The sequence below is a fragment of the Bacillus sp. sid0103 genome, assembly GCF_019219025.1.
The window spans coordinates 115,343-173,013 of record NZ_JAHUWN010000012.1; the positions used below are offsets into that span (position 1 = coordinate 115,343).

Annotated in this window: 57 protein-coding genes and 1 other annotated feature (1 of these 58 cut by a window edge); of the genes, 22 read left to right on the forward strand and 35 right to left on the reverse strand. The window is 38.4% G+C overall.

Features of this window, described 5'->3' with window-relative positions:
* Positions 1-194: the 3' portion of a hypothetical protein gene (locus KW850_RS14925; RefSeq protein ID WP_218348369.1), read on the forward strand. It extends 130 nt beyond the left edge of the window; 194 of the gene's 324 nt are visible here — the last part of the coding sequence; its start codon lies beyond the left edge, outside the window; it ends in the stop codon at positions 192-194.
* A gap of 116 nt (positions 195-310) precedes the next feature.
* On the opposite strand, the gene KW850_RS14930 is transcribed toward KW850_RS14925, so the two are convergent.
* From KW850_RS14930 to KW850_RS14995, 14 genes are all read right to left on the reverse strand, one after another.
* The gene (locus KW850_RS14930; RefSeq protein ID WP_218348370.1) at positions 311-1,315 is read right to left on the reverse strand and encodes a DUF3231 family protein; all 1,005 of its coding nucleotides are present in this window, start codon (positions 1,313-1,315) and stop codon (positions 311-313) included.
* Positions 1,316-1,936: 621 nt separating this feature from the next.
* On the reverse strand, positions 1,937-3,103 hold the full coding sequence (tuaH, locus tag KW850_RS14935) for a teichuronic acid biosynthesis protein TuaH (RefSeq protein WP_218348371.1): 1,167 nt from the start codon (positions 3,101-3,103) through the stop codon (positions 1,937-1,939).
* Between the two features lie 6 nt (positions 3,104-3,109).
* Complete coding sequence (gene tuaG / locus KW850_RS14940) at positions 3,110-3,868, reverse strand: teichuronic acid biosynthesis protein TuaG (RefSeq protein ID WP_218348372.1); 759 nt, start codon at positions 3,866-3,868, stop codon at positions 3,110-3,112.
* A 23-nt stretch (positions 3,869-3,891) separates the two neighbouring features.
* Positions 3,892-4,575, reverse strand: a complete 684-nt coding sequence (locus tag KW850_RS14945) for a hypothetical protein (RefSeq protein ID WP_218348373.1) — start codon at positions 4,573-4,575, stop codon at positions 3,892-3,894.
* 14 nt (positions 4,576-4,589) lie between these two features.
* Positions 4,590-6,143: a teichuronic acid biosynthesis protein TuaE gene (gene tuaE, locus KW850_RS14950; protein WP_218348374.1), complete on the reverse strand. Its 1,554-nt coding sequence runs from the start codon at positions 6,141-6,143 to the stop codon at positions 4,590-4,592.
* A gap of 82 nt (positions 6,144-6,225) precedes the next feature.
* Positions 6,226-7,167: an NAD-dependent epimerase/dehydratase family protein gene (locus tag KW850_RS14955; RefSeq protein WP_218348375.1), complete on the reverse strand. Its 942-nt coding sequence runs from the start codon at positions 7,165-7,167 to the stop codon at positions 6,226-6,228.
* Positions 7,168-7,179: 12 nt separating this feature from the next.
* Positions 7,180-8,514: a UDP-glucose 6-dehydrogenase TuaD gene (gene tuaD, locus KW850_RS14960; protein WP_218348376.1), complete on the reverse strand. Its 1,335-nt coding sequence runs from the start codon at positions 8,512-8,514 to the stop codon at positions 7,180-7,182.
* A gap of 41 nt (positions 8,515-8,555) precedes the next feature.
* Complete coding sequence (tuaC, locus tag KW850_RS14965; RefSeq protein WP_218348377.1) at positions 8,556-9,749, reverse strand: teichuronic acid biosynthesis protein TuaC; 1,194 nt, start codon at positions 9,747-9,749, stop codon at positions 8,556-8,558.
* A complete protein-coding gene (gene tuaB, locus KW850_RS14970) occupies positions 9,746-11,209 on the reverse strand; it encodes a teichuronic acid biosynthesis protein TuaB (protein WP_218348378.1) in 1,464 nt (487 codons plus the stop codon). The genes tuaC and tuaB overlap by 4 nt, the downstream gene beginning before the upstream one ends.
* Positions 11,210-11,225: 16 nt before the next feature.
* Positions 11,226-11,885: a sugar transferase gene (locus KW850_RS14975; RefSeq protein ID WP_218348379.1), complete on the reverse strand. Its 660-nt coding sequence runs from the start codon at positions 11,883-11,885 to the stop codon at positions 11,226-11,228.
* Positions 11,886-12,187: 302 nt separating this feature from the next.
* Positions 12,188-13,498 (reverse strand): hemolysin family protein, encoded by a 1,311-nt coding sequence (locus KW850_RS14980; RefSeq protein ID WP_218348380.1) that lies wholly within the window; start codon positions 13,496-13,498, stop codon positions 12,188-12,190.
* Positions 13,499-13,566: 68 nt separating this feature from the next.
* Positions 13,567-13,980: a MerR family transcriptional regulator gene (locus tag KW850_RS14985; protein ID WP_218348381.1), complete on the reverse strand. Its 414-nt coding sequence runs from the start codon at positions 13,978-13,980 to the stop codon at positions 13,567-13,569.
* A 158-nt stretch (positions 13,981-14,138) separates the two neighbouring features.
* Entirely contained in the window at positions 14,139-14,879 is a 741-nt protein-coding gene (map, locus tag KW850_RS14990) for a type I methionyl aminopeptidase (RefSeq protein ID WP_218348382.1), read from the reverse strand.
* A gap of 143 nt (positions 14,880-15,022) precedes the next feature.
* Positions 15,023-15,772 (reverse strand): hypothetical protein, encoded by a 750-nt coding sequence (locus KW850_RS14995; RefSeq protein WP_218348383.1) that lies wholly within the window; start codon positions 15,770-15,772, stop codon positions 15,023-15,025.
* 329 nt (positions 15,773-16,101) lie between these two features.
* Between KW850_RS14995 and KW850_RS15000 the strand changes: the two genes are divergently transcribed.
* Together KW850_RS15000 and KW850_RS15005 are read left to right on the forward strand one after the other, a co-directional pair.
* Positions 16,102-17,451 carry a D-serine ammonia-lyase gene (locus KW850_RS15000; RefSeq protein WP_218348384.1) on the forward strand — a complete coding sequence of 450 codons (1,350 nt, stop codon included), beginning with the start codon at positions 16,102-16,104 and terminating at the stop codon, positions 17,449-17,451.
* Complete coding sequence (locus tag KW850_RS15005; protein WP_218348385.1) at positions 17,448-17,972, forward strand: VanZ family protein; 525 nt, start codon at positions 17,448-17,450, stop codon at positions 17,970-17,972. The genes KW850_RS15000 and KW850_RS15005 overlap by 4 nt, the downstream gene beginning before the upstream one ends.
* 96 nt (positions 17,973-18,068) lie before the next feature.
* Here the strand turns inward: KW850_RS15005 and KW850_RS15010 are convergent, their stop codons facing one another.
* Both KW850_RS15010 and KW850_RS15015 read right to left on the reverse strand, forming a co-directional pair.
* Positions 18,069-19,427: an arsenic transporter gene (locus KW850_RS15010; protein WP_218348386.1), complete on the reverse strand. Its 1,359-nt coding sequence runs from the start codon at positions 19,425-19,427 to the stop codon at positions 18,069-18,071.
* Positions 19,428-19,628: 201 nt separating this feature from the next.
* Entirely contained in the window at positions 19,629-21,278 is a 1,650-nt protein-coding gene (locus KW850_RS15015) for a hypothetical protein (protein ID WP_218348387.1), read from the reverse strand.
* A gap of 309 nt (positions 21,279-21,587) precedes the next feature.
* On the opposite strand from KW850_RS15015, the gene KW850_RS15020 reads away from it, so the two are divergent.
* From KW850_RS15020 to KW850_RS15035, 4 genes are all read left to right on the forward strand, one after another.
* On the forward strand, positions 21,588-22,673 hold the full coding sequence (locus KW850_RS15020) for a CotH kinase family protein (RefSeq protein WP_218348388.1): 1,086 nt from the start codon (positions 21,588-21,590) through the stop codon (positions 22,671-22,673).
* 139 nt (positions 22,674-22,812) lie between these two features.
* On the forward strand, positions 22,813-23,403 hold the full coding sequence (locus KW850_RS15025) for a hypothetical protein (RefSeq protein WP_218348389.1): 591 nt from the start codon (positions 22,813-22,815) through the stop codon (positions 23,401-23,403).
* Between the two features lie 61 nt (positions 23,404-23,464).
* The gene (locus KW850_RS15030; RefSeq protein WP_218348390.1) at positions 23,465-25,075 is read left to right on the forward strand and encodes a hypothetical protein; all 1,611 of its coding nucleotides are present in this window, start codon (positions 23,465-23,467) and stop codon (positions 25,073-25,075) included.
* A 189-nt stretch (positions 25,076-25,264) separates the two neighbouring features.
* The gene (locus KW850_RS15035; RefSeq protein WP_218348391.1) at positions 25,265-25,942 is read left to right on the forward strand and encodes a DUF2642 domain-containing protein; all 678 of its coding nucleotides are present in this window, start codon (positions 25,265-25,267) and stop codon (positions 25,940-25,942) included.
* A 123-nt stretch (positions 25,943-26,065) separates the two neighbouring features.
* Here KW850_RS15035 and KW850_RS15040 read toward each other — a convergent pair whose 3' ends face one another.
* From KW850_RS15040 to KW850_RS34060, 3 genes are all read right to left on the reverse strand, one after another.
* Complete coding sequence (locus KW850_RS15040; protein WP_218348392.1) at positions 26,066-26,707, reverse strand: phosphatase PAP2 family protein; 642 nt, start codon at positions 26,705-26,707, stop codon at positions 26,066-26,068.
* A gap of 321 nt (positions 26,708-27,028) precedes the next feature.
* Entirely contained in the window at positions 27,029-27,145 is a 117-nt protein-coding gene (locus tag KW850_RS34055) for a DUF2500 family protein (protein WP_308128807.1), read from the reverse strand.
* A 13-nt stretch (positions 27,146-27,158) separates the two neighbouring features.
* Positions 27,159-27,392, reverse strand: coding sequence for a DUF2500 family protein (locus KW850_RS34060; RefSeq protein ID WP_308128808.1), 234 nt, complete (start codon positions 27,390-27,392; stop codon positions 27,159-27,161).
* A gap of 195 nt (positions 27,393-27,587) precedes the next feature.
* Here KW850_RS34060 and KW850_RS15050 point away from each other — a divergent pair, with 195 nt between their 5' ends.
* Entirely contained in the window at positions 27,588-27,980 is a 393-nt protein-coding gene (locus tag KW850_RS15050; RefSeq protein ID WP_218348393.1) for a thiol-disulfide oxidoreductase DCC family protein, read from the forward strand.
* Positions 27,981-28,109: 129 nt separating this feature from the next.
* Entirely contained in the window at positions 28,110-29,300 is a 1,191-nt protein-coding gene (locus KW850_RS15055) for a M14 family metallopeptidase (RefSeq protein ID WP_218348394.1), read from the forward strand.
* A 212-nt stretch (positions 29,301-29,512) separates the two neighbouring features.
* Here the strand turns inward: KW850_RS15055 and KW850_RS15060 are convergent, their stop codons facing one another.
* Positions 29,513-29,905: a VOC family protein gene (locus KW850_RS15060; protein ID WP_218348395.1), complete on the reverse strand. Its 393-nt coding sequence runs from the start codon at positions 29,903-29,905 to the stop codon at positions 29,513-29,515.
* A gap of 94 nt (positions 29,906-29,999) precedes the next feature.
* A complete protein-coding gene (locus KW850_RS15065; protein ID WP_218348396.1) occupies positions 30,000-30,554 on the reverse strand; it encodes a GNAT family N-acetyltransferase in 555 nt (184 codons plus the stop codon).
* A gap of 334 nt (positions 30,555-30,888) precedes the next feature.
* Here KW850_RS15065 and KW850_RS15070 point away from each other — a divergent pair, with 334 nt between their 5' ends.
* From KW850_RS15070 to KW850_RS15100, 7 genes are all read left to right on the forward strand, one after another.
* A complete protein-coding gene (locus KW850_RS15070) occupies positions 30,889-31,425 on the forward strand; it encodes a dihydrofolate reductase family protein (RefSeq protein ID WP_218348397.1) in 537 nt (178 codons plus the stop codon).
* A 267-nt stretch (positions 31,426-31,692) separates the two neighbouring features.
* Complete coding sequence (gene treP / locus KW850_RS15075) at positions 31,693-33,117, forward strand: PTS system trehalose-specific EIIBC component (protein ID WP_218348398.1); 1,425 nt, start codon at positions 31,693-31,695, stop codon at positions 33,115-33,117.
* A gap of 83 nt (positions 33,118-33,200) precedes the next feature.
* The gene (treC, locus tag KW850_RS15080; RefSeq protein ID WP_218348399.1) at positions 33,201-34,868 is read left to right on the forward strand and encodes an alpha,alpha-phosphotrehalase; all 1,668 of its coding nucleotides are present in this window, start codon (positions 33,201-33,203) and stop codon (positions 34,866-34,868) included.
* A gap of 14 nt (positions 34,869-34,882) precedes the next feature.
* Positions 34,883-35,596 (forward strand): trehalose operon repressor, encoded by a 714-nt coding sequence (gene treR / locus KW850_RS15085; protein WP_218348400.1) that lies wholly within the window; start codon positions 34,883-34,885, stop codon positions 35,594-35,596.
* Positions 35,597-35,725: 129 nt separating this feature from the next.
* Positions 35,726-36,403, forward strand: coding sequence for an SOS response-associated peptidase (locus tag KW850_RS15090; RefSeq protein ID WP_218348401.1), 678 nt, complete (start codon positions 35,726-35,728; stop codon positions 36,401-36,403).
* A gap of 227 nt (positions 36,404-36,630) precedes the next feature.
* The gene (locus KW850_RS15095) at positions 36,631-37,248 is read left to right on the forward strand and encodes an RraA family protein (RefSeq protein ID WP_218348402.1); all 618 of its coding nucleotides are present in this window, start codon (positions 36,631-36,633) and stop codon (positions 37,246-37,248) included.
* A 134-nt stretch (positions 37,249-37,382) separates the two neighbouring features.
* Positions 37,383-38,438: an ion channel gene (locus KW850_RS15100; protein WP_218348403.1), complete on the forward strand. Its 1,056-nt coding sequence runs from the start codon at positions 37,383-37,385 to the stop codon at positions 38,436-38,438.
* A 27-nt stretch (positions 38,439-38,465) separates the two neighbouring features.
* Here KW850_RS15100 and KW850_RS15105 read toward each other — a convergent pair whose 3' ends face one another.
* Positions 38,466-38,903: a GNAT family N-acetyltransferase gene (locus tag KW850_RS15105; protein WP_218348404.1), complete on the reverse strand. Its 438-nt coding sequence runs from the start codon at positions 38,901-38,903 to the stop codon at positions 38,466-38,468.
* Positions 38,904-39,059: 156 nt separating this feature from the next.
* On the opposite strand from KW850_RS15105, the gene yyaC reads away from it, so the two are divergent.
* Positions 39,060-39,653, forward strand: coding sequence for a spore protease YyaC (gene yyaC / locus KW850_RS15110; RefSeq protein ID WP_218348405.1), 594 nt, complete (start codon positions 39,060-39,062; stop codon positions 39,651-39,653).
* Positions 39,654-39,804: 151 nt separating this feature from the next.
* Here the strand turns inward: yyaC and KW850_RS15115 are convergent, their stop codons facing one another.
* From KW850_RS15115 to KW850_RS15125, 3 genes are all read right to left on the reverse strand, one after another.
* Positions 39,805-40,152, reverse strand: a complete 348-nt coding sequence (locus KW850_RS15115) for a c-type cytochrome (protein ID WP_218348406.1) — start codon at positions 40,150-40,152, stop codon at positions 39,805-39,807.
* A 191-nt stretch (positions 40,153-40,343) separates the two neighbouring features.
* Positions 40,344-40,667 (reverse strand): hypothetical protein, encoded by a 324-nt coding sequence (locus KW850_RS15120; RefSeq protein ID WP_218348407.1) that lies wholly within the window; start codon positions 40,665-40,667, stop codon positions 40,344-40,346.
* A gap of 108 nt (positions 40,668-40,775) precedes the next feature.
* Entirely contained in the window at positions 40,776-41,183 is a 408-nt protein-coding gene (locus tag KW850_RS15125) for an SET domain-containing protein (RefSeq protein WP_218348408.1), read from the reverse strand.
* Between the two features lie 259 nt (positions 41,184-41,442).
* Between KW850_RS15125 and KW850_RS15130 the strand changes: the two genes are divergently transcribed.
* Entirely contained in the window at positions 41,443-41,847 is a 405-nt protein-coding gene (locus KW850_RS15130) for a hypothetical protein (protein WP_218348409.1), read from the forward strand.
* A gap of 136 nt (positions 41,848-41,983) precedes the next feature.
* The gene (locus tag KW850_RS15135; RefSeq protein WP_218348410.1) at positions 41,984-42,877 is read left to right on the forward strand and encodes an alpha/beta hydrolase; all 894 of its coding nucleotides are present in this window, start codon (positions 41,984-41,986) and stop codon (positions 42,875-42,877) included.
* Between the two features lie 10 nt (positions 42,878-42,887).
* Here KW850_RS15135 and KW850_RS15140 read toward each other — a convergent pair whose 3' ends face one another.
* Entirely contained in the window at positions 42,888-43,211 is a 324-nt protein-coding gene (locus KW850_RS15140; protein WP_218348411.1) for a hypothetical protein, read from the reverse strand.
* A gap of 189 nt (positions 43,212-43,400) precedes the next feature.
* Between KW850_RS15140 and KW850_RS15145 the strand changes: the two genes are divergently transcribed.
* Positions 43,401-43,829 carry a VOC family protein gene (locus tag KW850_RS15145; RefSeq protein ID WP_218348412.1) on the forward strand — a complete coding sequence of 143 codons (429 nt, stop codon included), beginning with the start codon at positions 43,401-43,403 and terminating at the stop codon, positions 43,827-43,829.
* A 92-nt stretch (positions 43,830-43,921) separates the two neighbouring features.
* Here the strand turns inward: KW850_RS15145 and KW850_RS15150 are convergent, their stop codons facing one another.
* Positions 43,922-44,449, reverse strand: a complete 528-nt coding sequence (locus tag KW850_RS15150) for a YbaK/EbsC family protein (RefSeq protein WP_218348413.1) — start codon at positions 44,447-44,449, stop codon at positions 43,922-43,924.
* A gap of 571 nt (positions 44,450-45,020) precedes the next feature.
* Between KW850_RS15150 and KW850_RS15155 the strand changes: the two genes are divergently transcribed.
* Complete coding sequence (locus tag KW850_RS15155) at positions 45,021-45,938, forward strand: DMT family transporter (protein ID WP_218348414.1); 918 nt, start codon at positions 45,021-45,023, stop codon at positions 45,936-45,938.
* Between the two features lie 56 nt (positions 45,939-45,994).
* Here KW850_RS15155 and KW850_RS15160 read toward each other — a convergent pair whose 3' ends face one another.
* The 7 genes from KW850_RS15160 to pruA form a co-directional block, all read right to left on the reverse strand.
* Positions 45,995-46,714 carry a YebC/PmpR family DNA-binding transcriptional regulator gene (locus KW850_RS15160; RefSeq protein WP_218348415.1) on the reverse strand — a complete coding sequence of 240 codons (720 nt, stop codon included), beginning with the start codon at positions 46,712-46,714 and terminating at the stop codon, positions 45,995-45,997.
* A 264-nt stretch (positions 46,715-46,978) separates the two neighbouring features.
* Positions 46,979-48,244 (reverse strand): threonine ammonia-lyase IlvA, encoded by a 1,266-nt coding sequence (gene ilvA / locus KW850_RS15165; protein WP_218348416.1) that lies wholly within the window; start codon positions 48,242-48,244, stop codon positions 46,979-46,981.
* An 88-nt stretch (positions 48,245-48,332) separates the two neighbouring features.
* Positions 48,333-48,579, reverse strand: a binding site (T-box leader).
* 124 nt (positions 48,580-48,703) lie between these two features.
* The gene (locus tag KW850_RS15170) at positions 48,704-50,302 is read right to left on the reverse strand and encodes an amidohydrolase (RefSeq protein WP_218348417.1); all 1,599 of its coding nucleotides are present in this window, start codon (positions 50,300-50,302) and stop codon (positions 48,704-48,706) included.
* A gap of 365 nt (positions 50,303-50,667) precedes the next feature.
* Entirely contained in the window at positions 50,668-50,916 is a 249-nt protein-coding gene (locus KW850_RS15175; protein WP_218348418.1) for a biotin/lipoyl attachment domain-containing protein, read from the reverse strand.
* Positions 50,917-51,019: 103 nt separating this feature from the next.
* Positions 51,020-52,285 (reverse strand): Glu/Leu/Phe/Val family dehydrogenase, encoded by a 1,266-nt coding sequence (locus KW850_RS15180; protein WP_218348441.1) that lies wholly within the window; start codon positions 52,283-52,285, stop codon positions 51,020-51,022.
* 267 nt (positions 52,286-52,552) lie between these two features.
* Positions 52,553-53,758 carry an ornithine--oxo-acid transaminase gene (locus KW850_RS15185; protein WP_256358266.1) on the reverse strand — a complete coding sequence of 402 codons (1,206 nt, stop codon included), beginning with the start codon at positions 53,756-53,758 and terminating at the stop codon, positions 52,553-52,555.
* 71 nt (positions 53,759-53,829) lie between these two features.
* Complete coding sequence (gene pruA / locus KW850_RS15190; RefSeq protein WP_218348419.1) at positions 53,830-55,374, reverse strand: L-glutamate gamma-semialdehyde dehydrogenase; 1,545 nt, start codon at positions 55,372-55,374, stop codon at positions 53,830-53,832.
* Between the two features lie 294 nt (positions 55,375-55,668).
* Here pruA and KW850_RS15195 point away from each other — a divergent pair, with 294 nt between their 5' ends.
* Positions 55,669-56,181, forward strand: coding sequence for a gamma carbonic anhydrase family protein (locus tag KW850_RS15195; protein WP_218348420.1), 513 nt, complete (start codon positions 55,669-55,671; stop codon positions 56,179-56,181).
* A gap of 140 nt (positions 56,182-56,321) precedes the next feature.
* Here the strand turns inward: KW850_RS15195 and KW850_RS15200 are convergent, their stop codons facing one another.
* Entirely contained in the window at positions 56,322-57,662 is a 1,341-nt protein-coding gene (locus KW850_RS15200; protein ID WP_218348421.1) for an MDR family MFS transporter, read from the reverse strand.
* Positions 57,663-57,671: the final 9 nt, after the last annotated feature.

Genomic DNA, 57,671 nt, shown 5'->3' on the forward strand with positions numbered 1-57,671 from the left:
CGTTCCTTTACATCCCATTTGTGCATATTCAGCAGTTGAGAGAAGTAATCAAAGAGGAAGAAACGTTTTACACCCCTCCATTAGAAAAACCAAATACTTCCGATTCAATTTCCTATCGAAAAAAGAAAACTAAACAAAAAAGAATAATCCACCCTGTTGGCCGACGAGGTTGGATTACTCAGTTTTTACTATAGTGTTTTTTGACCGCGTCATTGGGACACGGTCTTCTTTTTTTTGAGTCTTACTACATATTATTAACATATGGATTTTGGCTTACTTTTGTTCTATCTAAAAAGAATATCATTACTTTTTATACATTTCTATTCCGTAATGCTTCTCTGTCCACATTCTGAGGTGGTTGTTCCAGCCACCTGTTTTCAATCATCAGCTTAGCACCATCATTTCCATATTGGAGAATTTCAGATACTAATCTGGTGTAATGTCCATCAAGATCCTTTCTAAGGGTAGCACTTATGGCAGCCCCATAACCAGCAACACTAATAGCAGTTAGACTGCTAACTTGAAACATCATTAACTTATCTGAAAAAGGTGGATCAATTGATTGTGAAATAGTTGAATCCCATGAACTTGGAAGCGGCACGCCATCTTTTATTAAAATATCTCTAAAAACCGTTTCATGCTTCGCAGCTATTTCCGTTCCTCTCTCCATATACTTTCTAACTTCCGGTGAATTAGCTGTTTGGGAAAATCCAGCAACAAATGTTCTGCCAATCGAATTAGTTTCTGTATTCTTTGAAATATGAGCCAGTTCAATCACAGTTAATGGCCGATGTCTGCCCATTAAACCGGAAAAAAACGATTCATCCTGAAGGTATTCGGCTTTTACCATTGGAGGAATAGTCGGAGACCGAATAAATGCCCCCTTCTTTAAAAGTAAGTCGCAGGAATTATTATATAATTGCATAAACCGTTGAGAAGTTTTTGAAAATAACTGTCTGACATCTTGCCTAGCCAAAACTTCGAGTAAGGCTGCCGCTGCAGCCGTTCCTGCTGCTGCCATGTATTTAATATATCTAAGACTAAACAGATCTGAATAAATTCGACCTGCTTTTAAATTCACATCTTCTTGTGTGAAACCGATTGGAATGGCATGGTTTTCTTTTTCAAAGATTTGTTTGACTTCGTTTACAACAAATTGACAATCATGTAAAGCAGTTTGGATAATATCCATTTGATCCGGGTCTTCATTAACTTTTGAAAAATGTTGAACAATGCAATAGGCCATCGTATTTTGCATATAGGCACCCCACAATGCAGCAACCTCTGAAGAGACAAGTTTTGGGCTATGTTCCATATTTACACAGGACTCCTTCATTTTTTTCATAGTATTTACAAGCTGAAAAAAAATATTAGTTTACGGACTTCGGTCATTTTTTAGCCAAGACTAAAATTCTCAATAATATCTAATCTTTTTATTAATCAGGTATTATTTATAAAATAGTTAAAAATAAATTTAATAATAATTAAATCACAGGTAGTCTAATATCTTTAAAATATAGCTTCAATATCTTTACAAAAGGTTAACACCGAATCAACTATTTCTTAGTATTAACTGGATAAAATGTAACTATAGCAATCCTATTTACTGGTTTTTATATTAGTAAATTATCTGATAGGGAGGTAGTTGCATGAATAATTTTCTTAATTTTCTGTTCATACTTTATATTTCTGTTGCCTTTATTAGAATTTTTTATTACTCATTTTTCAAATCAAGATCCAATAAACATTGAGTGAATTGTACATTCAATTTCCATCTTTTTAACCACAAATTTTAACCAATCATTTCATTTCCTTCACCTTCAATTCCACATCTGTGCCATTTACAAAATCTGCACTTCCAACTGACTTATTTATATAAAAAAAAAGAAACCCCTTTGGGGTCTCCAACAATGGATCAAGCTTGGGTTTTTCAAATCTAAACTAATAGAAACATATCCTCAAATACTTCGTTCCAATTTTTGGTTTTAGCAAGTGTCTTGCGCCTGCGGATATAGTTGGGATGAGTTTTGATGCCTTCTAATTGTTCGCATACCCGGATAAATTCATTTGTATCATTGTTATCTAAATGTGCGTATATAGATTCCTCTGCATATTTTTTAGTTGATGGTAAATGCATGCCAACTACCGACTTCCCCGCTGCCAAAAATTCAAACAACTTTAAGGGAAATACAGCTTGATTATATTGAGATGATTTGTAAGGCATGATTCCAATATCGATTAAGTTCATATATTTTGGCACTTCTGTAGGTACGACACTTCCAGTCCATAAGACATTACTCTCTGACAATAAGTCTTTAAATTTTGGATGATCATTTGTTCCATCTGGACCTACAAATAGAAAAAGCCACTCTCGTTTTTTTTGTGCTGCTTCCTGGATTAAATCAAAATCCAGCTTGGGTTTAATTCCGCCGATAAATCCTAAAACGGTTCCGTCAAAATGATCAGGAAGAATATTCGCGATTTGTGTTGGATTTTTTGCAAACAAATCAAATTCCACCCCATTTTCGAAGGTAAACACCTTTTCTTCTGATCCTAATTTTTCTACTATTCTCGTACGAAGAAATTCAGATGTACAAAAAATGACATCTGAATTTTGAATGATCCGATTTTCTGCGCTTGATACGATGTTCTTTCTAAAGTTGGCTACAATAGAGTTTTTCCCATTGATAGGAGAAGTCCATAAATCACTGCAATCATAAACGATTTTATTCCAAGAAAAGATGTCGATAAGTAATGGAAATCCAGGGAAGGTATACCATAAATTAACGATATACTTTTCCTGTGCTTCTTTTAAATATAGTAATAAAGGCTGCAGCTTAGTTCGATGAAATTCATCAATATAGCGCCCAAACCGAAACACTTTATGTGAAAATAAATCTTTGATCGTCCATTGTTTTATTCCATTTGACATTATAGAGTAGGACTTTTCTTTTTGTTCTGGTGTCGGGCAAAGCCAAATAACCTCTTTTGTTTCAGGATGATTTTGTAGGAATTCAGCAAGCCGATGTCTTCGGTACCGTAACTGGTCCTGTGCCCACTCCCCTGTTGCCACAATGACATGTATACTCTTCATTTGTTTCATCCCTTTTTATATTCTTTTTAATACAGCATGAAAGGCATAATGTGAAAAACACCAACAAGCCTTTAAGATGTTCAGTTTTTCTAACTTGCGATACACAAACCAATTCATTTTTGCAGCTTTCCATTTGTTACTTGAAATAGAGGGATTCCCAATCCGGTATTCGGCCAAATTTTCATTTAATCCGTATGCATGGATCCCCTTTTTTAAAATGGCCAGCCAAGTGGCTAAATCCTGCCGCGTTCGTATGTCAGGCATCTGAAAATGACCTACGATCTGTCGATCAATCATGACTGTTAAGCATCCAATAATCGTATTCTTTAACATATCATGGTACGAAATTTGCGCGGGGGCAAATATCTGCTTATTCAAACGCTCTCCCTCATGTGTTATCATCTCATATCCTGTAAATGTAAAAGCGTAGTTGTTAGTTTGCATGAAAGAAAGCTGTTTTTGTAATTTTTCTGGTTTCCAGCAATCATCACTATCAAGAAATGCCACATATCTGCCCTTTGCATGCTGCAATGCTATATTCCGGGCAACTGCAGCCCCACCATTCTGATTTAAATAGATCACATGTATTCTTTCGTCTTCTTTTTCATAACGCTTTAATATAGCAGGTGTATTGTCAGACGAACAATCATCGACAATAATCATCTCCCAGTTCTGAATGGTTTGCTTAAGAACAGAAGCGATTGTATCCTCGATAAACAAACTGGCATTATATGAAGGCGTTATAATTGAGATCAATGGCTGCTGTAGACTCATGAAAAACCCTCCTATTAAAATGACTATTCTCGGATAATGACTGGGAACACAATCCATAAAAAGCTTAATGTTACCCCCAATAAAATCCCTAGTACTGCTCTTTCCTTTGAATTGAAGGCTCTGTTTTCAGTATCGAAGGTGTTTATGTCAGCAGGTTTTAATAATGTGGCTGGTTTTATATCATTTAGAGCTGTATTAAGTTCAAATAAGAAGCGCAACTGCTCAACTTTGGCCTCGGATGCTACTTTTTCACCCTTTGTTGCTTCAATAGATTTTTGAATGAATTTTTGTTTTTCTTGGAATTTTTTTTTGTCGATGTCCAGAAAAGCAGTTGTTATCTCGTTTAGCACTTTAGCCGTACTTTCCTCTGAATGATCTGAATACGAAAGTGTTATCAAGTTGTCAGGTCCTGCAGTTACATGTAAATTCGTATAAATTTCCTCAAACCTTTCTTCCCATAAATCCTTCAAATGCTCTTGGTAAATCAGGGTGTTCGGGTTCGTGAGCATATTAATGACACGTTTAGGATCATTTAGCTCTGGATAATCATAGTTTCCTAAGGTAAGGACTGCATCTAAGGTATAATTTGATTTTGCTTTTCCAACTGGAAGAACCCATCCAATTACACCCAGCAATATCGTTGTTGCTAATAATAGTAGGAAGTATTTGTTCAATCTTTCTTTTAAAATTTGAATCTTATGTCCCATTTAAACCTTGCTCCTTAGTAGGAATTTTCTTCATGTTGTTGATATTGTTTGTTCGAAAACACAGAAACCGTACAAATAACAAATCCTAGAAATACCCAATGAAAAAATAGATTACTGACAGAACTCGGACTGATACTAGAAACAATGAATCCGATCAACCCCATCATACACGCTTCAAGTAACCCTTTTTGGTTCCTGTTTCGTTGGACTTTATAAAATCTGTAGAGACTTATGAACAGATAGACATACATGGTGACGTAACCGAGCATTATGAAGACTCCAAAATTGCCCATTATTTCAGCGAGCCAATTATGGACTTCAACCACATGGTTTGTTGCATAGACTGACTCGTTTTTTAAATAGTAAGGTACATTGCCTGCCCCCACCCCAAATCCAAATGTTTCGATCAAGAAGTGAACGGTATTCTTCAGTAGATTTAATCTTGCTACATTAGATGGAAGAATTTCATACCCAGAATAAACAGTAGAAGCGTTAACCAATTGGATTAATTTTGGGATAATGGCAATCGTACCCACTAGAAAAACCAATGACCCGATTATAGCTGCCATTCTCTTTAAATAAGCCGGTAGAAGGATATACAGATAAACGGCTAAACCGATCATGACTCCAAGCAAACTTGCCCGTGAATCCGTCAAATAAATGAGATACACACAAATAATCGCAAGAAAAAAGCTAGTTGTTTTTAAAAATAGTTGATTACTATTTTTGGTTAAAGATAGATAAAAAAAGAATGATATAGTAAGAAACGTCGCAAAATCATTTTGATTAAAGAAAACAGATGTTGGAAATGACAGCTTATAAAGTGGAGCCCCATACAAAGTTGATGTCGGCAGCTGAATCTGAGCAAAATGATTTACTAATCCAATCACCATTAACAAGACTGTCATAACCAGCCAAATACCATAAAACAGGAACAAATGATTCATCTTTCTAAAGATAAAGACGGCTAAAAAGACAAACAATAATCCCATGCCCAATAGAATTAACGACTTAATTCCCTCGAAAACCGATTTTGCCCATAGCAGTGATACCGCCCCATAGGCAAACCAAAACAGTAGAAACAAGAGAACACCTTTTACATTTACTTGATTCCAATAATAAGGAAGATTCTTTTCTTTCATTACATGAGAGAAAAAGAACATAGCTGCAACGATCAATAACAAGCGATACAAAAATATACTAAAAAAGCCAACATGAATGCTTAAAACAGATTGATTCAGAAATGTTGTCATGACTAATAAATACATCACGCTAGATAATTGGGGTTTATTGATAACGTTTATTTTTATAAGTAAGATTAAAATGATAATTGCCCATACCCCAAGAAAAATCATCATTTCAAACTGCATTTCAACAAGTGAATAAACAACGGCCAATCCTACTAAGAGAAAAGCTGACACACCTGTTGCTTGCTTTACCAGTGGATTACTTTGCATCAAACTTCCTTCTCCTTTATCAAAGGCTATTTTCGTATTGATTGTTGTTTTTCGTATAAGTGTATCAACCCGTTTAACTACATGCTTCGTGGCATCTTTTCGTAAGAACATTGCGAAAATTGCCTAGAAACTTAGCAAAGGACCCTTATTAATAGCCAAAAGCAACAAAGTTAACGAAAAGAGCCTTTTCAAACTAACCATTTAGTGAGAGCAACTGCTTTTTCATTGCGAACTGGAGAGTCTCCTGCAACCCTTCGAATAGGTTGGTAGAGGGCTCCCAACTTAGTAATGTTTTTGTTTCTTCATTGGCGAGAATACTATGCCGAATATCGCCTGGACGATCTTGTTTATAAATTGGACTCAAATCTGAACCAGCTGCTTTTTTCATCGTTTCGAACAGCTCATTAATGGAAATAAATGATCCCGATGACACATGGACACTTATATTTTCATTTGCATGAAGAGCCTTAACATTAGCAGCCGCTACATCTTTTACATAAATAAAATCTCTTGTTTGCTCACCATCGCCATATATAACAGGGGTGCTATTTTCAGTCAGTTGACTCGAGAAAATAGCTACGACTCCCCCTTCACCCTTTGCATCCTGCCTTGGTCCATATACATTGCTGTAGCGCAGAATACTATAGGGTAGTTGGTATAGTTTACTTGACATCTTTAAATAATTTTCAACCGATAACTTTGTCAGTCCGTAGGGAGATTCCGGATTTGTTAGGTGTTCGATAGTCACAGGCAATGTGACAGGATTCCCGTAAACAGCTGCAGATGAAGCAAATACAAATCGTTTCACCTTTGCTTTAATGGCCGCATTTATCATGTGTAGAGATCCCCTAATATTTATTTTTTCATCCATTAGGAAGTCCTTTACAGACTCAGCCACACTTACTTGTGCTGCCTGGTGAATAATATAATCTGGGCAAAGCGAAACAATTAAGTCAATTACACTTGGATCGGTAATGTCGTGATTATAGATTTCAATAGGCAAGTGTTCGATGTTCTCTTGTCGACCAGTTGAAAAATTATCAATAACCGTGACATTGAAATCACGTAGAAGCAATTCCTCAACTATATGGGAGCCAATAAATCCTGCTCCTCCTGTAACGATTACTTTATTCATCCGAATAACCTCCTATATTGTCTTTGAGACGACTGATTCTGCATGTATGGCGGGCCTTCCAACCGAAAGATACGTAAATCCAAGTTCTTTCATCACCTCTAAGTCAAAGAGATTCCGTCCATCAACCATCAGAGGCTGTTTCATTAATTTCTTCACTAATGATAAATCTAATGTTTTTACGTCCTGCCAGTCTGTTAAGATCATACAGGCATCTGAATTATGAATAGTCTCATAGATATCCTCTGAATAGGTGCACTCATAACCGATTTGTTTTTTTGCTTCGACAATCGCGATAGGATCATATGCCTTAACGATTGCACCATGCTTTGTTAAATATGGAATAATATCTAATGCTGGTGAAGACCGAATATCATCGGTATCTGGTTTAAATGCTAAGCCTAGAACGCTAATCGTCTTCCCTTTTAAAGAACCTAATGCATGGGACAATTTTTTCACCAGCTGCACCCTTTGTCCTTCGTTTGTTTCAATGACTGCCTTAATTAATTTAAAATCGTATTGACAATCTTCGGCAATGTGCAGGAGAGCAGCGGTATCCTTTGGAAAACAAGATCCACCGAATCCTACACCCGCTTGTAAAAATTTATTGCCAATCCGGCTATCTAATCCAATCCCTGCAGACACTTTTGTAACGTCGGCACCAACGCGTTCACATATGTTGGCAATATCATTAATAAATGAAATCTTTGTTGCTAAAAATGCATTGGCAGCATATTTAATGATTTCCGCTGTTTCCAAAGAGGCTTTCACAATATTTGCGGTAAAAGGCTGATGAATATCCGCAATTATTTGAAAAGCTTTTTCACTTGTGGCGCCAATGACTGCGCGCTCCATGTTCATCGTATCTTTGATAGCCGTTCCTTCTCTTAAAAATTCAGGATTTGAGACAACATCAAAAGGATGTTTTCCATTGGTATACTCTCTAATTTCAGATGCTATTAACCTTCCAGTGCCGACGGGAACCGTACTTTTTGTGACAATGACTTTATACCCATTTAAATTTTCACCAATTGATTTAGCCACCTGTTTTACATAGGTTAAGTCAGCTTTTCCTGATGATGTCATCGGTGTCCCAACTGCAATAAAAATCACCTCAGCATCCTGGATCTCTTGACTAATATTAGCGCTAAATTTCAGAGTTCCTTTCCGAACATTTTTTTCGACTAATTCTTCTAATCCCGGCTCGTAAATTGGAATAATCCCCTGAATGAGTTCATTTATTTTCAATTGATTAATATCACAGCAAGTCACCTGGTTTCCTGAATCAGCAAAACATGTACCTGTAACAAGACCAACATACCCAGTTCCTAAAACAGCAATTTTTTTCATCCTTATCAATCCTTCCAGTTCTTTATTACTTGCAGTAACGACTAAATCGTTGTATAAATGGATTCAATCGTCCGTTGATAGACAGCTTTTAACAAAACAGCATTGTGATCAGCATGATAGTTTTTTTGAATATTTTTATACAGTTCATGCTGAACCTGTGAGGTAAAAAGATTTCGATTTAAAATATCGTTTATTCGATTTACCAGGCTTGATACCGACTTACTTTCGATTAGAAGTGGATGATGCTCGCCAAATAACTCCGGCACGCTTCCCACTGCCGTACAAATCACAGGCACCTTCAGGGCAAGTGCTTCGATGACAACGGTTGGCATCCCTTCGGTATAAGACGGTAGAGCAAACACATCACTAGCAAGCAAATAATCTTTTACTCTTTCATTTTCTACTTGCCCCGTTAAAAACAGTCTTCGATTGTAATCGGAATGCTGCCTTAATTTTTCTTTTGCTGGTCCATCTCCAACAAACACCATCGCTACATCATTTGAAAGCCATTTAAGTGAATGAGCGAGTTCAAATACTCCTTTCGCTTTTGTAAGCCTTCCTATAAACACAACAATTTTCTTTTCCTTAGGAAGTTGAAGGCGTCTTCTAATTTGCCATTTGGATTCATCAGCAGGTTGAAATTGTGATAGGTCAACGCCTATGGGGAGGACAATACTCTGTCTGCCTGTTAACTCTTTTGCCCTCACCTTAAGGCTCTCACCCACGGCCAATACCTGATTTGCTGCCTTTACAGTCTGTTCGAAAGCTTTTTTTGCACCTGAGCTATAATGGGGATAAATATTTACATCACTGCCATGTAACGTTAAAATCCACGGCAGTTTTTTTTGTTCTGCCACAATTCTCGCTGCCCCTCCAGATGGCATAGCAAAATGCGCGTGAATTAAATCGGGCTCTATCTCGTATTCCAGCATTGTTTTTAATATGGAAGCAGCAATCCGTTTATCCGGCTGGGCCCATCTTAGTTGGCCTGGTAGGGCTAAATAGGGCGGTCGGTAGACCGTCACTCCATTACGGAAATACTTAAATGGAACCCCATTATTAGTACGGTATTGCCTTTTTACATACCTGATCAAAGTGGGATTGCGCGGCACAGGACAAATCACGGTAACCTCTACGCCTAACTTGATTAATGCTTGAACTTGAGTCTCATGAAAAACACCAAGACCAGGTTTTTCCTCACTAGGATATACACTTGTAATCCATAAAATCTTCATTGTGTTTGCCCTCTTATTTGTTTTTTTACGACTCTCAAGAAAAAATTGGGATAAATCTTATACAAAAGCAAAATATAGACAACACCACTTATACCGACTGAAAAAATAAGCGGCCAAATGCTCGATTGTGGAAAATAAAAAACAGATACCTTTTTCAGACAAAAAGCGATGGCTGTTATCAATAAAGATAATAGGAATGGAACAGAAATAGATTTCAGATATTGCCGAAAACGCAACTGAATTAACCAGTTTAATAACCATCTCCCAACCAGGAAATTCACAAGGCTTACGCCTGCATATGTCCAGGCTACAACTTCCAATTTATTCGTCATAACAGCCAGCCATAAAGAGGCACCATAGACAACGAGAACGGCGGCATCCCAATAAAAAGCAATATTCGCTTTTCCTTTTGCTAAAATAACTGAGCCATTTGGGTTCATTAAAACCCTAAGAATGCCAACTAAGGCCATGATTTGCAAAACAGGAACAGCGTCCAGCCATTTCTGTCCAAAAATAGTTATGATAAAAACATTTGATACTGCCGTAAGACCCATCAAGATGGGGAAAGACACTAAACTTAATAGCTTTGTCATGTGCAAGAATCCGTCTGTTAATAAAACATGATTTTGGTGACTTTTCGAAAAAACTGGAAAAGCAACTCTTGTAATAATTGGATTGATCTTTAAGACCGGAATGGTCACGATTTGATAGGCAAGATTATAAATACCAAGTGCCTCAGCACCCATAAATCGCCCGATTAAGATCACATCAAGGTTGGAACCAATTCGATTGACTAATCGTGAGGCCAGTTGGAATGCCCCAAACGCCATGTATTCCTTACATTCCGACAAATCGAATACGAATGAAGGACGCCATTTCTTTTGATAACAGATCAAATAAAGAAGCCCTTTTAGTGAATTCAACACAACTTGTGAAATGACAAAGGCATAAATGGGACTAATTGTAAAGATGAGAATGATCATTGTAAGGAAAGAGATCAATGTTGTACCCGCTTCAATTGCCCCTAGCAAATTAAAACGTAAATCTTTTTGCAGCAAATACTGGCATTGCTGCCCGACAGGAGCGATTAAAAACATCACAGCCAATAGTCGAATCAGTTCTATTAATTCGCTTCGTTGAAAGTACATTGCAATCAAGGGACTAAAGAGGAATAAGATTACAAATAACCCGATTCCTACCACCACATTTAGCCAAAACAAAGATGACAAAACGCGTGTTGAAACCTCTTGTTTTTGAATTACGGCTGAACCAATTCCAAGATCAAGCAAGATCTGAGCGAACACAACAATCGTGGTAATCATTCCAACTAGACCAAATTCCGATATACTCATTACTTTGCCAAGTAATGCAAACTGAATAATTTGGATGGCAGTTATAATAAGTGTAGAAATTCCTGTCCACTTGACTCCTTTATGCAGCTGACTTCTGATGACTGACATATGCTTCCCGCCTTTATTAACGTGCTCCCTCTCCTGTGAAAATTACTTTAAAGGTCTTTAAGATAATTTTCACTTCAAGTAAAAATGATAGATTTTGTATGTATGCCAGGTCGTATATCAGTTTTTCTCTTGGAGAAATATCATACCCTCCACTGACCTGCGCAAGACCCGTAAGGCCTGGTTTAACAAGCACCCGATTTTCGAATCCTTTTATCTCTTTATTAAATTTCTCTGTAAAGTATGGTCTTTCAGGTCTTGGACCTACAATTGACATGTCCCCTATTAATACAGAGACCAATTGAGGAAGCTCGTCAATACGAGTCTTTCTGATTACAGCACCCACTCTTGTGATTCGGGGGTCATTTTTTTCTGCCCACTTTGCACCCTCTTTTTCTGCATCCATTCTCATTGATCGTAATTTCATCATCTTAAATCGTTTTCCATTCTTGCCAATCCTCTCCTGAACATAAAAGGGAGAACCTGGTGTTTCAATGACGATGAGGATCGTAAATAAAAGAACAATTGGCAGTGCAATAATCAATCCAATGGCTGCAAGGAAAATATCATAAGCTCTTTTTAGATAGAGATAATGTTCTACATTCTTTGATAATCTGAGATTGGATGACGGTACCCTAGGATAATCTTGGTAGATAGTAAAGCTTTTTTCAGTACTCACAAATTTTTCACCCCAAAAGATTTTTTAATAATGAGACTTGCTAACCCATACGTAAAGTATAGGTACATATCTTGAAGTTGCTGTTGAGAACAGGTGAAGAGTTTGTAAAAGATTTTGAATATTTATTAAGTTCGTAAATACTTTGTAAAGATTTTTGCGAAACATAGGTAGATATACCGATAAAATAAAAGAAACTGCTACAAAGGGGATGTGGATATATCCTCTTTGTAGCAGTTTTTTTTATTGCATCTATGTTGTCGAAAATACAAAAAATCCCTCTTGTCTCAACAAGAGGGATTGGGTTAGGCTATTGATTCTTTATTGGCTACTTTTAAAATTTCTAGCAACTTAATATGGTAACCATCGATTTCAAGCACTTTAAATTCATAGTCGTCATATCTAACTTTATCGCCTTCGACGACATCCATTTTTTCTGATAAAATCCATCCACCGATTGTATCCATGTCTGAATTTTCGAGATCTAGCCCGAATAAGTCATTGATTTCATCAATAAGGACTTTACCATCAACAATGGTTTTGTTTTCACTAATCTTATTAATCTCTGGTACTTCGTCAGCATCAAATTCATCACGAATCTCGCCAACAATTTCTTCAAGGATGTCTTCGACAGTGACTAACCCTGCAGTACCACCATATTCATCCATTAGAATGGCCATATGAACACGTTCTTTTTGCATTTTTACCAGTAAATCATGGATTGGGATCGATTCGATCACTTGGATGACAGGACGAATATATTCTTGAATCGATGTTTCAACATTTTTGCCCTTGATATATTCGGTAAAAACTTCCTTCATATTTACCATACCAACGATGTTATCTTTTTCACCATCAATAACAGGGTACCTTGTATAATTTTCTGTCGTAACAATTTGAAGACATTCATTTAAGGATTGAGAAATATCAAATGCAATAATTTCAGTACGAGGTACCATAATTTCATTGGCATTTCGATTGTCAAATTCAAAAATATTGTTTACATATTTATATTCTGATTGATTAATCTCCCCACTTTTATAACTTTCAGAGATGATTAACTGAAGTTCTTCTTCTGAGTGAGCGACTTCATGTTCTGATGCAGGTTTCAATCCGAAAATACCAACGATTAAACGAGCAGAACCATTTAGAGCTTTAATAAAGGGATACATAATTTTATAAAAGAGCATCATCGGTCTTGCAAAGATCAAAGTGACCGTTTCTGCCTTTTGAATGGCAAAAGTTTTAGGTGCTAGTTCCCCTACAACCACATGAATAAATGTTACTGATGCAAAGGCAAGTATAAATGAAGTAATACTTGAAATGGATTCAGGCATTTTAAAGTAACTCAAAAGCGGATGAAGAATATGTTCCACCGTAGGTTCACCTAACCACCCAAGCCCTAACGCTGTAACTGTAATACCTAATTGACACGCAGATAAATATTCATCAAGGTTTGCAACAATCTTTTTCGCCGCGATCGCGTTCTTGTTCCCTTCGCTAACGAGTTGATCAATTCGTGTACCGCGGATTTTAACAATAGCAAATTCGTAAGCTACAAAAAATGCTGTAAAAGCAATTAAAATTGCTATTATTATTAGATTAGTAATTATCAATGGTCTCCTTACTTAATGAATAAGTAAGGATTACACCTCCTGTTTTTTTACGAGTTAAATAATCTATTCTAGCTAAATAGTAATAATAATGATTGAGCCAATGTAAGACCTTCTGACGATAATCTATTTACAAACTTTTCTTTTTGTTGATCGTTTAACTTTTGAAGAATGGGTTCCATTACATTAATTTCTTCTTTCAGATGCTGCATTATACTAGCAATCTGTTCAAAATGTTTTTCTACTTTTTGTTTATCAATGGAATTGTCTGATTTAATCAATTCAATCGAAGACTTTATTTCCTCAAGGGGCATATTTAGATTCTTATAATGCTCAATCATATTCAAAATCTTTATGCATTCTTCCCCGTACAATCGATAATTAGAATCCGTCCGAATAGGGTTTAGTAAGCCTATTTGGGTGTAATAATCAATTGTCCGTTTCGAAATATTCTTTAATTTCGCTATTTCACCAATTCGATACAACTCCCCAAATTACTCACCCCTTCCCAATTAAATAATACTATTACTATATCATAATTTAAACCGTACAGTCAACGTAACGGTTTGACAGGAGGTTTAGTTTTTTTATCAAAATAAAAAGAATATAGAGCAAATAAAGTTAGCTCTATATTCTCTTAGGATTAGCGTGTTAAGATGACCGGTCCGTCTTTCGTGATAATCATTGTATGTTCGTATTGAGCCACAAAACTTCTTTCAGTAACAAACGTCCAGCCATCTTCAAGTTGAAAGACTTCTTCGTCATGAGTTGAAATGAATGGTTCAAAGGCAATAACCATCCCTTCCTTTAACAATCCATAGTCAGAAGTTTCATTATAATTATAAATATATTCAGGTTGTTCGTGGATGGTTCGTCCAATTCCGTGTCCTGTAAGATTTTTAATCACCGTTAGTCCATGATTTCTTGCCGTTTGGTGTACGACTTTACCCATTCCATTTATTTTGGAGCCAGGTTTCGCTTTTTTCAGGCCAGCTTCAAAGGCTTCCTTAGCCACATCGCAAATTTTGGTTAAAATTTCTTCACCTTCTCCGACAACAATCGAGATGCCTGTATCAGCAAAATAACCATTCTTGGAACCAGAAACATCAATATTAACAAGGTCCCCTTCTTTAATTACTCGATCACTCGGGATTCCATGAGCTACTTCTTCGTTCACACTAATACACGTATACCCTGGAAAATCGTATTCACCTTTTGGAGCTGAAATGGCTCCTTCCTTCTCAAATAACTCTGCTGCTATATGATCAAGTTCTTTTGTGGTAATCCCTGGTACCGCTCTTTGCACTAATTCATCACGAATCGCAGCAACGATCCTGCCAATTTCTTTCAGTCCATTAAAATCTTCTTCTGTTTTTGCAATCATTCTTTTTCCCACCTATAATTATTATCTAAATAACGTACACCTATTAGATTGTACATTTATCCTTAGGTAAAATCCAAGCATAACAAATTGAAATGGAGAAAAAAACAAAAAAACAGAGTGCTTATGGCCACTCTGTTTCTGAATTATAATAATTTTACCTTCTTAATAAAATTAACTTCGTTTTGAAACTTTTCAAAAATTTCTTTGTAGGTGGAATTGATTAAATGTGGAAAGAGGTTTTCAAGTGCTTCTTGGTAATCCTGACCTAATGCTTCACGCAAGAATACATATTCATGAAACAGGAGTGCTTTTTCAAAATCAATCCCTAATTGATGTAAACCTTTATACAGGTCTTGCTTGGGGATACGTAAAATCTTCTTAAATATCCTAATATTTTTTTCGATAAATTTTTCTTCTATATAACGGGTTACATAATCGGTGTAAACCATTTGCCCAATATTATTGGTTTCACTTTTAGAATAGTTAAAGCCAATCACACGATCTTCTTTATTTTCACGAATAATATACGTTTTACTGCCACGAATATTGGTAATAAAATTTTTGACGCTTTTATCAAAGATTTTATCAAATTGAATAATCTTTTGCAGTTTAACCGCAAAATCGGTATGTTCTTCCCCTACTACAAATAATCGGTCAACATATGGTAAAAGTTTCAATACTCCTTCTGAGAGTTGACTGGATGCATCATAAATAATGATATCGTAATCATTCTTCATTATCTTTATTTTTCGTTTTTGTTCGGTTAAAGACAAATTTGAAAATTCGTGGATAAGCTCAGGAGAAGTCTCTTCTTTTTCTAAGGACCCGTACGAAATAAATGCTGCAGCTAAATTTGTATTTAATTTAAGCCAATTAAAAATGGATAAAGCCAATTCAGTTACACCTGATTTTGCCTTTGGAGAGTAAAAGCCAACTAAATACATGTCCCTCACATGCCTTTTATTTAAATAATATTCAAAAGGCAAATAAGTGTTAAAGACAACTACTATCTATTTTTTATTTTATTTACAATTTCCAGGTCTCACCGATTATATCGTGGCCAAAACTAGGATGGTTCTCATCATGGACAAGTTCGAACCCTGTTTCTTATAAATATGACGGGCTTCCTAATTATTAGTTTAACAAATTAGCATTATTGAGATAAGTGATATGTTAAAATAAATCTGCTATTTAAAATAATTTCAAACGACAGGGGATTCCAATGAATAAAATGAATGGTCTGGAAATACAAACATGGCTTAAGAATAACCCTTTTCCATTGTTAGAAAAACTAAAATCTTTTGATGAAGTATTTTGGGTGAATCCAAATTTGGTAAGCGCCAAACAAGCAATTGAAACATCACCCCTTACTGCTGCGGATATTAAGGATGCGGAGGAAAGGTTAAAACGGTTTGCTCCCTATCTTGCATTGGTTTTCCCGGAAACAAAAGCAGCCAATGGGTTGATTGAATCGCCATTAGTAAAAATACCATCCATGCAGCAAAAAGTGACGGACAATTTAAGTCAACCACTTTTAGGTGAATTATTATTAAAGTGTGATAGCCACCTGCCGATTTCTGGATCGATTAAAGCCAGAGGTGGAATTTATGAAATCCTTAAACATGCAGAAGACTTGGCACTATCACATCACATGTTAACCATTCAAGATGATTATTCCATATTGGCGGATGAAAAATTCCGATCCTTCTTTTCACAGTACTCGATTGCCGTAGGTTCAACTGGAAATTTAGGTCTAAGTATTGGGATCATCAGTGCCAAATTAGGATTTAAGGTTACAGTACATATGTCTGCGGACGCAAAACAATGGAAAAAAGACTTACTTCGTAGCAAAAATGTGCAGGTCATGGAATATAAGGCGGATTACAGTAAAGCTGTTGAGGAAGGGCGAATCCAAGCCGCAGCAGATCCTCGCTGTTATTTCGTCGATGATGAAAATTCCCATGATTTATTTTTAGGATACGCAGTTGCGGCCGCTCGGTTGAAGAAGCAGTTAGACGAGTTAGAAATCCAAGTCGATGAACATCACCCATTATTTGTATACCTGCCATGCGGAGTTGGCGGCGGTCCAGGTGGAGTTGCCTTTGGTTTAAAGCAACTGTTTAAAGATAATGTCCATTGTTTTTTCGCAGAACCAACCCACTCACCCTGTATGTTACTCGGATTAATGACCGGGTTGCATGATCAAATTTCCGTTCAAGATATTGGGATTGATAATCTAACGGATGCGGATGGCCTTGCTGTCGGCAGACCCTCTGGATTTGTCGGGAAAATAATCGAACCATTTCTAAGTGGCAGTTATACAATTAGTGATGAACATTTATACAAACACCTTAAGGACCTTGTTGATACTGAAGATATTTATCTAGAGCCTTCTGCGCTAGCAGGTATGATGGGTCCCATGTTCTTATACGGTAAGGGAATGAATTATATAGAGAAACATGATTTATCGAAAAAAATGAGCCATGCAGCCCATATAATTTGGGCAACTGGCGGAAGTATGGTCCCTGAAGAAATGATGGTTGAATATTATCTAAAAGGATCCAATAAGTGAAAAAATCTTTACTTACTGCAATATTGATATCATTTGGAATCTTTCTTGTTTTGTCCCCCGTATTTATTCGATTAGTTTCGTATTTACACCCAATCGTTCTGGGAGTTGTCCTGTTATGTATGATCGGGCTAGTCAGTTTTTTCGTCTTACTAATTAGAAAGGAAACGATTTATCTCCCCTATCGATTATTTTTGGGTTTGCTGACTCTCTACACCGTGGCACTCGTTATTTTATTATTTTTTCGGCCGAATGATCAAAGCTATGACTCCATAAATCTTGTTCCCTTTTCCACTGTTACATTTTATTTATCAGGAAAAGTGAACTGGTTAATCGCTTTTTATAACCTTGCTGCTAACATTGGTTTGTTCATTCCCTACGGCCTATTCTTAAAACTTAAAGATTTTACTCAATGGAAGACATTATTTTGCGCTTTCCTGATGATAGCATGTATCGAAGTTTTGCAATTTGTTTCCCATCGTGGGAGCTTGGATATTGATGATTTACTCTTGAACTTGTTGTGAGTTTATCTAGGTTGCGTTCTCTTTCCATTTGTTCGGAAAGTGGTTCAAATCGTCATTAAATAAAGGACCCATCAAGTGATGAGTCCTTATTTAGTGTCATCCAGCAAAAACAAGCAATAGCCATAAGTATAAGCATATCAGGGTGAAAATTAGTGTCGCCGGAATGACAACTATGGTAACTTTTATATATTCCAACCAAGTTATTTTAATATTATTCGTCTTTAATATATGCATCCAAAGTAATGTTGCAAGCGTCCCAATTGGGAGGATTAGCGAGCCTACGTCACTGCCTATGATGTTTGATAAGTAAACTGTTTTTGTTAATAGGGGATCGAGTCCCATATCCGTCAGGGCCAAAGTTGATATCATTAACGCAGGATGATTGTTAAAGATATTGGATAGAAAGGCAGTGATCACACCCATGGTTAAACTAGCATGAAGCAAACTATCGTTTACGATTGGTTTTAGATAGGTTAAGAGGAGTTGCGATAATCCAATATTGTGTAAACCATAGATGATGACATACATACTAAAGGCGAATATTAAGATATGCCAAGGAATTTTTCCGACCACGTCTTTTGGATTTACTTTTAAGTAAATCCATCTCCACATCAACAGGATAAAAGAACCACATACAGCAACTAAAGAGACGGAGATACCGATATAGGAAGCGACGAAAAGACTAATCCTTACAAGGAATACGAAGATAAGCATACTGATCATGAGTTTCTTTTGTTGATTAAATAAAGTTTCGGATTCTAGTTGTAGTGGATGGTAAGGGCGGTGTTTTTGCAGTGGGATCGAGTAGGAGTGGAAGCGGATTTCGTTTGGGATATTTTTCTTGAATACCAGGAATAGTAAATAGGATAAAAATAGTAATCCTAGAACCCCTGGAACAAACATCATTTCCGTTTGAAGATACAAATCCATACCAATAATTTTTAAGGCAATTAGATTTACAATATTACTAACACCTATTGGAGCACTTGAGGCAGTCGCTATTAAGGCACCACTTAATAAAAATGGAATCTTTTGTCGATTTTTCAACTTCAGATTATTTAAGATTAAAATCAAGATCGGTGTTGTAATTAGAATACTTCCATCGTTATTAAAAAATAGCGTCATTAAAAAGCAGAGTACTAGGGTATTCCAAAATAATCGAACACCAGACCCTTTTGAGATCTTTAACATGACAGCAGCTGTCCAACTAAAAAAGCCAAAACTTTCGAGCACGATAGCCATAACGATTGTGGCTATGATGGTAATGGCTGCCCCTGTAACCTTTGAACTTATGTTAAGTAGATCCCCGATCGAAACGCTTCCACTTATAAAGACGAGAATGGCCCCCAATGTAGCCGGGATTGCTTCGTTCATATTTTTTGGACGGATAAAGATGAGGACCATTGTTAGAATAAAAGCAAAGATGGTGATAATTACCGTCGTTTGATGATACATAAAAGTTATTTACTCCCTTCAGTTAAGTTTCCCTCTTGATTTTCTGTTTATTTATTCTTGTCCTTTGCTTCATAGTACGTCCCACTGTGGAGGCTTGTTCTAAACGAATGTCTCGTAATTTGATAAATCAGCATGTAACTAGAAATATTTTCAAAAAGCTAACTGGTTTATTACCTATTTTTTTATTTATAGACGAATGTCTTAAATGCTTTTTCTAGGTCTATGTACAAAAAAATGAACAAAAAACCGATACTTAAAAAAGTATCGGTTGCTACTTTTAATGCTTTTACCTTTTTTTACCTTTTGGACCTTTAGGGCCTTTTGGACCTCTGCTACCGTGACTGCCGCTGCTTCCACTTCCAGAACTTCCGGAACTGCCAGAGCTGCCAGAGCTGCCGCTGCCTGAGCTGCCGCTGCTTTTGCTTCCGTGACTTCCAGAGCTGCTGCCTGAACTTCCGTGACTTCCAGAGCTGCTGCCTGAACTTCCGTGACTTCCAGAACTGCTGCCTGAACTTCCATGACTTCCAGAACTGCTGCCTGAACTTCCATGACTTCCAGAACTGCTGCCTGAACTTCCGTGACTTCCAGAACTGCCGCTGCCTGAGCTTCCGTGACTTCCAGTGCTGCCACTGCTTTTGCTTCCGTGACTTCCAGTGCTGCCACTGCTTTTGCTGCCGTGACTTCCAGTGCTGCCACTGCTTTTGCTGCCGTGACTTCCAGTGCTGCCACTGCTTTTGCTGCCGTGACTTCCAGAACTGCCACTGCTGCCGCTTCCAGAACTACCGCTGCTGCCGCTACTACCTTTTTTTCCTTTAGGGCCTTTTGGACCTTTTGGACCTTTTGGTTTTTTGCCGCTACCACTACTTCCACTGCTACCTTTGCTGCCACTGCTACCGCTGCTGCCACTGCTACCGCTGCTGCCGCTGCTACCGCTGCTGCCGCTGCTACCTTTGCTGCCGCTGCTGCCGCTGCTGCCGCTGCTACCGCTGCTACCGCTGCTGCCACTGCTACCGCTGCTGCCACTGCTACCGCTGCTGCCGCTGCTACCGCTGCTGCCGCTGCTGCCGCTGCTGCCGCTGCCTGAGCTTCCGGAGCTGCCGCTGCCTGAGCTTCCGGAGCTGCCGCTGCCTGAGCTTCCGGAGCTGCCGCTGCCTGAGCTTCCGGAGCTGCCGCTACCTGAGCTTCCGGAGCTGCCGCTGCCTGAGCTTCCGGAGCTGCCGCTGCCTGAGCTTCCGGAGCTGCCGCTGCCTGAACTTCCGGAGCTGCCGCTGCCTGAGCTTCCGGAGCTACCGGAGCTGCCACTGCCTGAGCTACCAGAGCTGCCTTTTTTCCCTTTAGGCCCTTTTGGCCCTTTAGGCCCTTTTGGTTTTTTGCCACTGCCAGAGCTTCCGGAGCTGCCACTACCAGTGCTTCCGCTGCCTGAGCTACCGCTTCCTGAACTGCCAGAGCTTCCGGAGCTGCCTGAGCTTCCGGAGCTGCCTGAGCTTCCGGAGCTGCCGCTGCCTGAGCTTCCAGAGCTACTGCTACCTGAACTTCCGGAGCTGCCGCTGCCTGTGCTACCCGAGCTGCCGCTACCTGAACTTCCGGAGCTGCCGCTGCCTGTGCTACCCGAGCTGCCGCTACTTGAGCTACCGCAGCCAGAGCTACCGCTACCTGAGCTACCGCTTCCTGTGCTGCATCCACAAGTGCCGCATGTGCTACTGCCAGAACTTCCAGAGCTGCCGCTACCTGAACTTCCGCTACCTGAGCTTCCGGAGCTGCCACTGCTTCCCTTAGGCCCTTTTGGTTTTTTGCCGCTGCTGCCGCTGCCAGAGCTGCTATGTCCACTACTGGAGCTACCGTTAGTTCCACTACCAGTAGATCCAGTACTTTCTGAACTTGAATTATTGTTACCTTCCTTTTTACCTACAGGATTATTATCTAAAAATCCAACTACTCCATTTTCTTTAGCTTGTGAAAGTAAATGTTCAATATCAAGCTTTAGTACCATCTTTCCACCACTTTCTTAACAATTTTTTCTTTTCTATTTCAATTTATGATGATTTTATCTATTTGCCATAGACAATCATATATTTTTAATCCATATTTTTTAGAATTTTTACACACATCAACCCAAGCGAATGCATATATCTAGAAAAAATATTATTTAGGAGAATTCAAGTGTTAAAATACGAAATTATAATTAATCCGAAGTGGTTAAGAAAATTGGATAACGACATTTGGAATGATGAATTAGTACCTGCCGTATTAAGGATAGGTGAGGATCGAATTAGTATTAAAATAGCCTATCGAGGTAATGTGATAAGGGATAAGAAAAAAAAATCCTATCGCATTGTTTTTCAAAAACCTTACAAGGTCAATGGAGCTCATGAAATCCACCTAAATGCAGAATTTTCAGACGTATCATTAAGTAGAAATAAATTATCGCTTGATTTCTTTGATCGAATTGGGGTTATTTCTCCACACTCCCAGCATGTTCTGTTATATATTAATGGAAAAAATAAGGGCATTTATTTAGAAATTGAATCTTTTGATCAATTTCTCCTTAAAAAAAGAAAATTGCCGGATGGAGCCATTATTTATGCAACCAATAATCGAGCAAATTTCTCCTTAATAACTAAGAAAAAAGAATTAAAAAAACGTTTGGACCAAGGATACACTTTAAAATATGGTGATCAAGAAGATATGGTTGATTTAAAAAGATTCATTGCAATGATTAATGCTCTAAGTAATGAAGATTTTGCAAAAGAAATCCCACAAGTATTGGATGTTGAAAAATACTTAAAATGGGTATCAAGCGCGGTATGTGTTCAGAATTATGATGGTTTTATCCATAATTATGCATTGTATAAAAATAGTAAAACTGGACTATATGAGATTACTCCTTGGGATTATGATGGCACCTGGGGAAGAAACCTTCATGGCAGGAAGCTTGATTATGACTATGTTCCATTGACTGGCTTCAACACACTTTCCGCTAGACTTTTCCACTTTCCACACTTTAGAAACCTATATAATGAAATCCTCACAAGTATTTTAGAAAATGACTTTACTCTAGAAGTCCAAAAACCTATTATTGATGAACTATTTGATTCGTTAAAACCACACATGAGTCTAGATCCATATATTAACTCTACAGCTGAAACCTTAGAGCTAGAAAAAAAGGTTTATTTTAACTTTATTAAAAAAAGAAATGCTTTTCTTAAGAAAGAATTAACATCTTTTATAAAGGTAAAAAGTATATGAATTTCAATCATATACTTTTTTTTTGCCTATTTTTTCCCAAATCAGTAAAAAAAGGCTCCTTTATTAGTACAACATCACCCCGTGATACATATAGATGCAGTGTAAATGTTTATTTAATTTAAAGGAGGATATTTCTTTTATGGAGAGAGAAATGATGGAACAATTTGTCGGCAAAATAATTAGGGTTGACCGGGGAGGACCAGAATCAAGAAGTGGAAAATTACTGGCAGTATTTGAAGACTTCTTTGCCATTTTAACTGAACACGATGGAGTCGTATATTATAAGACAACTCATGTCAGAAGTATCACAGAAAGTTCAAAAGATGATATGAAGTTTGGATTGAAGGTCCCAAATAAGCTTGACTTTAAAAAGGCAGACACCTTTCAGAAGCTTTTAGGAAAAATAAGATTTCAATGGGTGAAAATTAATCGTGGCGGTCCTGAATCATTTGAAGGCGTACTAAGCGATGTAAACAAACATTTTGCTTCACTGATTCTTAAAGAAGAAGTTGTCCGTGTCTCGATGCATCACATTCGAAACATAAGCTACGGACTGAAAGTTGATAATTCCAATGAGTCTAATGGTAATGACAAAGGCGATAAGGACGATGATAACAAAAGCAGCAGTAACAAGAGCAGTAGCAGTAACAAGAACAGCAACAGTAACAAGAACAGCAACAGTAACAAGAGCAGCAACAGTAACAAAAGCAGCAATAACAAGGATAAGTAATAAAAATATTGTCGCTTCTCCACTAGAGAAGCGACCCATTATCTCTTAAGGAGGATTAAACATGGGTTTAGATAAATTTTCAGCTGCATTGGATTTATTAAAAGGCTTTAGTGTAAATCTATATGTAGGTGAAGACGTATTTAAAGGAAAACTTATCGGTGTAGAAGCAGACCATGTAGTGCTGGAAACCGAAAATAAATACATTTTTTATTATAACATTGATAAAATCCAAGCAATCACTAAAAATACAAGAGAGTTTCAACCTGAGAAAACGACGGTAAAATTTCAAAAAACACAGAGTTTAACAGATTTACTCCATTCCTTTCAACATACTTGGGTAACGATATTGACTATCAATAAACAAAGATTTACCGGCGTTTTAAGCGAAATTGATACAGACTTTGCTACCTTAATTAACGGGGATGAACGAATCTTAATTAAATTAACTCATGTGTCCAACATTCTCAAAGGGTCTATAGAAGAAGAAACTGCAAAGACCTCATCATCTTCTTCCGGTGATAAAGATGACTCAAAGGGTAATTCATCTTCTTCCGGTGATAAAGATGACTCAAAGGGTAATTCATCTTCTTCCGGTGATAAAAAGAGCTCAAAGAATCATTCATCTTCTTCCGGTGATAAAAAGAGCTCAAAGAATCATTCATCTTCTTCCGGTGATAAAAAGAGCTCAAAGAATCATTCATCCTCTTCCGGTGATAAAAAAAGCTCAAAGAATCATTCATCTTCTTCCGGTGATAAAAAAAGCTCAAAGAATCATTCATCTTCTTCCGGTGATAAAAAGAGCTCAAAGAATCATTCATCTTCTTCCGGTGATAAAAAGAGCTCAAAGAATCATTCATCTTCTTCCGGTGATAAAAAGAACTCAAAGAATCATTCATCCTCTTCCGGTGATAAAAAGAGCTCAAAGAATCATTCATCTTCTTCTGGTGATAAAAAGAACTCAAAGAATCATTCATCCTCTTCTGGTGATAAAGATGATTCCAAAAAAGATAAGAAAGCAAAGGCAGGATCAAAAGAGTTCAGCAATAGTTCTGAAAAGAAACAAAAAAATACGACTAGTAAAGATAAATCTGCTATGAAAAAAGAAGAGGCCATTAAGGAAGTAATAGTTGAACCTAACAATACATTGGTTTGGGCACAACCAATAAAAATTGAATCAACTCTGGTTCAAACAAAGGATGATTTTGCTTCTAATAACTTAAGGATTAAGAAATCTCAAACAGAAGAAAAGGACACAGCCAAAAATTCCACTGAAATGAAAAAGTCTGAAGAAGATATGTCGACCAGATCAAAATCAAGCGAGCAATCGATAGAAATGAAACAAGTAAAAGAAGCAGTTTCTATTTCAAAAACAGATAATCCGCCAGCCCCGCCTTATAAAATTCAACAGAAAGAAGCAAAATCAACAAAAACGCAAGAAGAAGCAGTGAAAGTATTTAAATCAGCACCTACACAAAACCAAGCAACAAGGAAAACAGAAAATAATAAAACAAATGAAATAAACACTACTAACAACGATCAGAATGTATGGAAACAAAAGGAGAAAGAGCAAAGAGTTCTTCGTTTTACCGGAGAACCAGTTAATCAAGAAAACAAAATAGCTTTCCCGTTTTCCGGATGGCCAAACAGAAACAATAGAACTTCAAGATTGTAATTAATGAAATCTTAACCTAATTGTGAAAATTTATATAATGCCATTCCCTCATATTGCCCCTGTTAAAGCCCCCCAAAACCATACAAATATGAGCTGGGCAGTTCTGATCATGTATACCTGTTATAAGTAGTTAGTGATATCAGCCCTTCTCTATTTGTAAATGGGAATCCTAGGAAAGGAAGTGAGTAAATGAAGTTGAAAGATAATATCGGAAAATATATCAAACTGGAGATTTCGGGAAAGAAATTTATTAGTGGATTACTGATTGATGTAGGCAGCGATTTATGGGTAGTTTTTAATGGATATGATTACCTTTACATCCCTGCTATACATTGCCAAAATTGGCGTTATTTAAAACAAGATGAAATTAATGAGTTCGATGGTATTTCCCTTAATGAAGAACCAACACCGATTTATAATAATAACGAAGAAATCTCATTAAGAAAAACACTGACAGCAGCTAAAGGTATTTTTTCAGAAATATATGTGACAAGTAATCAAGCATTACATGGCTATATCATTAGCATTATGAATAATTATTTTGTTTTCTACTCCCCTATCTACAAAACCATGTTTATTTCCCTTAACCATTTAAAATGGTTAATACCATACACAAATAATCAACGTCCATACGGCCTAAGTAACGAAAATCTGCCAGTAAATCCAAGCAATATAACCTTTGCCAGATCGTTTGAAGTTCAAATTGAAAAGCTCAGTGGAGAATTGATCGTCTTTAATATCGGTGAGAACGAAAATGTAATTGGGAAAGTAAAGGGGATAAAGGATAATTTTGTCGAATTGACTGGTGCAAAAGGTGATCCGGTCTTTATTAATCTTCAACATATTAAAACAATTCATATGACTTAATTCGTTAAGTTAATTTTTATAATGGATTATTAGTAAACAAGCTTTTTCTTGCAAAAAAAAACAGAGTGTCTAGAGACACTCTTTTTATTAGCAAGGAAACTATTACCTTATTTCATTCTGAAGCTATTTTTCTTTCACGAGAGCTGTTTCTGGTTTTTGGTTGAATGACAATAGTTCAAATGCAATTCCATAAAGGAATGTGACAAGGAACATGGATCCAATCATATCGAAAATGACATGCTGCTTGACAAATAGCGTTGAAATAATGATTAATGTCCCAATAATATGGATACATAAATGGTTAATAATATGCTTGTTTTTAATATGAAGTGAAGCAAGCATTATTGTAAATGTGGTAAGCACATGGATACTTGGGAAACAATTAAACGGACGATCATTTGCGTAAATAAATTGAACTAGATTATTAAAGAAATTATCCCCTACAATAGTTGGTCTTGGAACTGTTGTTTGGAAGAAGAAATAAATAATAAAACAAATTAACTCTCCCACAACAATTAAAATTAACGTCTTCAGGTATACTTTTGTGTCCTTAAAACAAAAGTATACAAGATAACAAAAGATATACGCATACCAGAGGATGTAGGGAATGATAAAAACCGACAAAAACGGAATCGCCTGGTCGAAGGAAGTACTAATATCAATCGATCTATGTGAACGTGAATTTAATAACTCATAAATTTTGGCCAGAACTGGTATGACCAGCAGGAATAATAAGTAGGGAGCTTTTTTCATTAAATTTTTCAAGTAAGATCCCTCCTTTAATAAATTAATAACTTTATAGATTTCTAACTTGAAAATTGCCGACCACACTACATAATACCATAAAAATGGTGAAAATAAATGGAATTTCCAAATTTCCTCAGTAATTTTGTCTAGGAATTAATTTTCTTCTATCGGGGTCACTTTACTTCTGTGTGACATTCTTGAAGTTATTCATGGTGTCATTCATGGTGTCAGGCACTATTCGTGGACACTCCTAACAATTTGTCCGTATCCAGTGGACACTACGTCTAAAAAATGGAGAAACCTTTGTATTGGGTTTCTCTTTTTGTTTTTAACTGTTTCTTATGCCCCTGCTTGTTTTCGTGTGAATCCATGGTATCTTGTGCCCTGGAATTCAACCTCGCCGATATCGCCTTCTGCCAGGAGTCCATACTCGCGACCGCCCACGCTGAATTCCATCCGGTCACCGCTTTCAACTTGAAATGTGACATAGTACCATGTAATGGTCTTCCCCTCCGCCACTCACTTCAAGTCTTTTGGATACAACTACAGCCACCACTTTTAAGCGTGGTTGTTTATTATTATGACTCCACGTTTTAATCCCCTTAATAATCACAAATAGAATGATCCCCGCGATAATTACAAAAAAAATAGGGATAATTGTAAACATTAAATCAAACATCTCAAACCCATCATTAAAGCCCATTCCTCCAGCCCCCTCCTATCTCTCTACAATGGAAAATACTTGAATAATAGTTCTCTTTTCCAATATATATGATGGATTTCCTCTGTAGCAAGAATATTTTAAAAAATTCGGGATTTAAAGTAGGAACAAAAGTGTCCCAGCAGGATATTATGCTAAACTAAATACAACATACTTAGAGATAAAGGTGGTGAAACTGTGGATCGTATCATCCTGTTTGATGGCGTATGTAATCTCTGCAATTCAAGTGTGCAATTCATTATTAAAAGAGACTCGGCTGGCTATTTTAAGTTTGCTTCACTGCAAAGCCAAACCGGTCAGACACTTTTAAAGAAGCATGGCTTGAACAATGATTTAAACAGTTTCGTCCTAATTGAAAATGACAAGGTCTATCTTAAATCAAGTGCTGCCCTTCGCGTTTGCAGTAAACTAGGCACAGTGTGGCGGATATTTTCGATTTTCCGGTTCCTACCTTCATTTATCAGAGATTTCCTTTACGATATTGTTGCAAAAAATCGATATAAATGGTTTGGAAAAGAAGAAAGCTGTATGCTCCCTTTGCCAGAATGGAAGCAAAGATTTTTAGACTAAGGTGAGAATCAAACCATTACCAATTTCAAAGCAAACGTGGAATGGTGCCTGACACCATAAATCTAACAAATAATTTATTCCGGATAGCATAGATATTATTAATACTATTTTTTATGCAGGAGGGTCTAAATGGAGATTGTTGTTAGACAAGGTGATTCATTATGGCGTTACAGCCAGATGTTTCATGTTAATTTACAGCTATTGAATGATTCCAACCCAACGATTGATCCAAATAATCTTTCTGTCGGCCAACAGGTACAGATACCTGGTTTTGTTGCCAACGAACATCAGATACGTCCCGGAGACACTTTTTGGAGCATTGCACAAAACATGAATCTTCCACTTGAAGCAGTGGAGTTGGTTAATCCCGAGTTAGATGCATCAAATCTCACACAAGGGCAAACGGTTACGGTTCCAACACGGATTACCGGGAGGTTAGTGGAAAGTGGCCAAAAATATGATTACAGCAAACTGCTGAATGATATGAACCGATTAAAAGAGGCATATCCATTTTTGCAAGTATCCACTATAGGTAAGACCGTTCTAGGAAACGAAATTTCTGAAATCAGGTTAGGAACAGGTGAAAAAAGGGTTCATTATAATGGTTCCTTCCATGCCAATGAGTGGATTACGTCGTTGGTGATTATGACTTTTTTGAATGATTATTTATTATCGCTAACTAATCACTATCCGATCAGAGGTCTTCAATCATTTCCTCTGTATCAACAAAGTACATTGTCGATCGTCCCAATGGTTAATCCTGATGGAGTTGACCTCGTATTAAATGGTCCACCTGAAAATGAAAACTGGCAAAGAAAAGTGGTTGATTTAAATAAAGGAAGTACAGACTTTACGGAATGGAAAGCAAATATTAGAGGTGTCGATCTAAATGACCAATTCCCGGCTAGATGGGAATTAGAGAAGGCACGAAACCCAAATGAGCCTGGCCCGAGAGACTATGTGGGGGAAAAACCCTTATTAGAGCCAGAAGCCATTGCTATGGCGAAACTGACAAAGGAACGTGATTTTGCAAGGGTGCTGGCCTTCCATACACAAGGTGAGGTCATCTATTGGGGATTTGAAAATCTCGAGCCTGCTGAATCAGAAGAGATAGTAAAAGAATTTTGCCGTGTCAGTGGATATGAACCGGTTAAAACTCTTGAAAGCTATGCAGGTTTCAAGGACTGGTTTATTCAAGATTGGCAGCGAACAGGCTTCACAATTGAGCTCGGCCGTGGAATTAATCCCCTTCCGTTATCAATGTTTGATGATATTTATAAAAAATCACTGGGAATTTTCTTGGCAGGACTTTATATGTAAAGGCTCTTTTCGTAAACTTTGTTGCTTTTGGAGCTTTAAAAGGGTCATTTACTTAGTTTCTAGGCAATTTTCGCAAATATTCTTACGAAAAGATGCCACGAAGCTATCTAGTTAAACGGGGTTGATGAACTTATACGAAAAACAACAATCTATGTGAAAATAGCCTATATAAAAGAGGAGGCCGGATAATTCCAGCCTCCTTTCCCTTAGCTTTATGAAGATTTTGTATAATTTAAGTCCCATATTACGCCATATGCATCTTTGACTTTCCCGTATTTTGCCCCCCAAAAGGTATCCTGCAGTTCCATGAAAACGTTCCCGCTTTGTCGTAGTGAATCATAAATTTTTTGGATCTCTTCCTCACTTTCAAATTCCCCTTCCACAACAGTACTCCCTGGAAATGCATCTGAAACCATTAAAAATAAATCACCACTTCTAAATTGTGCATGGATAATACGGTCATGTGCTTCTGGCGGTGTAGGATAATCCGCCTCACCATAGGTTTGGAGATTGGATATCTCTCCTCCGAACACTTCTCTATAAAAATGTAAGGCCTCTTTCGCCTTACCATCGAACATTAAATATGGTGTCGCTTGCCCCTTCATTTATAACTTCCCTTTCGTTGAAAACCTCAATATTTATTTACAACATATCCCACAAAAAGACCTGCTTTTTATAGAATTATTTTTTCATTCCCGTTTACGCCCCCTGATATGACGCCTTATGGAACCTTTCAATATACTTGAAGAGTTCTTCACCGTGTTTAGGTAAATTGGTGTCAGGCACCAATGTTACATACATCGCTCGATAGGATTCAGGAACCCATATGTAATCGTGGATGTAGTCAGTCATTGTAAATCCGCACTTTTCCCAAAATTGATTTCTTGCCAGTGTTTCAGGTGTATCTGCAGATTCTACTTCAATCACTAGACTTTTCACTCTTAATTTGGTCAGCGCCCAATCTGAGATATAGTTCATCATTTTCAATCCAATTCCGCGATGCTGCCATTTTGATGCGACGGTAAGATAATCTATGATTAAAGCATCGGTTCCTTCGAGTTTACCTGTTAACCCCATGGCCACTACATGGCTCTCTACAATCCCAATATGTAAGTAACAAAGTTGTTTCCGGAACATGTTGCGAATGATTTTCTCCGGCTTTGCTCCCTTTCCATCGAAAGCTTTGTGGTAAATAGGACCTACCTGTTCGTTCCATAATCGGGCATCCCATTGATTTAATGTTTTAAATTCCAAGGGCAATTTGCCTCCTACGCCTTTCTTTTATTACCAAATTACCCATGAATCATGATTTTTATAAAAAAAAGAACCTTTGAATTAAATTCAAAGGTTAAAATGAGAACTTGGTGGTCTATGCCAAGTCCCTAATTAGGAGGTCTAAACTCAGAAGAATTTAAACAATTACATCTTACCATTTTCTAAAAATTCAATCAACCATTATTGCTTTAAAGCGAAAAAGTGGTTCGAAAGACACAGCAATTTGTAAATAATTTCTACAAACAAACTTCGCTTTGGTATAGGAGTAATACGATAATTGTCTGTACCTAAAAAACTAAAGGTGTGAACATTTATGGATTCTTTTCGAAAAGTGGTATTATTCATTGCCACTAGTTTAGATGGCTTTATCGCTAGGGAAAACGGAAGTTTAGATTGGTTGTTTGCCATTGAAGGTGAAGGTGACAATGGCTTTACACAATTTTACCAAACGATTGACACTATTGTCATGGGGCGAGGGACATATGATTACTTAATGGCAATAGTCGAGGAATATCCACATGCCGATCAAAAAACCTATATATTTTCCCGCCAAGAAAACAGACAAGACCTAGGACCACAAGTAGAATACGTCTCAGAAGACATAGCTGGCTTCGTTCAAAAGTTAAAAAATCAGGACGGTTCGAACATCTGGCTTGTGGGCGGTGCTGAATTATTTAAACAATACATAAAAGAAAAGCTTGTCGATGAATTTATCATAAGCCTCTCGCCCATTATTTTAGGAAAAGGGATTCCCCTCTTTAATCAAAACAACCCTGAAATAAAATTAGAATTAATGGAACAAAAACGATATGGTCAATTTGTTCAACTGCATTATCTGGTCCACAGGTAGTTAGTATAGAAATATGACGGGCTCTGTATTCCAATACAGGGCCCGTTTTTATTTTTTTCGAAAAAAAATATCTTCCCCCCTTCAGAAAAACTTAATAATTCATTGTTGACATACCTGTATATACAAGTTAGAATTGAAAACGTAATCAATACTTGTATATACAAGTTGCGGATGTTTATGAAACCGCACCCATAGCCTGTATATAGAGTGATAAAAAAATAGAAGATAAAAAATGGGGATATACCCATAAAACAGGGGGAAAGAAAAATGACGAACTACACAGATCCTTCAAAGGATCTCTTAAAACACATTGGCGGTAAAGAGAACATTGCTGCCGTTACCCATTGTGTTACCAGAATGCGCTTTGTTTTAAACGATCCAAGCAAAGCAAATGTAGAAGAAATTGAATCCATTAAACTTGTAAAAGGTACATTTACCCAGGCTGGGCAATTTCAGGTCATCATTGGGAACGAAGTACCTAGCTTTTATAATGAATTTGTCAAAATGGCTGGTGTGGATGGCACATCTAAAGAGGAAGCAAAAGTAGCAGCACAACAAAATATGAATTGGCTGCAACGCATGATGGCCCACCTTGCAGAAATCTTTACCCCATTAATTCCAGCACTTGTTGTTGGTGGTTTAATCCTTGGCTTTAGAAACATCATTGGTGATATCAAATTACTGGAAGATGGAACAAAGTCAATTATAGAAGTATCTCAATTTTGGGCAGGAGTCCACTCCTTCCTTTGGTTGATTGGTGAAGCGGTATTCCACTTCCTTCCAGTCGGTATAACTTGGTCCGTTACGAAAAAAATGGGTGGTTCACAAATTCTTGGTATCGTCCTTGGTATTACACTCGTATCTCCGCAATTGCTTAATGCCTATGCCGTAGCAGGTGCAAAAGATATTCCTGTTTGGGATTTCGGTTTTGCAAAAATTGAAATGATTGGTTACCAAGCACAAGTTATCCCTGCCATTTTAGCCGGATTATTACTTGCCTTCTTAGAAACTAGATTACGTAAAATTGTTCCAAATTCAATTTCCATGATTGTCGTTCCATTCTTAGCTTTAATTCCAACTGTATTAATCGCTCACACAGTATTAGGCCCTATCGGCTGGAGCATCGGTTCTGGTATTTCTCATGTTGTGTACTCTAGCTTAACATCTGCCTTTGGCTGGATTTTTGCGGCAATCTTCGGATTTGCTTATGCCCCACTTGTTATCACTGGGTTGCACCACATGACCAATGCAATTGACTTACAATTAATGAGTGAACTTGGCGGAACAAACCTATGGCCAATGATTGCTCTATCTAATATTGCTCAAGGTTCTGCAGTACTTGCCATGATCTACATCAATCGTAAAAATGAAGAAGAAAAACAAGTTTCGATTCCAGCTGCTATCTCTTGTTACCTTGGTGTAACCGAGCCAGCAATGTTTGGGATTAACTTAAAGTACGGCTTCCCATTCCTTGCGGCAATGATTGGTTCAATGTTTGCAGGGGTTGTCTCCGTTGGCAGCCACGTTATGGCTAACTCAATTGGTGTTGGCGGTATTCCTGGATTCCTTTCTATCCAGGGGCAGCATATGACAATGTTTGCGGTCGCCATGGTGGTAGCAATTGTTGTTCCATTCATGCTAACGATTGTCTTTGCTAAAACACGGATGAAGAAATTTTCTTTTAAAAAATAATCGCAAAATCAAATAGTTTGGAGGGAGCCATACTCCCTCCTTTTCCTCATTAAATACTTATTTTAACTAGGCAGGTGTTGAAAATGACAACAGCATGGTGGAAAAAAGCAGTCGTCTATCAAATCTATCCAAAAAGCTTTAATGATACGACCGGGAATGGTACCGGTGATATCCAAGGCATCATTGAAAAATTAGACTATCTAAAAGAACTCGGTGTAGAAGTCCTTTGGCTTACTCCCATCTATAAATCTCCACAACGGGATAATGGTTATGATATAAGCGATTATTACGCCATTCATGAAGAATATGGTACCATGGAGGACTTTAACAGGTTGTTAGCAGAAGCCCACAAACGCGGCTTAAAAATTATTATGGATATTGTTATTAATCACACATCAACAGAGCATGAGTGGTTTAAACAAGCAAGAAGCTCGAAAGATAATCCATACCGTGATTTCTATATCTGGAAGGACGGCAAAAACGGGAAAGCGCCGACAAACTGGGAATCTAAATTTGGTGGTTCGGCTTGGGAATATGACGAGAATACGGAACAGTACTACCTCCATTTATTTGATGTAACCCAAGCAGACCTTAACTGGGAAAATGAAAAGGTTCGTGCCGCACTTTACGAAATGATGCACTTTTGGCTAAAAAAAGGTGTCGATGGCTTCCGTCTGGATGTTATCAATTTAATTTCTAAAGACCAAAATTTCCCTCAGGATAGCAGTGATGGCCGTAAATTCTATACAGATGGACCAAAAATACATCAATTCTTACATGAAATGAACGAACAAGTTTTTTCGAAATACGATATTATGACTGTCGGTGAAATGTCGTCCACTTCAATTGAGAACTGCATTAAGTACACGAACCCAGCCCAGGAGGAATTAAACATGACCTTTAGCTTCCATCATTTGAAGGTCGATTATCCAAATGGTGATAAATGGACAAAAGCGGACTTTGACTTTCTTTCCTTAAAAGAGATTTTATCCAACTGGCAGGTGGGGATGTATGATGGCGGCGGATGGAACGCCCTCTTCTGGTGTAATCATGACCAACCACGGGTTGTTTCTCGTTTCGGTGATGATCAAAACTTTCATCAAGAGTCGGCTAAAATGCTCGCAACCGCCCTACATCTTCTGCAAGGAACTCCTTATATTTATCAAGGTGAAGAAATTGGAATGACCAATCCACGCTTCAACTCAATCAATGAATATCGGGATGTAGAATCCTTAAATATCTTTAACATTAAGAAAAATGCTGGTATGGACGAGCAGGAAATAATCGAGATCTTAAACCAAAAATCTAGGGACAATTCACGAACACCTGTCCAGTGGAATGGCAATGAAAACGCAGGGTTCACAACGGGGACTCCATGGATTCAAACAGCACGTAATTATCGGGAAATTAATGCTGAAAAGGCGCTTTACGATTCAAGCTCTATCTTTTACCACTATCAAAAACTGATTCAATTACGAAAAGAATATGAAGTGATTACAGATGGAGACTATCAGCCTATTTCCAATCAGGATGATACTGTATTTGCCTATCTTAGAACAAGTGGATCTGACAAAATACTTGTCATCAACAATTTTTATGGTAAGGAGCATACCTTTGTCCTCCCTCTTCATTTACATCTTGATGGGTATGATAGTAAGATGTTACTCTCTAATTATGAGGATTCGGCTCCACTTGGCCAGGAAATCTCATTGCGGCCATATGAGTCGTTGGTGTACTACCTGAAACGATGAACGGAGATGTCACTATGACGAACAAATACCTAACAATCTATAACACCATTGTCGAGCAAATTAAAAGCGGAGAGATACCGCCCCAAACGCTGCTCCCCTCTGAGAACGAATTAAAGGACCAATTCGCTACATCAAGAGAGACCATCAGAAAGGCGTTAAATTTGCTTTCACAAAATGGCTATATCCAAAAAGTTAGAGGAAAAGGTTCGATTGTAATCGACATTAGCAAATTTGATTTTCCTGTTTCAGGGTTAGTAAGCTTTAAAGAACTTGCCAATAAAATGGGCAAAAAACCCAAAACGATCGTTAACGAATTGGAGTTAGTCAAGCCCGATGGTATTATCAGGCAGCAGCTTCAGCTGGGAAGTAAAGACCTTGTTTGGAAAGTGATTCGCACCAGAGAAATGGGCGGGGAGAAAATCATCTTGGATAAAGATTTCTTAGCAAAAAAATATGTTCCTAACCTTACTGAAGAAATTTGTGCGGATTCCATATATCAATATATTGAACATGAATTAAACCTGACCATTAGCTTTGCCAAAAAGGAAATTGTCGTCGAGGAGCCTTCACTCGAGGATCGTTCCCTCTTGGACCTTGAAGGCTTTCACAATATTGTCGTCATCAAAAACTATGTTTATTTAGATGATGCTACCCTTTTTCAATACACTGAATCAAGGCATCGCCCTGATAAGTTTCGCTTTGTGGATTTCGCTCGGAGATCCCATTGATTTCAACAGGAGACCGCTATTTAAATTAGCGGCCTTCTTTTTTATCTTTTAAAAGCACCTACCTAGATTCGGAGTTGGATAAAATTTTTGCTACAATAGAGATAATTAATTGGTGAGGTGAAAAATTGTATGTGCGGCCGGTTCACGTTAACAGCAACGTTCGATGAAATCATCGATCGTTTCGATATTCAAGCTTTTATTGATCAAGAAAATTATGAGCCAAGTTATAATATTGCTCCCTCTCAGGCTGTGCTTGCCGTCATTAATGACGGAAAATCCAATCGGATGGGATTCTTAAAATGGGGCCTTGTACCGCCTTGGGCAAAGGATCAGGCCGTTGGCCATAAGATGATTAATGCCCGCGCAGAAACGTTAGCCGAAAAACCAAGCTTTCGTAAAGCCTTCCAAAAAAAGCGTTGTTTAGTTATCGCTGACAGCTTTTATGAATGGAAACGACATGAGGACAAAAGCAAAACTCCGATGAGGATTAAACTTAAGTCCGATGATTTGTTTGCCATGGCGGGCATATGGGAAGCTTGGAAATCACCCGAAGGAAAAACACTCTATACTTGTTCTGTCATCACAACTGGACCCAATGAGCTTATGAAAGATATACATGACCGGATGCCAGTTATTTTGAAACCAAACGATGAAAAAATCTGGCTGGACCCGACAGTCTCGGATCCCAAGGATTTAAATAAGCTGCTCGTCCCATTCGAAGAATCCTTAATGGAGACTTACGAAGTATCTTCCCTTGTGAACTCACCGAAAAATAACTCAATCGGGCTTATTCAAAAAATTTGTTAATCCTTTTTAAAAAAATAGGCGTTTTTTTTCACAAAAATTTTTTGAATATGGACTGGTTTACTACATGCACGTACAAGCTCCTACATATATTGTATTAACCCATAAAAGTTTTCCTTCTTTCGAAAGTGGTTCAGCCACTTTCTTTTTTTGTGGAAAAAAATGGGCAGCTGATCTCATTCGGAGATATAATGGCGGTATGGAGATAAATTGATGAGAGGAGTATTTTCATGGACCCAATAATAGAAAAATTTAAAGACATTCCAACAACCTGTATTTCTGATGCGATGGAGGGCTTAAATAACCTGCACCCTGCAATTAAACCGCTAAAAGAAGATGATAAGCTTGCAGGAAGGGCTTTAACGGTAAAAATTCCTGTCGGTGATAATCTTGCTGTCTTAAAGGCCATCCGTGCGTCAAAACCCGGGGATATCATCGTCATCGATGCCAAAGGAGATCTTTACCGGGCCATTGCTGGTGATTTTGTGATTGGAATGGCTCAAACACTCGGGGTCGGTGGATTCGTGGTTGACGGAGTGATACGTGATATTGCCGGTGTTAAAGCATTGAATCTCCCTGTTTTCGCTAAGGGCACGACCGTTGCAGCGAGTGGGAAAGCAGGAGTGGGAGAAATAAATATCCCCATCTCATGCGGCGGGATGACCATTCATCCAGGTGATATAGTAGTCGGTGACGCGGATGGCGTCGTCGTCATTCCGCAAATGTGGGAACAAGAAGTATTGGAAAGATCCTTGGAAAAATTAAAAAATGATCAAATCAGGGATACGACGATTTCTGGAAATCGTGATGCTATTCTAAAACATTTAGATGAACTTATAAACAAATAAATGACCAACCCCTTTTCCATGCTGGAACTGGGGTTCTTTACTACCTTACTCCCTTTTTCTATACCATTTCATTAAACTAGAAAATTTGGGAAATATAAGTCATATTTACTCGCAATAGATAAGGATGGGTACATATGGGAATGAAGTTGAAAAAATTACTCTATCATTTAATAAAGGTTCGAGACAAAGTTTTTATACCATTTGTTTTTTTGTACATATTAATAGCAGCCTTTGGGATTTACATCCTCGAACCGAAAACATTTAAAACATATATTACTGCTATTTATTGGGTTTTGACAACTTTGGCAACCGTAGGATTTGGAGACTATGCCCCTGTTACCCATTCTGGTAAAGTGTATACAATCTTCCTGTATATTACTGGAATCGGACTTGTCAGTGTTCTTATCGGAAAAGTCATCAATTCGATTTATCTCATTGATAAAATGAAAGTTGGAGGCAAAATGAAATATACCGGTAAAAATCATATTATTTTGATTGGTTGGAGTACGAAGTCGAAATTAGCCATAGAAGAAATATTAAAATCTGATAAAAAAATAGAAATTGTTATCATTGATGACTTAGAGAAAGCTCCAATGATGCAAAAGCGGCTTTATTATGTTCGCGGAGATGCCACCGATGAAGAAACCCTCCTTACTGCAAATTTACCAAAGGCAATGGGAGTCATCATTTTTGCTGACCAAATCACCCATGACAATTATGCAACCTCAGATCCCGTTCTGATTGACGGGAAAACGTTATTAATAGCAACGGCAATCACATCTATAGAAGAAAAATTACAAAAATCCATTCACGTCACTGCCGAGGTAATTAATCAAAAGCACATCCGGTTATTTGAGCATGTCAATGTCGATGAGTTTATTCCTACCCAAGAAATGATATCACATGCTGCTGTAAGATCTTTATTTTCACATGGTGTCACACATATGTATTCTGAATTAATGAGTATCCAATACGGGGAAGCAATGTATGAAATTCCTACTCGACCTGAATGGAAGACGTATCGAGATGCCTTCGAAGACCTTCTTAATAAGGGAGCAACTTTAGTTGCAGACCGAGGTGACCTTCACATAAATCAAAAGCTAGACACAACGATCCCTGAAGAGGCGCAGCTTTTTGTCATATGTGATAAAGAAACAATTTCTCAACTAAATTCAGTTCCCGCACACTAAAAGGATGCCATGCCAGCATCCTTTTTTTTAAAGGGAATAATAATAGAAATAGTGTGATTCCCTTTCAAAGCCGATTTTTTCATAAAGTCGTTGGGCATTGTGATTCCCCTTGCCCGTTTCAAGCATAATTCCTTTTGCTCCTCCTTCTCTTGCAAACTCAATTGCCCTTTGGATTAGCTTCTCCCCTGCACCTTTACCACGGAATTGTTTTTTTACATACAAATCATTTAATACCCATGACCGCATCATGCTGACAGATGAAAAGGATGGGTATAACTGAACAAAACCAACAGGAGCACTCCCATCGACCGCTAAAAAAACGACAGATTCATCGTTCACTAATCTAGCTTTTAAAAACTCTCGTGCCCCCTCCCTATCAGACTCTTGCTCATAAAATATCCTATATAAATCAAATAGTTCGGTCAATGACTCCAGGTCATGAATGGTAGCTTTTTGGATGATCATTTTTCAATTCCTCCTTACAAGATAGATTGTTTTTCAAATAATAGGGAAGGATTATTTGAAGTAAATACAGAATATTAAAACATTATCATTTAATCACAAGATTTGTTCGTTTATTCAAAGCTCATTTAGAATTATTTGACTTGGGGGAAAATAAACATGAACGGTTTGGACGTTAAGCGCGCTTTGTTTGAAAGAATGATTCCATTTAATCATAAGCTGGCACCACTATTTATCCGAGACAGCTTACATTCTATCATTCCAGAAGGAACAGAACATATTTTCGTGATGGGAATAGGTTCAAATATTATAAATGGCGATAGTCTTGGTCCTTTTGTTGGGACCTTACTTCAAAATCTATATCCCAAACATTTGACAGTAGTCGGAAACCTTCTGTCTCCTTTAGATGCACAAGCACTTGTGCCGAGAGTTTCACGCATCACTCTGCCCAAAAATAGTTTTGTCATTGCGATTGATAGTGTTCTAGGTTCAAAGAGATTCGTTAACTCCATTGTTGTTCGTGACAGTTCCTTGCTGCCTGGTTCTGGCTTGGGTAAAAACCTTCCCCCAATTGGAGATTGCAGCATTATGGGGGTTGTCTTGGATAACGACCCGACAATGGAATGTTCTATTTTTTCGACCAACCTTCATCTTATTTATACAATGGCAACCAATATTGCCAAAGGGATATCACTAGCTGTGAGGCAATATTATAAATATCCCTCTGATCATCCCATTTTGCACCATTGCTAGAAAGGATTAGGAAGATTTTCCAACCATATTAATAATAACAGATATTTCAATTTATTGAAATTTTCGAATCGAGTAATCCTTCATTTGATGAACGAATGCAAAAATGCCCGGTGGCATCCCGGGCTCTAGACTGTTTATATTCATTTATTTTCTATTGCTTTTGATCCCATAAATAATTGACCACAGCTTCATATTGTTCCTTTGATAAGGAACCAGGAGCAGATTTAGGCATATTCTTTTCTACAAAACTATAAAGATCTTCTTTCTTTTGAAAATCGGCATGAATTTTCGTTGAATCCAGTTTTACTTGACCACCAGTAATGTCACCGGAACTATGGCAGGTGATACAGCTTTTTTGAAAAATGTCATCACCAGCCGATGCTGTCGCCGGTTCACTTGCTGGTTTGCTTGCAGGTTCTTTTGATGAATCATCATCACTACAAGCACTTAATAATCCAATCATTAAAATAAATAAACCCAAACCGAATATCTTTTTCAAGCTTTCACCCCTTTTTTAGTTTTCTACGGGATTGCCATCTTGATGGAAATAACGGTCTTCTGGCAATCACATAGGTAAAAATAAACATGCCCTATGACATCATATTTCTAAAGTCCTATGATTATTCCAGGATTAATACTATGGTTATGTTGCACATTTATCGGTGAGGAGTACAGCTCAGCTAAATAGATTCAGAGTGGAAAAGTTTTTTTAAGTGAATACTCTAGCATCCATGTCGGTATTGGTCTGTCATATCTGTTTTGTTGGTCTAATTGCTCCCTTTCCGGCAGGATACTTGGTAAATCAGTTTTTATGGCACCACGCATGATTAGATCGGAAATGGTCGGAGGATAAGGACTTCTCCTAATATGGTGTTGGAGGTTTTCCATTACTTTATCATAATCCATGATCTGGCTATATTTTAACCACGAAAGGACGGTCTCATTTTTGAGGATGAACTTTGCATAGACGGATTCAATTAAAATCAATAGTTCAATCATCTCTTGCTTCGTCATTTATAGCCCTCCTAGACCCTAATTTACCGCTAATCTAAGTGTTACCACTTGTTCATCGATTAAGACCTTTTAGACAAAGAAAAAAAGACAGCGCAAGCAGGTAACCTGCTATACTCTGTCCTTTTCTTCATTTTCGGATTCTTCTTTATTGAACCATAGGGGGTCATTATTGTCCTCTTCCCCATTATAGTTGATAAGGATTTCTTCCCCTGCTTTGATATCTTTGTATGCGTAAAAGTCGAAGGTGTGATTTGGAAAATTAATTTCATATGTAGCATTGGGCTCATACGAATGGTTAAATAGCATCCCATATCCTAAAAGAAGCGCTGTGTGATTGATTCCATATTCAAATGCATAATCAGCAAGCAATGTTTTCTCGATATGAACATGCTCCTCATTTGGATAAGGAATAACTGGTGCTTCATGTATCAGCTCACCTTTTGCGATATCACGAGTCGCAAATACCCCTCTATTCAATTCCCCATCACTAAGCTTGGAAGTCTTAATCTCAATCATGTTAATCACCTATTCATTTCTTTCCAATGAAGTTTTTAATCTTAATATAGCTTGCCATTAACTACACAAGAAAGCAAATGTTTTTTCTTTCCACAATTTCTCCGCTTGTATATTCTATGGTGCCTGACACCATGACAGAAAAAACAATCTTGTTCAAAAATTGTCAAAAGATATATTACATGGCTTTTACTAAAAAGGTTATTTTTTGAAGGAGGGAAACATAAAATAGGAATATACGTTCGCAACAGGAGGCGGTTACATGGGGAAGAACGATGTTAGTGTGATTACAGGAGAAATGTTGGTAAAGTATTACGAACTGAATAAGCAGAAAAAAGAAATAGAATTGGAAATGAATGATTTAAAGGATACCTTTCAACATTACTTTAATCATCTGGTTGGCTCTGATCACAAAGGAGAAATTACGATAAGCGGCTACAAGCTCCAACGCCAAATTCGGAAAACAGAAAAATATAACGAAGCTGAAACCATTAAAAGATTAGAAGAATTACAGATGAACGAACTCATCCAGGTAGTAAAAAAACCAGATGATATAAAAATCAAGGCCGCCCTTCATTTAGGCTTTTTAAAACCTGAACAATTAGACGGATGTATCATTTCAACAACATCCCCTGCTATTACCGTAAAACCGATCACCCCGAGATAATAATGAAACCCCCGCTTATTAGATGCGGGGGTTTTTGTTCATAAATTCGTTGTTATATTATGGAGGAATTAATAGAATTGTAGAGAAATATCTATATGTACACGCTTACATTTTAAGGTGAAAGGGGAAAAACGTCATGGCAAGTCAAGAAAGTCTACAAGTTAGACAATATTTAATGTCATCAAAGGCAAACCAAACAGCAGGATTTGACATCGAAACAGCCAGAAAAGGACTAGAAGCATTATCAGCCCTAACCCCTGTGGCACAGGACATCATTGTAGAAAAAACAAGCATCGAGGGAATCTCAGCTGAATGGGTAATGGCACCTAATGCGGTGGAAGACCGAGTTTTTCTTTATCTTCATGGTGGAGCATACATAATGGGAAGCTGTAATACCCATCGTTATCTTGCCTCGAAGCTATCACGGTCGACTGCTGCACGCGTATTAGTCCCTGAATATCGACTTGCACCAGAAAACCCATTTCCAGCAGCGATTGAAGACGCCATCAAAGTGTATCGCTGGTTGATTTCCTCCGGGATTACACCTGATAAGATTATTATCGGCGGCGACTCAGCAGGTGGAGGTCTAACATTAGCTACGCTTCTTTCATTAAAAGAAGAAAATGAAGCCTTGCCAGCTTTGGCCGTACTCTTATCTCCTTGGACAGATATGGAAGGTACAGGCGAATCAATGGAAACTAGGGCTTACGTAGATCCATGGTTATCTCCGGATGCATCACGGGCGACACCAGCACTATATATTAGGGATTTGGATCCTCGGCATCCACTGGTATCACCAATATATGCGGACTTGTCTGGACTTCCGTCGATGTTGGTTCATGTTGGGAACGATGAAATTCTTTTAAGTGATTCAGCTCGACTAGTCGATCGTGCACGATCAGCAGGTGTCGAAGTAACTTTTAAAGTATGGGACGAGATGTGGCATGTTTTTCAAACGTTTGCCATTCCTGAAGGTCAACAGGCTATTGACGAAATTGGAGATTTTGTTCAGAAGAATTTGGATTATTAAAAGGCGTAAGTTACAATTTTTTTAGCAGATAACACGTGCCATCTTCGGAGAAAAATAAGGACTCGCCCTGGTTCACGTTAAAATTAACATTCTTTTTGTCGTAAATCAGTTTTGCTACTTTTTCAAATTTCGCTACTGCTTCAATAGGAGGATTAACAATAATATCTTGTTTTGTGTTTGTGGTCACAAATCCCTTGGGGTTATATTTCCGTTGAGGTTTCAATTCAGTACCCCAGCTGCCATCAAGGAGAAGGGAAAGTGCGGTAAACTTTGATTTTCGTGTTTGAATCGACCAAAGCTTCCGGCAATTACATCGATGTATTTTGAATTTCATCACACACCACCCTCATTTCTGCAAAATTCAAAATAGATTTTGTTTTATTGTATTCGCTCGGAAACTAAATTATTTATTTAAGTCAGGGTATGAGGTTTGTCCTTCCTCAGCTAGAGATAAGTTTGATATTGTTTGTCTAAATGGTACAATTACCAATGATTACAATTTAAAATAAAGGGGTTATTGCACATGTCTGTTGATGTTTACCTAAATTTTAATGGGAACTGTCGTGAGGCAGCAGAGTTTTACGCGGAGGTTTTTGGATTAGAAAAGCCGCACATTATGACCTTTGGGGAAGCGCCGCCGAACCCAGAATATACACTTCCAGAAGAAGCAAAAAACTTGGTCATGCATACAAGGCTTAACATTGATGGAAGCAATGTAATGTTTTCTGATGTTTTTCCAGGTCATCCATTTGTAGCTGGTACTAACATAAGTCTAGCAATTGTAAATAAGGACATAGATAAGATTACTTCCTATTTTAACAAATTGAAAGAGGGAGGTACGGTAGTTATGGAGCTTCAAGAAACGTTCTGGAGCAAAGCCTACGGTTCCGTAAAAGATAAGTTTGGAATAGAATGGCTGTTTAATCATGATAATGGTGAGAGTTTTATGTAATAGGTGGATTAATTAGCAGAAGACCAGGCAAATTGCCTAGTCTTTTTTAAGTCAAGCGCATTATACAATTCCACATGCTACCGTTGAGGGGCTTATTCAGCCTCATTGGTAATCAGACTACCATGATTAACGTCAGATTCTCCCTCTTCTTCCCAACCTTTGCAAACGTCGATCCAGTCCTTAGCATTGGAAAACGTAAATAACTCTTCTTTGCTTAATTCAATCGCAGAGTTTGTGCTGCCGCAAGCTGGATAGAGTGTTTCGAAGCGCTGCATGGAGACATCCAGGTACACACCCAGTTCATTATTCAGGCCAAACGGACAAACACCGCCAATGGCATGTCCTGTTTGCTCTAGGACTTCATCAGGTGTGAGCATCCGCGCTTTGAAACCGAATTGCTGTCGGAACTTCTTATTATCAATTTTTGCATCCCCAGCAGCCACGATTAAAATAGCCTTATCCTCGCTCCCCCGAAAAGATAAAGTTTTTGCAATTCGAGCAGGAGCGACTCCAATCGTCTCAGCAGCTTGATCCACTGTTGCACTAGAGGTTTCAAATTCCATAACATCATGATCACGATTCCATTGTTTAAAATGGGCCTTAACACTTTCCAATGACATCTTATTCATCCCTTCTCAGTTGTAATTATGATAAATAATAACATAGTTTAAAGGGATAAAGCTAAAAGACGACCTGAGTTGCACGATTAATCTCTAATCGCCCCGCCGACTCCTTTTTTCGGGGCACGGGCATGATTATCCTCTATTCGTTACCGTTGACGCCTTTTTTCTAGGGTAACGGGCACGATTATCCTCTATTCGTTACCGTTGACGCCTTTTTTCTAGGGCAACGGGCATGATTATCCTCTATTCGTTACTGTCGACTCCTTTTTTCTAGGGCAACGGGCATGATTATCCTCTATTCGTTACCGTTGACTCCTTTTTTCTAGGGTAACGGGCATGATTAGCTTCTATTCGTTACCGCCGACATCAATTTTCAGTGCCCAGGGGCACGATTACACTCTATTCGTTACCGTTGACCCTTTTTGTCAAAGGACACGGGCAAGATATCTCTTCCATCTAATCGTAAATTCCAAATTTCCGAGCGGCATTTTTTTTCTAAGAACGTGATATAATCAAAGATATATTAAAAGATTACTATTTTATTAATGTTTCACAATGGAGGGATAGGATGAATTCGCAAGTGGCAGCGGTTTCCTCCCCAAGGCCCAGGACAAGAGGCATCATTTTAGTGCTGATTGCGGCAACCTTTTGGGGTATTTCAGGAACGGTAGCTCAATACTTATTTCAAAAACAGGGTTTTAGTACGAATTGGTTAGTTGTTAACCGGCTGATTTTTTCTGGGTTGGGTTTATTATTTTTTTCGCACACGGTGATGAAACAATCTATCTGGAGCATTTGGACAAATAAACAGGATATCTTTCGCCTAGTCATCTTTGGGTTGATTGGCATGTTTGGCGTTCAATATACATATTTCGCAGCCATCGAAACTGGAAATGCAGCAACAGCAACAATACTGCAATACCTTGCACCTGTCATTATTGTCTGTTACTTAAGTTTCCGGGCAAAGAAATTACCTGCCAAACATGAACTCATGGCGATAGGATTAGCCCTTTTTGGAACATTCCTACTTGTCACAAAAGGAACGATTGATTCACTTACTATTTCCGGCGCTGCCTTTACTTGGGGTATTCTATCGGCTTTTGCCCTCGCTTTTTATACTCTCTATCCAGGAAGTTTATTAGATAAATGGGGATCTCTTCTTACAGTAGGCTGGGGAATGTTGATTGGCGGGATTGGCTTTAGCTTGATTCATCCGCCATGGAAGTTTCAAGGTCAATGGAGTTTGTCATCGTTTGTTGCTGTGGTTTTTGTCATCCTTTTCGGTACATTAATAGCCTTTTTTTGCTTTATGGAAAGTCTAAAGTACATTCAAGCTTCTGAAGCCAGTCTCCTTGCCTGTGTCGAGCCATTATCAGCGGCCTTTTTAGCTGTTGCCTGGCTCCAAGTATCATTCGGTCCGGCTGAATGGATTGGTTCCATTTCCATTATTGCTACCATTTTTATATTATCGGCTGTTAAACGGTGACGAACTGACATCACCCAATAAAAAAAGCAGACCTCATTCAAGGTCTGCTTTAACGTTTATTCACCTAAATCAACATTGTGGTACACTTGTTGAACGTCTTCTAATTCTTCTAAGACATCAATCATTTTCTCGAATTTTGCTTGTGCATCTTCTGGAAGTGTGACATCATTTTGCGGCAGCATTGTTAATTCAGCTACAGTAAATTCTGTAACTCCAGCATTTTTAAATGCTTCTTGCACAGCATGGAACTGCTCTGGTTCGGCATAAACAATCACAGAATCTTCTTCTTCAATAATGTCACGGACGTCAACATCTGCTTCCATTAATAATTCAAGAACATCTTCCTCCGTTTTACCTTCCACACCGATAACAGCTGTTGCATCGAACATATAGGCCACAGAGCCACTTACACCCATGTTCCCGCCGTTTTTACCAAAAGCTGCACGTACATCTGATGCAGTACGGTTTACATTGTTTGTTAAGGCATCAACGATCACCATGGAACCATTTGGTCCGAATCCTTCATAACGCAGTTCGGAATAGCTTTCCTCTGAACCGCCTTTTGCTTTTTCGATTGCACGGTCAATAATGTGCTTCGGTACATTGTATGTTTTTGCGCGTTCAAGCACGAATTTTAATGCTTGATTGGATTCAGGATTGGGTTCACCCCGTCTTGCTGCTACATAAATTTCAACTCCAAATTTAGCGTAAATACGGCTTGTATTGGCATCTTTTGAAGCTTTCTTTTCTTTAATATTGTTCCACTTACGACCCATTTTCGAACACTCTCTTTCCGCATTTGAATCTACACAAAATGATCACGTTGAACTAATCTGCATCATCAGCAGCGTTCAAAATAATATTTAGGAGTTCATTACTTATTTGATGTTTCTATCATTGACAAATAATATTATACCTTAATTGTATCATTTGTTAAGAGTCTATTAAGCAAAATAGTGCAAGAAGTTGCTTTTAATACCTATAAAACACCAAAAAGAGGTCGAAACCTGTCTTTTCGACCTCCACAAATTAGTATGGAACTATACCAACATTTGAAATAGGGTACTATCATTATTTACTTCACGATATAAAAATCCCTTCGCTTTGATTCGTTCAATCAACAGCGAGTAATCTCCCTTATCCTTCAGTTCAATTCCTACCAAGGCTGGGCCTGTTTCGCGATTATTCTTTTTCGTATATTCAAAATGACTAATATCATCGTTTGGTCCGAGGACATCAAGTAAAAACTCACGTAAGGCCCCTGGACGCTGCGGGAATTGGACAATAAAATAATGCTGCAGTCCTTCATAGATTTTTGAACGTTCTTTAATTTCCTGCATACGGCCAATATCATTGTTACCGCCGCTGACGATGCAGACCACCGTCTTCCCTTTGATTTCTTCTGCATACATATCCAAGGCTGCAACTGAAAGTGCACCCGTCGGCTCCACTACAATGGCATTTTCATTGTATAAAGATAATAGTGTAGTACATACCTTGCCCTCTGGAACCACAAGAATATCGTCAACGATCTCCTTACAAATATTAAAGGTCAACGAACCAACTGTTTTTACCGCTGCCCCATCTACAAATGGATCAATTTCTTTTAATGATGTCACTTCTCCTTTTAAAAAGGATTCCTTCATACCTGGAGCACCTAGGGGTTCCACCCCAATTAATTGTGTTTGAGGAGAATAATGTCTTAAGTACGTTCCTACTCCAGACATTAACCCTCCGCCGCCAATTGCGGCAAATAAGTAATCAATTTTTTCGGGACAATCATTAAGTAGTTCAACGGCAACCGTTCCTTGTCCAGCAATGACATCATGGTCATCAAACGGATGGATGAAGGTCCGATTTTCTTCTTGACTGCATTCCCTTGCTTTTTCATAGGCATCGTCAAAGGTATCTCCGACCAAAACAATCTCAACATCTTCCTTGCCCCAAAATTTAACTTGCTTAACCTTTTGCTTTGGTGTTGTGCTCGGCATAAAGATTTTCCCGTGAATATTTAAGAGATGACAAGAATAAGCAACGCCCTGCGCATGATTTCCAGCGCTTGCACAGATAATTCCATTCTTTAACTCGTCCTCATTTAGTTTTTTAATTCGATTATACGCCCCGCGGATTTTAAAGGAACGAACACTTTGTAAGTCCTCGCGTTTCAAGTAGACATGACAGCCATATCTTTCTGACAACAAGTGATTATACTGCAGGGGAGTTGGTGAAATTTCATCCTTAATGGTATGACTTGCAATAATAATATCCTCCACATTAAACACTTTCTTATCGACTTGTTGATTCATCTTTCATTTCCCTCCTAAATTGTTGCATCCATAAAAAACTTCAAAAATATCAATCCATTTTAAAACACAAAAAACCCGTCCCCAATAGTATAGGGACGAGTTAACTCGCGATACCACCCTACTTCCACAGCAAACGAACACTGCGGCTCTCGATTCATCGTACCATTCCAGTACGTGTTCCATTATAACGGCGGACTTTCCGGTCTAGCTTACTTCATCGTTTCAGCTACACATCTCCGAGATGATCTTCGAATAGGTCCTGACATCGACTTTCAGCAACTGTCGACTCTCTGTGGAACAAGGGCTTACTCTACTCTTCTCATCATTGATTCTTCTTCAATTTTTTTATAAGGGTACCACTGAAAAAACAGGCTGTCAATATTTTTTGACTATTTTAATTATTTTGTTAATTATAAAGCGCTTTCATCCGTGCAGACTTCTATTCACGACTTAATTCCCTTATTTTTGAAATTTAATTTCTCCATCAATAATCGTCATTTCAATCTCAGTGTGGAGTAGTTCGTCAGGATTCTCCATTGTAATTAGGTTGTGAGAATAAACCGTGAAATCAGCTAACTTCCCTCTTGAAATGGACCCTTTTTGATGTTCTTCATTTGTGGCATATGCGCCTCCAACTGTAAATAGCTTAACTGCCTCAAGCATGGAAAGCTTCTCTTTTGCATTCCAGCCTTCATGTGAATCCCCAGGAGCTCTACGGGTGACCGCGGCATGAATACCGAGCAATGGATCGACAGGTTCAACAGGTGCATCAGATCCACCGGCACACACAACACCAGAATCGAGTAACGTTTTCCATGCATATAAATATAGCTCCCGTTTTTCTCCAACTCGTTCTTTCACCCATGGGTAGTCCCCAACCACAAATCTTGGTTGAATATCCGCAACCCGGCTTGGGTTTGCAAGGCGCTCTACCAAATCATCACGAACCAAGGACGTGTGAATGATCCGATCACGGTATTCCACTGATGGGAGTTGATCAAGTACATCTAGAACCAGTTCAAGCGCCTTGTCGCCTATCGTATGGACAGCTAGAGGCATGGAATGCGCTCTTATTTCTTGAACGACCTGAAAAAGGGTTTCTTGTTCATACATGGCGTCTCCAAACTGTCCTGGTTGATCAAGATAAGGCTCTGATAGCAGCGCGGTCCTTCTTCCAAAAGCCCCATCAGCAAAAATTTTAATTGCTCCGATTCGTAATTTCTCATTTCCGAAACCGGCATACATCCCTCTTTCTTTCAATTGATGAAGAAAGGGATAATCAATGAGCAGATTACAGCGTAAACCTTGTGCTTCATGATTTATCAATTCGTCATACATTTTATAGGTCGAATCAAGTCCGCCTAAATAAGCAGGATCATTGGTATGGACACTGGTTAACCCTTTTTTCACTGCAAATTGCATCGCTTTCTGTAAACCAGCCTTTAACTCTTGATAGGTTCGCTCCGGTATGTATTTGGTGATCAGTTGAGAAGCCGATTCGAGCAGTAAGCCGCTAGGATTTTTGGTAATCGGATCAAGAACGACCGTTCCTCCTGTGGGTACAGCGTTCGCCGGATGATATTGAGACATTTCGAGAGCCTTGCTATTGACCAAAAAAGCATGGTGGCAGATCCGCTTTAGGTAAACCGGACAGTGTGGGGCTACATGGTCTAATTCTTCTATTGTTGGAACGTTTCCTTCCGTAAACAGATTTTCATCCCAGCCCATACCGACCAGCCACTTACCGGGTGCCACTGTTTTCGCCTTGTTCCTAATTTTTTCTAGCATTTCGCTTTTCGATTTAACCCCTGTTAAATCAAGATCTAGAAAGTTGAATGCCACACCTGAAAGATGCAGGTGGCTGTCGATCAATCCGGGCGTAACCATTTTCCCTTGTAAATCAACGATGGTTGACCCGGTTCTGCCCCATTTTAAGTTTATATCTTGGTGTGAGCCAGTATCTATAATTCTCCCATTCTCAACAACCACCGCTTCCACTAACGGCTGCCCTCTGTCAAATGTATAGATGGTCCCATTTGTAAAAATTGTCTTTGTCATCCTGCTCCTCCTAACAAATTATTCCTTTCCTCAATTATAAAAGGTAAACCGACAGCAAGATAGATTTAATTGCAATAAATCAATTCCTGTCGGCTTTAAAATAAGGGGAATACTATTAAATAGTTTTTGTTTTTAAGGTGCGAATGGCAAACTCTATTGTTCAATGACATATCCTACTCTTTTTCTAGTTTCCTCCCCTACTAGTTTTTCTACCTTAAGAATTTTCTCTTCATGACAAAGGTCATAAGACTATATTTTGTAAAATATTTTTCATTTTCGCAAAAAATTTTACTCCAAAAATGAATCCAGTAAAAAACTCTCTCCAAATAAATGGAAAGAGTTTGTAAAATAGTAATTATTGTTCCTTAATCGGATCCTGTAATTAACAAATCATCTTGGATGGTTGCGAGGATTGTTTGAGTATTTACTACTTGACCCTTCTTAACTGATAAAGAGGTGATATGCCCGCTGATTCCGACTGCAATCTCTTCAATACTACCGTCCTCTGTCTTAATTAAAAATAATTTCTCCCACTCGTATACGTGGTTGTTTTCCTCGGTACAAACCGTTTCAACAATACCAGAACATGGACTGATAATAGCTTCCCTTGACAAAGTTCTTCACTCCTTTTATTCTTGACAGTCATAGATCAGATATAGGTTTTTTCTGTCCATCCACGTAGGGAGATTTCATTCAGGCTAGGAGAACCTTATCCTTTTATACCCATCCTCTGAAGCGAGAAGCCTCTGCTACTTTTCTTATACCAACCATATAAGCCGCTAAACGCATATCCACTTGATGTGTTTTAGCCGTTTGATAGATCGTTTCAAAAGAACCGACCATTACCTTCTTAAGTTTTTCATCCACTTCTTCTTCGGTCCAATAATAGCCTTGATTATTTTGTACCCATTCAAAATAAGATACGGTTACACCGCCTGCACTAGCAAGGATATCAGGCACAAGGATGACACCACGCTCAGTGAGAATCTTGGTTGCCTCAAGTGTAGTTGGACCATTTGCGGCTTCCACGACAATCGGCGCTTTAATATTGGCAGCATTTTGGGCAGTAATTTGGTTAGAAATGGCTGCTGGGACAAGAATATCACATTCTAATTCTAGTAATTCTTGGTTTGTGATCGTATTTTTAAATAATTGCGAGAATGTGCCGAAGCTATCCCTTCGATCGAGCAAGTAATTAATATCTAGTCCGTTTGGATCGTAAATACCGCCATACACATCGGATACCGCAACTACCTTCGCACCGGCATCATGCATAAACTTCGCTAAATAACTTCCGGCATTTCCAAAGCCTTGAATAACAACGCGGGCGCCTGGCAGCACCTTTCCGATTTTCTTCACTGCTTCTTCAATACAAATGGTTACACCACGAGCAGTTGCTGTTTCACGACCTTGTGAACCACCAAGAACGATTGGCTTACCTGTAATAAAGCCCGGTGAATCGAACTCACGTAAACGGCTGTACTCATCCATCATCCATGCCATAATTTGTGAATTGGTATAAACATCTGGGGCCGGAATATCTTTTGACGGTCCAACAATTTGGCTGATTGCCCGAACATAACCGCGGCTTAAGCTTTCAAGTTCTCTAAAGGACATGTTTCGCGGATCACAGATGATGCCGCCTTTACCGCCGCCATATGGGAGATTGGTAATTCCGCATTTTAAGCTCATCCAAATCGACAATGCTTTTACCTCTTCTTCATCCACTTCCGGGTGAAAACGGACACCGCCCTTGGTTGGACCAACCGCATCATTATGCTGAGAACGATAACCAGTAAATATTTTGACCGTACCATCGTCCATTCTAACGGGAATCCTGACCGTTAATAATCGGATCGGTTCCTTTAATAATTCATACATTTCATTTGTATAGCCTAATTTAGATAATGCTTGTTGAATAATTGTTTGCGTAGACTTGAATAAATTTAAAGATTCTTTTTCCTCTTGTTGTTTTTGTTCCATTTCCGTTACCGTCGATTTAACAGACATGCCAGACACCCCGTCGTCTAATAGATTAATTGCTTATATTTCAGTCTCTGTTAAAAATCCCCTGTTGATTTTCGCTCCAGGCACTTCGCTTTCCACGGGCAGTCTGGGAGCCTCCTCGGCGCTTTGCGCCTGCGGGGTCTCCCAAGTCCTGCTTTTCCCGCAGGAGTCTCGTGCCCTCCGCTCCAATCAACAAAGTGGCTAAACCCATAATGTCATTTAACAAAGCCTAATTTTACAAAATTAACTTAATACCGTTTGGATTTTTTCAAAAGCCCAATCAATTTCTTCTTTGGTGATTGTAAGCGGTGGTGCAAAACGAATGACCGTATCATGAGTTTCTTTACATAATAAACCTTTGTCTTTTAAAATCTCACAATATGGTCTTGCGGCTTCTGTAAGTTCAACCCCGATAAACAATCCTCTTCCTCTGACCGATTTAATTTTTGGATTATTGATGGACTGTATTTTTTCAATGAAGTATTTACCTAATTCAAGCGAGCGTTCTGCTAGTTTTTCTTCTTCAATTACCGCCAGTGCAGCAAGTGACACGGCACAAGCTAGTGGATTCCCTCCAAATGTTGAACCGTGAGAACCTGGGTTGAATACCCCTAATACATCCGAGTTCGCCACGACACAGGAAATTGGGAATACTCCGCCACCCAAGGCTTTACCTAAGATTAACATGTCTGGGTTCACATCTTCCCAGTCGCAGGCAAACATTTTACCGGTACGCGCTAAGCCAACTTGAATTTCGTCAGCAATGAACAAGACTTGGTTATCTTTACATAGATCAGAAGCTGCTTTCAAGAATCCGACTGGAGGGACGATAATTCCGGCTTCACCTTGAATAGGTTCAATTAAAAATGCAGCTGTGTTTGGTGTGATCGCCGCTTTCAATGCTTCGAGATCACCATAAGGGATTAATTTAATACCAGGAAGCATTGGTCCGAAGCCGCGCTTATATTCTGGGTCAGATGATAAAGAAACAGCACCCATTGTCCGGCCATGGAAATTCCCTACACAGGCAATAATCTCTGCTTGATTTTCTGCAATTCCTTTTACATCATAACCCCAGCGGCGAGCAGCCTTAAGAGCTGTTTCAACCGCTTCAGCTCCAGTATTCATTGGGAGAGCCATATTTTTATTTGTTAACTGACAAATTTTTTCATACCACGGTCCAAGTTGATCATTATGAAAGGCACGTGATGTTAATGTAACTTTATCAGCTTGGTCCTTCAATGCTTGGATAATTTTCGGATGACGATGACCTTGGTTCACGGCTGAATAAGCACTAAGCATATCCATATAACGGTTTCCTTCTGGACTTTCAACCCAAACTCCTTCTGCCTTTGCAATAACGATTGGCAGTGGATGATAGTTATTAGCACCGAATTTATGTGTTTGTTCAATAATTTGATTCGTTTTGTTCGTTTCAGTAATCGTCATGATAGTTCCTCCTTCATTCCCCTCGACAGGTCGAGTAACCACCGCCTGTCGAGGCCTGTAAGATGTGTTTTTTATAGTGTTTCAGATGTTGTTTTTGCTTGCATGTGAAGCAGTAAATATTCAGGACCGCCCGCTTTGGAATCTGTTCCGGACATATTGAAACCGCCAAACGGTTGATATCCAACAATGGCACCGGTACAGGTACGGTTAAAATATAGATTCCCCACATGGAATTCCTGGCGTGCACGTTCGATATGCTCGCGATTTTTGGTAATCAGTGCACCCGTTAAACCATAGTCGGTATTATTAGCAATCGTCATCATATGATCAAAATCACGTGCTTTACTAATTCCTAGAACTGGTCCGAAAATTTCTTCCTGCATCAAGCGGGCATTTTCATCTAAATCAGCGAAAATAGTTGGCTGAATGAAGTAACCTTTAGAATCATCGCCTTCGCCGCCAGTCATAAGTCGGCCTTCTTGCTTCCCTACTTCAATATAATCCATGATTTTTTTGAAGGATTTTCCATCAATAACAGGTCCCATATACGTATTTGCATCTTCAGGATTACCAAGAGTTAGGGTTTTTGTTAGTGCAACAACCTTTTCAAGGACGATATCATAGACATCCTGATGAATGACTGCACGGGAACCTGCAGAACATTTTTGTCCTGAAAAGCCAAAAGCGGAATAAACAATACTTGCTGCAGCTAAATCTAAATCAGCATTATTATCTACAACTACGGTATCCTTACCGCCCATTTCTGCAATGACTCGTTTGATCCATTTTTGTCCTGGTTGAACCTTGGCAGCACGTTCATTAATACGGCAGCCAACTTCGCGTGAACCAGTAAAGGATACGAAGCGTGTTTTTGGATGATCAACAAGGTAATCACCAATTTGCGCACCGCTTCCAGGCACAAAGTTTAAAACGCCTTTTGGAAGTCCTGCTTCTTCCATCAACTCAACAAATTTTGCCGCCACCACTGGGGTAGTGTTTGCTGGCTTAAGCAGAACTGTATTCCCAGAAACGATTGCTGCAATCGTTGTTCCAGCCATAATCGCTAATGGGAAGTTAAATGGGGAAATAATAATCCCTACACCTAGTGGAATATAGTGATACTGATTAAATTCTCCTGTCCGGCTATTAACTGGTGAGCCTTCTTTCAATTGAAGCATTTGGCGTCCGTAGTACTCGATAAAGTCGATTGCTTCTGCTGTATCTGCATCCGCTTCTTTCCATGGTTTTCCGGCCTCTTTCACAAGATACGCTGAAAACTCATGTTTTCTACGGCGTAAGATCGCAGCTGCTTTGAATAAAATGTTGGCGCGATGTTCAGGTTTCCACTTTTTCCAAGTTTCAAATGTGGTTAATGCGGCATGCATAGCCTGTTCTGCTAGATCTTGGTCGGCCATTGAAACCCGGCCAATGACTTCTTCCTTATTGGCTGGATTGATCGAAGTTACTTTTTCCTCTGTCATAATCGCTTCTCCCCCGATTATGACTGGATAATCTTTGCCAAGTTGCGATTGCACATATGCGAGTGCATCTTGAAAAGCTTGTATATTTTTTTCATCTTCAAAATTTGTAAATGGTTCATGTGTATACGGTTTCAATTGTTGTTCCCCCTTGTTATTTGCTACATTAAACTTATTTGCAAGTTCCGTGCCAACTTGTATTTTTGCATAAATAAAGGATTCTTTGTTATTTTAGAGCAAAATATTTTTGCGCAAAATAAATAATTCGTTGATACACGCAAAATAATTTTGCGTTCAACAGTTTAGAACATAGAATCGATGCAAAATTTCATATTTTACCAAAAATAGATGCTATTTCATCATAAAAGTACTTTTCGTGGTATAGTGAGATTAATAGAAAGATAATTCTGATATTTAAAAGGAGAAATTGATATGATTATTCCCTACAAAGGGGTATCCCCCGCTGTCCATGATTCTGTGTTCGTAGCGCCTGGGGCCTATCTAATCGGTGATGTTAGGATTGGCAAGGACTCATCTGTCTGGTTTAATGCGGTATTACGCGGGGATGATGGTCCCATTATCATTGGAGAACGCTGCAGTATCCAGGATAATTCTACGATTCACTTATTTGAAGGTTTTCCAGTCGTAATTGAAGATGATGTTACCATTGGCCATAATGTTATTTTGCATGGCTGCAAAGTCGGGAAACGTTGTATTATCGGAATGGGTTCAACGTTGTTGGATAATGTCGAGGTTGGTGAGGATTGTATCATTGGGGCAAATACACTCTTAGCTGGAGGGATTAAAATCCCACCCCGCTCACTTGTATTGGGTTCTCCAGGTAAAGTAGTCCGAGATATAACCAAAAAAGACCTAGAATTGCTGCAAATGTCCAGCGAACACTATGTACAAAGGGGGAAAGAATTTAAAGAGATCCTTAAATAAATGGCAGTGTTAAAAACATTTGACCGCCCGCGTAAGCGAAGTGCCTGGAGCGAAAATCAACAGCCAGTTTTAACACAGCCAAATAAATAAAGTGCCTGACACCAACATTTCGTTAGGTGTCAGGCACCATAATGCAACTTTTATTTACTCATACTGTTACTCTCAATTAAAACGGTTGTTTTTGCTGGGATGAGGAAACTTAGCACTATAGTCACGAAACTCAAACAAAGAGCATATAAAAACACGTTTTTCATTCCGATTGTGATGTGTGCAGCTTGATTGATGATCAAGCCCATGACTGTCACCCCAATCGATGTGCCAATGTTTTTTAGAAACATTTGCAGTGAAGTAGACATCCCTTTGATCTGGGGTTCAGCAAATTCTTGAGATGCGATGGTTCCAACCGCAAACAACAAACCAAAAGAAATACCCTGGATTGTTAAAATTAAAAACAAACCGAAATAGGAAATATCAGTAATGAATAAATATAAAGCTAACCCCGATACCGTTGTAATCAAACTGCCGATAATAAATAAGATTTTGTAGCCAAAGCGAAGAATCCACTTGCCTGCTGGGGTACTACCGAAGATCCAGCCAACGGCAATACTTAGCAGGATCAGTCCACTTTTATAAATACTCATCTGATTTCCTTCTTGGAGGTACAAAGGAATAAAGTTGGATGTTCCAAAAAAGGACAAACAATAAACCAACATGAATAGGTTCGTCATCAGGATTCCTTTGTTCTTAAACAATGATACTGGCAGGAACGGATGTGGTTCCTTCCTTTCCACTAAAACAAACACAATGAAGCCAATGATTCCTAAGATAATATACCAAATAGAGTTTTGGATATTAGTAGATAACAATAATAGTGTGATCGAAATCCCAAATAAGAAGAAACCTTTATAATCAATATGGGTCTTCTTAAATTCCATTTGTTCTTTATAGGGAAGCAAACAAAGAACGCTGGCAATACCAATGGGAATATTGATAAAGAAGATCCATCTCCATGACAGTGCTTCCACAAAGAAAGATCCCAATATAGGTCCAACAATGGAAGAGATGGCCCAAATGCTGCTGAAAACCGCTTGAATTTTCCCACGTCTTTCAATTGTAAACAAGTCTCCTACAATGACCATAGAAAGTGGAATCATCCCGCCAGCCCCCAAACCCTGTATGCCCCTAAAAATGATGAGCATGACCATGGAATTCGCAATCCCACAAAGGATGGAACCTAGCGTAAATAACCCAACAGCAAACATTAATAGATTTTTTCGGCCATACATATCCGATAATTTACCGTAAAGCGGCACAGTCACCGTACTTGCTAACATATAAACAACAAATATCCATGCAAATAGTTCCATTCCTCCCAGTTGTTTGACAATGGTCGGACTGGCCGTTTGCATAATATTTGCATCAAGCGCTGAAATCAAGGTCGTGATGACTAGTCCCCAAAAAACATACTTATTCTTTTTCATATCTCCCTC

Bases quoted from the DNA above. Each gene is read 5' to 3' on its own strand.
- KW850_RS14930 (WP_218348370.1), bottom strand. From the start codon at position 1,315: ATGGAACATAGCCCAAAACTTGTCTCTTCAGAGGTTGCTGCATTGTGG.
- tuaH (WP_218348371.1), bottom strand. From the start codon at position 3,103: ATGAAACAAATGAAGAGTATACATGTCATTGTGGCAACAGGGGAGTGG.
- tuaG (WP_218348372.1), bottom strand. From the start codon at position 3,868: ATGAGTCTACAGCAGCCATTGATCTCAATTATAACGCCTTCATATAAT.
- KW850_RS14945 (WP_218348373.1), bottom strand. From the start codon at position 4,575: ATGGGACATAAGATTCAAATTTTAAAAGAAAGATTGAACAAATACTTC.
- tuaE (WP_218348374.1), bottom strand. From the start codon at position 6,143: ATGTTCTTACGAAAAGATGCCACGAAGCATGTAGTTAAACGGGTTGAT.
- KW850_RS14955 (WP_218348375.1), bottom strand. From the start codon at position 7,167: ATGAATAAAGTAATCGTTACAGGAGGAGCAGGATTTATTGGCTCCCAT.
- tuaD (WP_218348376.1), bottom strand. From the start codon at position 8,514: ATGAAAAAAATTGCTGTTTTAGGAACTGGGTATGTTGGTCTTGTTACA.
- tuaC (WP_218348377.1), bottom strand. From the start codon at position 9,749: ATGAAGATTTTATGGATTACAAGTGTATATCCTAGTGAGGAAAAACCT.
- tuaB (WP_218348378.1), bottom strand. From the start codon at position 11,209: ATGTCAGTCATCAGAAGTCAGCTGCATAAAGGAGTCAAGTGGACAGGA.
- map (WP_218348382.1), bottom strand. From the start codon at position 14,879: ATGATTGCAAAAACAGAAGAAGATTTTAATGGACTGAAAGAAATTGGC.
- KW850_RS15000 (WP_218348384.1), top strand. From the start codon at position 16,102: ATGAATAAAATGAATGGTCTGGAAATACAAACATGGCTTAAGAATAAC.
- KW850_RS15010 (WP_218348386.1), bottom strand. From the start codon at position 19,427: ATGTATCATCAAACGACGGTAATTATCACCATCTTTGCTTTTATTCTA.
- KW850_RS15025 (WP_218348389.1), top strand. From the start codon at position 22,813: ATGGAGAGAGAAATGATGGAACAATTTGTCGGCAAAATAATTAGGGTT.
- KW850_RS15030 (WP_218348390.1), top strand. From the start codon at position 23,465: ATGGGTTTAGATAAATTTTCAGCTGCATTGGATTTATTAAAAGGCTTT.
- KW850_RS15035 (WP_218348391.1), top strand. From the start codon at position 25,265: ATGAAGTTGAAAGATAATATCGGAAAATATATCAAACTGGAGATTTCG.
- KW850_RS34055 (WP_308128807.1), bottom strand. From the start codon at position 27,145: ATGGAATTCAGCGTGGGCGGTCGCGAGTATGGACTCCTGGCAGAAGGC.
- KW850_RS34060 (WP_308128808.1), bottom strand. From the start codon at position 27,392: ATGGGCTTTAATGATGGGTTTGAGATGTTTGATTTAATGTTTACAATT.
- KW850_RS15055 (WP_218348394.1), top strand. From the start codon at position 28,110: ATGGAGATTGTTGTTAGACAAGGTGATTCATTATGGCGTTACAGCCAG.
- KW850_RS15060 (WP_218348395.1), bottom strand. From the start codon at position 29,905: ATGAAGGGGCAAGCGACACCATATTTAATGTTCGATGGTAAGGCGAAA.
- KW850_RS15070 (WP_218348397.1), top strand. From the start codon at position 30,889: ATGGATTCTTTTCGAAAAGTGGTATTATTCATTGCCACTAGTTTAGAT.
- treP (WP_218348398.1), top strand. From the start codon at position 31,693: ATGACGAACTACACAGATCCTTCAAAGGATCTCTTAAAACACATTGGC.
- treC (WP_218348399.1), top strand. From the start codon at position 33,201: ATGACAACAGCATGGTGGAAAAAAGCAGTCGTCTATCAAATCTATCCA.
- treR (WP_218348400.1), top strand. From the start codon at position 34,883: ATGACGAACAAATACCTAACAATCTATAACACCATTGTCGAGCAAATT.
- KW850_RS15090 (WP_218348401.1), top strand. From the start codon at position 35,726: ATGTGCGGCCGGTTCACGTTAACAGCAACGTTCGATGAAATCATCGAT.
- KW850_RS15095 (WP_218348402.1), top strand. From the start codon at position 36,631: ATGGACCCAATAATAGAAAAATTTAAAGACATTCCAACAACCTGTATT.
- KW850_RS15100 (WP_218348403.1), top strand. From the start codon at position 37,383: ATGGGAATGAAGTTGAAAAAATTACTCTATCATTTAATAAAGGTTCGA.
- KW850_RS15105 (WP_218348404.1), bottom strand. From the start codon at position 38,903: ATGATCATCCAAAAAGCTACCATTCATGACCTGGAGTCATTGACCGAA.
- yyaC (WP_218348405.1), top strand. From the start codon at position 39,060: ATGAACGGTTTGGACGTTAAGCGCGCTTTGTTTGAAAGAATGATTCCA.
- KW850_RS15120 (WP_218348407.1), bottom strand. From the start codon at position 40,667: ATGACGAAGCAAGAGATGATTGAACTATTGATTTTAATTGAATCCGTC.
- KW850_RS15125 (WP_218348408.1), bottom strand. From the start codon at position 41,183: ATGATTGAGATTAAGACTTCCAAGCTTAGTGATGGGGAATTGAATAGA.
- KW850_RS15130 (WP_218348409.1), top strand. From the start codon at position 41,443: ATGGGGAAGAACGATGTTAGTGTGATTACAGGAGAAATGTTGGTAAAG.
- KW850_RS15135 (WP_218348410.1), top strand. From the start codon at position 41,984: ATGGCAAGTCAAGAAAGTCTACAAGTTAGACAATATTTAATGTCATCA.
- KW850_RS15140 (WP_218348411.1), bottom strand. From the start codon at position 43,211: ATGAAATTCAAAATACATCGATGTAATTGCCGGAAGCTTTGGTCGATT.
- KW850_RS15145 (WP_218348412.1), top strand. From the start codon at position 43,401: ATGTCTGTTGATGTTTACCTAAATTTTAATGGGAACTGTCGTGAGGCA.
- KW850_RS15150 (WP_218348413.1), bottom strand. From the start codon at position 44,449: ATGTCATTGGAAAGTGTTAAGGCCCATTTTAAACAATGGAATCGTGAT.
- KW850_RS15155 (WP_218348414.1), top strand. From the start codon at position 45,021: ATGAATTCGCAAGTGGCAGCGGTTTCCTCCCCAAGGCCCAGGACAAGA.
- KW850_RS15160 (WP_218348415.1), bottom strand. From the start codon at position 46,714: ATGGGTCGTAAGTGGAACAATATTAAAGAAAAGAAAGCTTCAAAAGAT.
- ilvA (WP_218348416.1), bottom strand. From the start codon at position 48,244: ATGAATCAACAAGTCGATAAGAAAGTGTTTAATGTGGAGGATATTATT.
- KW850_RS15170 (WP_218348417.1), bottom strand. From the start codon at position 50,302: ATGACAAAGACAATTTTTACAAATGGGACCATCTATACATTTGACAGA.
- KW850_RS15180 (WP_218348441.1), bottom strand. From the start codon at position 52,285: ATGGAACAAAAACAACAAGAGGAAAAAGAATCTTTAAATTTATTCAAG.
- KW850_RS15185 (WP_256358266.1), bottom strand. From the start codon at position 53,758: ATGACGATTACTGAAACGAACAAAACGAATCAAATTATTGAACAAACA.
- KW850_RS15195 (WP_218348420.1), top strand. From the start codon at position 55,669: ATGATTATTCCCTACAAAGGGGTATCCCCCGCTGTCCATGATTCTGTG.
- KW850_RS15200 (WP_218348421.1), bottom strand. From the start codon at position 57,662: ATGAAAAAGAATAAGTATGTTTTTTGGGGACTAGTCATCACGACCTTG.